This is a genomic window from Zavarzinella sp., assembly GCA_041399155.1.
Classification (GTDB): Bacteria; Planctomycetota; Planctomycetia; order Gemmatales; family Gemmataceae; genus JAWKTI01.
The window spans coordinates 519,045-576,715 of record JAWKTI010000001.1 but is presented as its reverse complement, the minus strand read 5'-3'; the positions used below and the strand labels follow the sequence as shown (position 1 = coordinate 576,715).

43 protein-coding genes (1 of these 43 only partly in view) are annotated in these 57,671 nt (G+C 49.7%); 23 read left to right on the top strand and 20 right to left on the bottom strand.

The genetic code is table 11. The features are described from left to right. A protein-coding gene (locus R3B84_02460; GenBank protein ID MEZ6139411.1) for a hypothetical protein crosses the window boundary here: on the bottom strand, nucleotides 1–1,136 show its start. It extends 1,306 nt beyond the left edge of the window; 1,136 of the gene's 2,442 nt are visible here — the first part of the coding sequence; the start codon lies at nucleotides 1,134–1,136; its stop codon lies off the left edge, out of view. 193 nt (nucleotides 1,137–1,329) lie between these two features. On the opposite strand from R3B84_02460, the gene R3B84_02455 reads away from it, so the two are divergent. Continuing rightward, entirely contained in the window at nucleotides 1,330–3,030 is a 1,701-nt protein-coding gene (locus R3B84_02455; protein MEZ6139410.1) for a hypothetical protein, read from the top strand. A 92-nt stretch (nucleotides 3,031–3,122) separates the two neighbouring features. Further along, nucleotides 3,123–3,986: a hypothetical protein gene (locus R3B84_02450; GenBank protein MEZ6139409.1), complete on the top strand. Its 864-nt coding sequence runs from the start codon at nucleotides 3,123–3,125 to the stop codon at nucleotides 3,984–3,986. Nucleotides 3,987–4,136: 150 nt separating this feature from the next. Here the strand turns inward: R3B84_02450 and R3B84_02445 are convergent, their stop codons facing one another. The 6 genes from R3B84_02445 to R3B84_02420 all read right to left on the bottom strand — a co-directional run bounded on the left by R3B84_02445 (nucleotide 4,137) and on the right by R3B84_02420 (nucleotide 11,187). Continuing rightward, nucleotides 4,137–5,375, bottom strand: coding sequence for a pitrilysin family protein (locus R3B84_02445; GenBank protein ID MEZ6139408.1), 1,239 nt, complete (start codon nucleotides 5,373–5,375; stop codon nucleotides 4,137–4,139). An 83-nt stretch (nucleotides 5,376–5,458) separates the two neighbouring features. Beyond that, nucleotides 5,459–8,164, bottom strand: a complete 2,706-nt coding sequence (locus R3B84_02440) for a cation-translocating P-type ATPase (GenBank protein ID MEZ6139407.1) — start codon at nucleotides 8,162–8,164, stop codon at nucleotides 5,459–5,461. Nucleotides 8,165–8,193: 29 nt separating this feature from the next. Next, entirely contained in the window at nucleotides 8,194–8,871 is a 678-nt protein-coding gene (locus R3B84_02435; protein MEZ6139406.1) for a cytochrome c, read from the bottom strand. Continuing rightward, entirely contained in the window at nucleotides 8,868–9,497 is a 630-nt protein-coding gene (locus R3B84_02430; protein MEZ6139405.1) for a cbb3-type cytochrome c oxidase subunit II, read from the bottom strand. Before R3B84_02430 ends, R3B84_02435 begins: the two co-directional genes overlap by 4 nt. Continuing rightward, complete coding sequence (locus tag R3B84_02425) at nucleotides 9,494–10,954, bottom strand: cbb3-type cytochrome c oxidase subunit I (GenBank protein ID MEZ6139404.1); 1,461 nt, start codon at nucleotides 10,952–10,954, stop codon at nucleotides 9,494–9,496. Before R3B84_02425 ends, R3B84_02430 begins: the two co-directional genes overlap by 4 nt. 2 nt (nucleotides 10,955–10,956) lie before the next feature. Continuing rightward, nucleotides 10,957–11,187: a hypothetical protein gene (locus tag R3B84_02420; protein MEZ6139403.1), complete on the bottom strand. Its 231-nt coding sequence runs from the start codon at nucleotides 11,185–11,187 to the stop codon at nucleotides 10,957–10,959. Between the two features lie 237 nt (nucleotides 11,188–11,424). Between R3B84_02420 and R3B84_02415 the strand changes: the two genes are divergently transcribed. Both R3B84_02415 and R3B84_02410 read left to right on the top strand, forming a co-directional pair. After that, nucleotides 11,425–12,813 carry a serine/threonine-protein kinase gene (locus R3B84_02415; protein ID MEZ6139402.1) on the top strand — a complete coding sequence of 463 codons (1,389 nt, stop codon included), beginning with the start codon at nucleotides 11,425–11,427 and terminating at the stop codon, nucleotides 12,811–12,813. An 83-nt stretch (nucleotides 12,814–12,896) separates the two neighbouring features. Continuing rightward, nucleotides 12,897–13,634: a formylglycine-generating enzyme family protein gene (locus R3B84_02410; GenBank protein ID MEZ6139401.1), complete on the top strand. Its 738-nt coding sequence runs from the start codon at nucleotides 12,897–12,899 to the stop codon at nucleotides 13,632–13,634. 202 nt (nucleotides 13,635–13,836) lie between these two features. Here the strand turns inward: R3B84_02410 and R3B84_02405 are convergent, their stop codons facing one another. Continuing rightward, the gene (locus R3B84_02405; protein ID MEZ6139400.1) at nucleotides 13,837–14,847 is read right to left on the bottom strand and encodes a hypothetical protein; all 1,011 of its coding nucleotides are present in this window, start codon (nucleotides 14,845–14,847) and stop codon (nucleotides 13,837–13,839) included. Between the two features lie 462 nt (nucleotides 14,848–15,309). On the opposite strand from R3B84_02405, the gene R3B84_02400 reads away from it, so the two are divergent. Continuing rightward, nucleotides 15,310–19,770, top strand: coding sequence for a VWA domain-containing protein (locus R3B84_02400; protein MEZ6139399.1), 4,461 nt, complete (start codon nucleotides 15,310–15,312; stop codon nucleotides 19,768–19,770). Between the two features lie 80 nt (nucleotides 19,771–19,850). Here the strand turns inward: R3B84_02400 and R3B84_02395 are convergent, their stop codons facing one another. Next, nucleotides 19,851–20,297: an Rrf2 family transcriptional regulator gene (locus R3B84_02395; protein ID MEZ6139398.1), complete on the bottom strand. Its 447-nt coding sequence runs from the start codon at nucleotides 20,295–20,297 to the stop codon at nucleotides 19,851–19,853. A 128-nt stretch (nucleotides 20,298–20,425) separates the two neighbouring features. Here R3B84_02395 and R3B84_02390 point away from each other — a divergent pair, with 128 nt between their 5' ends. Continuing rightward, a complete protein-coding gene (locus tag R3B84_02390; GenBank protein MEZ6139397.1) occupies nucleotides 20,426–20,998 on the top strand; it encodes a protoglobin family protein in 573 nt (190 codons plus the stop codon). 20 nt (nucleotides 20,999–21,018) lie between these two features. On the opposite strand, the gene R3B84_02385 is transcribed toward R3B84_02390, so the two are convergent. Then, nucleotides 21,019–21,156: a hypothetical protein gene (locus R3B84_02385; protein ID MEZ6139396.1), complete on the bottom strand. Its 138-nt coding sequence runs from the start codon at nucleotides 21,154–21,156 to the stop codon at nucleotides 21,019–21,021. A 120-nt stretch (nucleotides 21,157–21,276) separates the two neighbouring features. Between R3B84_02385 and R3B84_02380 the strand changes: the two genes are divergently transcribed. From R3B84_02380 to R3B84_02370, 3 genes are all read left to right on the top strand, one after another. Then, nucleotides 21,277–22,449 carry an aminotransferase class V-fold PLP-dependent enzyme gene (locus R3B84_02380; protein ID MEZ6139395.1) on the top strand — a complete coding sequence of 391 codons (1,173 nt, stop codon included), beginning with the start codon at nucleotides 21,277–21,279 and terminating at the stop codon, nucleotides 22,447–22,449. A 99-nt stretch (nucleotides 22,450–22,548) separates the two neighbouring features. After that, complete coding sequence (locus R3B84_02375) at nucleotides 22,549–23,031, top strand: hypothetical protein (GenBank protein MEZ6139394.1); 483 nt, start codon at nucleotides 22,549–22,551, stop codon at nucleotides 23,029–23,031. Then, nucleotides 23,010–23,285, top strand: coding sequence for a hypothetical protein (locus R3B84_02370; GenBank protein MEZ6139393.1), 276 nt, complete (start codon nucleotides 23,010–23,012; stop codon nucleotides 23,283–23,285). Before R3B84_02375 ends, R3B84_02370 begins: the two co-directional genes overlap by 22 nt. Before the next feature lie 83 nt (nucleotides 23,286–23,368). Here R3B84_02370 and R3B84_02365 read toward each other — a convergent pair whose 3' ends face one another. Both R3B84_02365 and R3B84_02360 read right to left on the bottom strand, forming a co-directional pair. Beyond that, nucleotides 23,369–24,679, bottom strand: a complete 1,311-nt coding sequence (locus R3B84_02365; GenBank protein ID MEZ6139392.1) for a DUF1501 domain-containing protein — start codon at nucleotides 24,677–24,679, stop codon at nucleotides 23,369–23,371. Nucleotides 24,680–24,723: 44 nt separating this feature from the next. Then, on the bottom strand, nucleotides 24,724–27,156 hold the full coding sequence (locus R3B84_02360) for a DUF1549 and DUF1553 domain-containing protein (protein MEZ6139391.1): 2,433 nt from the start codon (nucleotides 27,154–27,156) through the stop codon (nucleotides 24,724–24,726). A gap of 289 nt (nucleotides 27,157–27,445) precedes the next feature. Between R3B84_02360 and R3B84_02355 the strand changes: the two genes are divergently transcribed. The 3 genes from R3B84_02355 to proB all read left to right on the top strand — a co-directional run bounded on the left by R3B84_02355 (nucleotide 27,446) and on the right by proB (nucleotide 29,959). Next, the gene (locus tag R3B84_02355; GenBank protein ID MEZ6139390.1) at nucleotides 27,446–28,402 is read left to right on the top strand and encodes an ATP-binding protein; all 957 of its coding nucleotides are present in this window, start codon (nucleotides 27,446–27,448) and stop codon (nucleotides 28,400–28,402) included. Continuing rightward, nucleotides 28,399–28,665: a TfoX/Sxy family protein gene (locus R3B84_02350; GenBank protein MEZ6139389.1), complete on the top strand. Its 267-nt coding sequence runs from the start codon at nucleotides 28,399–28,401 to the stop codon at nucleotides 28,663–28,665. Before R3B84_02355 ends, R3B84_02350 begins: the two co-directional genes overlap by 4 nt. A gap of 160 nt (nucleotides 28,666–28,825) precedes the next feature. After that, nucleotides 28,826–29,959, top strand: a complete 1,134-nt coding sequence (proB, locus tag R3B84_02345; protein MEZ6139388.1) for a glutamate 5-kinase — start codon at nucleotides 28,826–28,828, stop codon at nucleotides 29,957–29,959. On the opposite strand, the gene R3B84_02340 is transcribed toward proB, so the two are convergent. Then, the gene (locus tag R3B84_02340) at nucleotides 29,952–31,298 is read right to left on the bottom strand and encodes an aminotransferase class III-fold pyridoxal phosphate-dependent enzyme (GenBank protein MEZ6139387.1); all 1,347 of its coding nucleotides are present in this window, start codon (nucleotides 31,296–31,298) and stop codon (nucleotides 29,952–29,954) included. The two genes, proB and R3B84_02340, sit on opposite strands and share 8 nt — an antisense overlap. 199 nt (nucleotides 31,299–31,497) lie before the next feature. On the opposite strand from R3B84_02340, the gene R3B84_02335 reads away from it, so the two are divergent. Continuing rightward, entirely contained in the window at nucleotides 31,498–33,711 is a 2,214-nt protein-coding gene (locus R3B84_02335; protein ID MEZ6139386.1) for an FdhF/YdeP family oxidoreductase, read from the top strand. 2 nt (nucleotides 33,712–33,713) lie between these two features. Here R3B84_02335 and R3B84_02330 read toward each other — a convergent pair whose 3' ends face one another. Beyond that, entirely contained in the window at nucleotides 33,714–34,664 is a 951-nt protein-coding gene (locus R3B84_02330; protein MEZ6139385.1) for a hypothetical protein, read from the bottom strand. A gap of 150 nt (nucleotides 34,665–34,814) precedes the next feature. On the opposite strand from R3B84_02330, the gene R3B84_02325 reads away from it, so the two are divergent. Then, entirely contained in the window at nucleotides 34,815–35,135 is a 321-nt protein-coding gene (locus R3B84_02325; protein ID MEZ6139384.1) for a hypothetical protein, read from the top strand. A 120-nt stretch (nucleotides 35,136–35,255) separates the two neighbouring features. On the opposite strand, the gene R3B84_02320 is transcribed toward R3B84_02325, so the two are convergent. From R3B84_02320 to R3B84_02310, 3 genes are all read right to left on the bottom strand, one after another. Beyond that, nucleotides 35,256–36,995, bottom strand: coding sequence for an SMP-30/gluconolactonase/LRE family protein (locus R3B84_02320; GenBank protein MEZ6139383.1), 1,740 nt, complete (start codon nucleotides 36,993–36,995; stop codon nucleotides 35,256–35,258). A gap of 176 nt (nucleotides 36,996–37,171) precedes the next feature. Then, nucleotides 37,172–37,846 carry a HEAT repeat domain-containing protein gene (locus R3B84_02315; protein MEZ6139382.1) on the bottom strand — a complete coding sequence of 225 codons (675 nt, stop codon included), beginning with the start codon at nucleotides 37,844–37,846 and terminating at the stop codon, nucleotides 37,172–37,174. 118 nt (nucleotides 37,847–37,964) lie between these two features. Beyond that, entirely contained in the window at nucleotides 37,965–39,254 is a 1,290-nt protein-coding gene (locus R3B84_02310) for a Glu/Leu/Phe/Val dehydrogenase (protein MEZ6139381.1), read from the bottom strand. Nucleotides 39,255–39,646: 392 nt separating this feature from the next. On the opposite strand from R3B84_02310, the gene R3B84_02305 reads away from it, so the two are divergent. Then, nucleotides 39,647–42,496 (top strand): serine/threonine-protein kinase, encoded by a 2,850-nt coding sequence (locus R3B84_02305; protein MEZ6139380.1) that lies wholly within the window; start codon nucleotides 39,647–39,649, stop codon nucleotides 42,494–42,496. 2 nt (nucleotides 42,497–42,498) lie between these two features. Here R3B84_02305 and R3B84_02300 read toward each other — a convergent pair whose 3' ends face one another. Beyond that, nucleotides 42,499–44,760 (bottom strand): UvrD-helicase domain-containing protein, encoded by a 2,262-nt coding sequence (locus R3B84_02300; protein MEZ6139379.1) that lies wholly within the window; start codon nucleotides 44,758–44,760, stop codon nucleotides 42,499–42,501. Between the two features lie 74 nt (nucleotides 44,761–44,834). Next, nucleotides 44,835–45,758, bottom strand: a complete 924-nt coding sequence (locus R3B84_02295) for a dihydrodipicolinate synthase family protein (GenBank protein ID MEZ6139378.1) — start codon at nucleotides 45,756–45,758, stop codon at nucleotides 44,835–44,837. A gap of 194 nt (nucleotides 45,759–45,952) precedes the next feature. Between R3B84_02295 and R3B84_02290 the strand changes: the two genes are divergently transcribed. The 7 genes from R3B84_02290 (at nucleotide 45,953) to R3B84_02260 (ending at nucleotide 53,557) form a co-directional block, all read left to right on the top strand. Next, nucleotides 45,953–47,032 carry a prenyltransferase/squalene oxidase repeat-containing protein gene (locus tag R3B84_02290; GenBank protein MEZ6139377.1) on the top strand — a complete coding sequence of 360 codons (1,080 nt, stop codon included), beginning with the start codon at nucleotides 45,953–45,955 and terminating at the stop codon, nucleotides 47,030–47,032. Between the two features lie 117 nt (nucleotides 47,033–47,149). Then, complete coding sequence (locus tag R3B84_02285; GenBank protein MEZ6139376.1) at nucleotides 47,150–48,754, top strand: NADH-quinone oxidoreductase subunit N; 1,605 nt, start codon at nucleotides 47,150–47,152, stop codon at nucleotides 48,752–48,754. Next, nucleotides 48,751–49,185, top strand: a complete 435-nt coding sequence (locus tag R3B84_02280) for a hypothetical protein (protein MEZ6139375.1) — start codon at nucleotides 48,751–48,753, stop codon at nucleotides 49,183–49,185. The genes R3B84_02285 and R3B84_02280 overlap by 4 nt, the downstream gene beginning before the upstream one ends. Nucleotides 49,186–49,630: 445 nt before the next feature. Next, on the top strand, nucleotides 49,631–50,365 hold the full coding sequence (locus tag R3B84_02275; protein ID MEZ6139374.1) for a cysteine peptidase family C39 domain-containing protein: 735 nt from the start codon (nucleotides 49,631–49,633) through the stop codon (nucleotides 50,363–50,365). Beyond that, complete coding sequence (locus R3B84_02270; protein MEZ6139373.1) at nucleotides 50,358–51,845, top strand: RimK family protein; 1,488 nt, start codon at nucleotides 50,358–50,360, stop codon at nucleotides 51,843–51,845. The genes R3B84_02275 and R3B84_02270 overlap by 8 nt, the downstream gene beginning before the upstream one ends. 49 nt (nucleotides 51,846–51,894) lie before the next feature. After that, nucleotides 51,895–52,290 (top strand): hypothetical protein, encoded by a 396-nt coding sequence (locus tag R3B84_02265; GenBank protein MEZ6139372.1) that lies wholly within the window; start codon nucleotides 51,895–51,897, stop codon nucleotides 52,288–52,290. A 28-nt stretch (nucleotides 52,291–52,318) separates the two neighbouring features. Continuing rightward, entirely contained in the window at nucleotides 52,319–53,557 is a 1,239-nt protein-coding gene (locus tag R3B84_02260; GenBank protein ID MEZ6139371.1) for a glutamate-cysteine ligase family protein, read from the top strand. Here the strand turns inward: R3B84_02260 and R3B84_02255 are convergent, their stop codons facing one another. Next, entirely contained in the window at nucleotides 53,558–54,421 is an 864-nt protein-coding gene (locus tag R3B84_02255) for a hypothetical protein (GenBank protein ID MEZ6139370.1), read from the bottom strand. Nucleotides 54,422–54,738: 317 nt separating this feature from the next. On the opposite strand from R3B84_02255, the gene R3B84_02250 reads away from it, so the two are divergent. Continuing rightward, nucleotides 54,739–57,516 carry a tetratricopeptide repeat protein gene (locus R3B84_02250; protein ID MEZ6139369.1) on the top strand — a complete coding sequence of 926 codons (2,778 nt, stop codon included), beginning with the start codon at nucleotides 54,739–54,741 and terminating at the stop codon, nucleotides 57,514–57,516. The last annotated feature ends 155 nt before the right edge of the window (nucleotides 57,517–57,671 follow it).

Sequence of the window (57,671 nt, the reverse complement as noted above, 5' to 3'; positions counted from 1 at the left end):
TTGTCGGTTTCTGCCCACTGTTCAGGATCGAGCAGGCGATTTAAACGCTCCACGGCAGAATCCAGGTTTTTCGAATGGGTTTCTGCTACTGCCAGGTAATAGTCGGTCTGGGCACGAAGTTCTGGCCATTCGCCCGCAACGAATGTCAGTAAACGTGTTGCGGATTCCAGTTGTTGCTCTGTGGGCTTCTGGTCGCTGATCAGCAAGCGATGGGCTTCACTGATACAAAAGTTTGGATTCAGTAACTTTCTGGTGGGTGCGTCCAGGCGATCAACATCCACGGTCTGGTGCAGGCGAATCAAGCCAGCACGTGCCAGTTCGTTTTTCGGATTCAGTTGCATCGCACGGTTGAATGACATCAGGGCATCATGCACTCGCCCCACCTGAGACCTTCCGTAACCACGCAAGGTATATTTAAAGACTCTTAACGGGTTTAAGGTTCGCACGGAGTAAACCATGTACAACACAATGGGCAAGGCAAGCCCCAGGGCGGGCAGGTTGGAAGGAAACCGAGCCAGCCACATTCCGAGGCCCATCATCGCACAGAGTGCGGCAATTTCCACTTCAGATTCTTCTGCAGTTGCCACAAACATCAACAGATAGAAGAAGGGTAAACCCAGCAGAATCTGGATACCCAGCATGCGGGTGCGATTGACATCCTGAAGCATGTCTGCTTCCTGCAGGCCGAAGAAAATACCCACAACGGCTGCGGCACAAATGGCAATAGAAAGGCCAAAACGGTACCAGCCAATGACGGCTGTTTGTAATTCGCCCAACCCGTAGCCCAACAGAGCCCCACCGAGCATGCAATAGCCTAGTAACTTGTAAGCGGTATCTTCTGCCAAAGGGGGTTTGACAAATAATGCCCCACCTGCCAGGCCAAAGATAATCCCTGCGTAGATAAACAGTGGATTTTCCAGCAACAGGTAGAGCACAAAGCCCACGGGATTGCGGGCAAGATGCCGTAATTCTTTTAATTGACGAAGAAATGAAAGCAGCAGCCCCACTGCAAGGCCACCAGCGAGCCAGATCGCAACCTGACCTGTGCCATGCCAATCGAGCCCTTTCAATGCGATATTGAGCAGCAAGCCCAGGAATATCCCTTTCAGGATATACTCGGATTTAATCCAGTTCATGGTAATTTCTCTCCCATGGTGCCACTTGTTTTGAACTAACGCATCAGCAACCATTCTATTGATTTGGGGAAGCAATTTCGCCAGCAAATGGTGATTCTAATATTGGTCAGACTATAAAATCCCCAGCAGTAATTTCCCAACCGAACAAAAGATCGACTACCATAAAGTTAGGATTACGCAATTCAGGCAGGACATGGCAGAAAAACAAACACCCGGTGGGATTGTCCATACTTACCTGGGCTACGATCCCGTTCAATTCCCATCCCCACGCAGCGGCCCACCGGATGTGGCTTCGGCTGCGATGGATCACCTGCTTTATTATGGTGGAACCAGAAAGTTCACTGAAGAAGAACTGGCTAATGCCGTTGATATCGATCCAAGCATGATTCAGGGGCTGGGACCTTCGATTGAGGCACTGCGGCAATTGCTGCTCGAAAGAAAACGAAAAATTCTGGAAACTTATGAGACTGGTCAGGCACTGGTCCTGGCTGGAAAGCAATTTCGTCTGGCTTCCCAGACGTTTACCCCACCACTACCAATCCAGGATGATTATTTTCGTGCGGTGGATGAAGAACAATTGCGGGATCTGGAAGATTTGTATTACGATCTCCCACGCGGGAAGGCGGATTTGCGAGGCAGCTTGATGGGAGTGGTTGCCCGCCTGGCAGAAAAATATCAGGTAGAACGTCTAGCAGCAAACTACAAGTTTACCGGTCGCGAAGGGATGGATGTCCCCAAAGCCCTGGAGATCAAGGAAGAACTGGAAACGATTGACGAATTGTTAAAACAGTTAGAAGAAGCGGCAAAAAATGCCAAGTTGGCCCGCATCGATATGGAGGCACTCCAGCGATTCATCAATGAAGCCGATTTAGCAGAATTGCGGGCGTTGCAACAGCAGGTGCAGAATTATCTGGAAGAAATGGCACGCCAGCAGGGCCTGGATGCTGGTAAAGATCAATTTCAGATCACGCCCAAAGCATACCGGCTGTTCCAGAACCGTTTGTTGCAGGAAATCTTTCAGGATTTGCAGGCATCCCGATCCGGGCGCCATCCTAATGCCGTACCTGGCGAAGGTGCTGTGGAAACCAGCCACACAAAAGAGTATGAATTTGGCGATTCGATTGCCCAGATGGACATACCCAGCACCATGATCAACGCGCTACTGCGGCATGGTCAGCAACGTCCCGTCCGTATATCGACCGACGATATTGTGATTCACCGCACACAAGTGACGCCGAAAGCAGCTACCGCAGTCCTGTTGGATATGTCTGGATCGATGCGTTATGGTGACATGTATTACAACGTCAAACGGATGGGGATGGCACTGGAAGGTTTGATTCGCAAAGAATACCCTGGGGATTATCTCCAGTTCATCGAGATGTTTACATTTGCGAAACCGTGCAAGATTGCCGACCTGCCATACTTGTTGCCAAAACCTGTTTCAATCTACGACCCAATTGTGCGAATGAAGGCAGACATGAGCGACCCAGGGATTCTGGAAACACAAATCCCCCAGCACTTTACCAACATCCAGCATGCACTGCGGCTGGGGCGGCAATTTCTTTGTAATCAGCCGACGAACAATCGACAGATGTTTCTGATCACCGATGGCTTGCCCACCGCCCACTTTGAAGAAAACATTCTCTATCTGATGTACCCACCCAGCGAACGCACCGAAAGTGCCACGATGCGGGAAGCGTTAAAGTGTGCGAAAGAGGGAATTACCATTAATCTTTTTCTGATTCAAAGCTGGAGTCAATCGGAAGAAGATGTGCGTTTTGCCCACCGGATGGCATCAGCCACCAAAGGCCGGGTGATTTTCTGTTCCGGCAACGACCTCGACCGCTTTGTCCTGTGGGATTACATCCAACACAAGAAAAGTATTATCAATTGAGATAGCTTTTATTTTCCGAAATAAGCACTTGCGAACTCAAATGACTTGATACTTTAACAAGATTTTGGCAATGTTAGATTTGGAAATAAACATTGATTACTTCCGTGAACCCAGACAACTACTGCATTCTGAACACTGGTGGTGGTGCATGGGCTTTTGCCTCATTAGCATCACAGCTAAGTAGAGCACTATGGGTAGACGTTGCGGATGATGCCCGTGAATATAATTACTTATTACTTGCTGACCAACAGAATATACCAGACAACAACCGGTTGTTCATACCGTTTTCAAGTATGGAATTGGCTGCAGACAAACGTGCTCTGGCGCGTGTGTTTCTAGAAAATTCAGTTCCCATACCAGATACACACCTCTTTGAATCGATTGAGGATGCGAAACAGTTTGCTAATATTAACAACCATTTGTCATGGTGTCTGAAATTTCCAACAGGGTGCGGTGCTTCGGGCCACAGAATGTTATTGGCTGAAACGATGATACCAGATAGTTGGCCACATCCTTTAATCGTACAGGAATTTGTTCATATGCAACAACCTGAAGTTTACCGCCTGTATGCCGCAGGCGGAGAAATCTTTGGGTGGGTAGCACGACGATTTCCGAATGGAGCAACAACTTCACCCTGGGTTGCCCATGCTCGAGGTGCAAGGTATGAGTTGGCAGGTATCGCACCACAGGAAGCAGTTGCAGTTGGACGATCTGCACTGATTGCAACTGGACTGCTGGGATTTTTTGGTTGTGTGGATTTGATTTTCCATCCATCTGGGAAGTGGGTAGTACTCGAAGTGGGAACAGATGGCATGTTTAATCATGTTGACCGGAACCTGGAATTGCCAGCCCTTGAACTGGAAATACAGAGTCGCATCGCGGAATCTTTCTGGGGACGACTCGGAGATTTTCGACCATGGGGTACTAAATGGCACATTAGGCCAACGAGTACTTGATTACAATTATTATTCGAATGCAAATGGAAACAATACCCAAGAAGAATGCCTGGCAATGTGTAACAGTAGAACTTTCGATTCTTGCCAAAGAGAATTCCTTAAAGTCACTGAAATTAAGGACCTACTTCTGAAATTATCCTTCAGTTTTGATTACTCTAACGACGCACATGGGCCGTATGCTGTCACAGTGGGCTGATTAATCGGGTATCGGTCCAGGTATTCCCGAATCGCCTTACTATCCACGCGATCCCACGAAGCCAGTTCATCATCGACGGTGCGGTAACAACCTCGGTAAAGCCAATCTTTTGCAATCACCGACATTCGCCGACGGGACTTTTCTCCCGCCCGCACTTCCCGCGACAAAATCTTGGTGCGTGCCTGTTCAATTTCCTGCGAAGTCAAGCCATCTTTTTGCACTGCATCTAAAATCTGCCGACAGGTAGCATACACTTCAGCAACATTTTCCGGTTCACAACTGAATGTAGACATCACCGCACTGGTACCATCGCTTTCATCCACCGACATTCCCACATCATCTGCCAGGCCAGTATCGGAAAGTGCCCAGTAGTACCTGCTGCCGGTGTAATCGCCAATTGCCGTAGCCACCAGTGCGGCAGCATATGACAATTCACTGTTGGCTGTGGGGGATTGACTCGTTAAGGCGACATATTCCTGTGCTGCTTTCTCCACCGGAACCTGTACCACTTTAATGGTGCCAGGACCAGCAACTTCCACCACCTGAGTGCGTGGGGCGGTGCCTGCTGGCCAGTGACCACACTTTGCTTCCACCATTTCCCGAAGAACATCCCAATCGAACTGGCCAGTCACAGCAACCAGAATATTGGACCCCACGTAGCGGGAATTGAAGTAATTTCTCATCTGTTCACAGGTAAGCTGCTTAATTGATTCGGTAGTACCAAGCACCGATTGTGAAAGTGGGTGAGCCCCATAATGGTGCGGGCGAACATTATCAAACAACACCCACCCTGGCTGCACTTCATAGCGGGCAATTTCATCGAGGATGACTTCTTTTTCCGTCAGAAAATCCTCTTCACGCAGGGTGGGCCGCATCATATCGCACAGCACATCCGCTAATTGTGGCAGGTATTCTGGCAGCACTACACCATAAAAAACGGTATTTTCTTCCGAAGTCCAGGCGTTGTTATCCGCACCAATGCGGGAAAAGTCGCGGTTGACGGCAAATGAATCCCGAGTCTCCGTACCTTTAAATACCATATGTTCCAGAAAGTGGCTGACGCCCGAAACATCCGGACTTTCGTCGCGGGCACCTGTTTTTACCCAAAAAGACATGCTGACCGATAAGGCACTCGGATGATTTTCACCAAGAAGGGTGATTCCGTTCGCTAATCGATGTTGCTGAAAAGGCATGAGAACACTCTAAATAATTACAATTCAATATATTTTACGCAAAAGTACCAAAAAACCCATTTTGGAACTGGTGCAGCGTAACTTCAGGAAAATTGGCGGCGGTAATCGCGCTTGCGACGATACCGCCAGACTTGCAACATCATAAAACGCTGGGCTTCTGTTGCCAGCGCCATGCCCAGGTGCATGCCGATGGCCATCCCCAGAAAATCGGCAAGCACTGCCCATGTGGGGGTGGGGTGAAACAGTTGCACCACCTGACTGCCAGCAATCATGCCCAGCACCATGCCTAGGTTGCCACCAGTAAACATCGACCAGGCACAGAAAGGCACCGACCAGTGGGAACGCCTTGGCAGTAAAATCATTGCCAGATTGCACGCCAGAATCATCCCCAGCCACATGCCCGGCTGGTTCCAAAGCTGGGCTAAATTCCAGCTACAGTGGCAAATTTCGGCTGGCACCTGAAATTTCTGGTCATACCACCAGCCGAAAGTCATTCCGAGATTCCCCCACGTGAGCATCCCAAAGGCCATATCCAGACTGGGCGAGATATTTTCGTGATGAAACCACCAATAGGTCAACATCAGGCCGATGATTCCCCCACCAAAAAGCAGAACGAATTGGGCTGATATTGGGAAACCGCTCATTTTGCCCACGATCACCAATACGCTTATCCAGGCCAGAAAATGACATCCGGACTGCAAGAGTAACATGATTCTCGCAGGTGGGCGATCGCGAACGGGTCGCTGGCAATGCAACATTCGATCTGGATCCACTGAAACGCGGGTCGAGTTCCAGGTAATCATCAGACTGGAAACTACCATGATCATTGCTGCCACTACAGGATGCAGATAGCCAGCCATCGCCAGCCCCACTCCCACTGCGTTATAGGTGGCAGCGATGAACAGGTTTTGCCGAATCAGCCGGGTCGCACTCTGGGAAAGCTGCAACAACCAGCTAATCAGTCGTAAGTCCTTGCGATACAAAGAGATATCCGCAATATTGTTTGCCAGATCGGTGCCGGAAGCTAACGCCACGCCAACATCGGCCGTGGCCAACGCGGGGCCATCGTTGGTGCCATCACCCACGAACAGCGGGTGCCAGCCATCCTCTTGCAGATTCTTCAGAAAAATTGCCTTCTGCTCAGGCAATTGATCGCCATATGCTTCTGAAAACTGATACCGATCCAGATGAGCAGTGGTATCACCTGAAAGCACCACCGTGCGATAACCTGCCAGATGCAATTCTGCCAGTGCCTCCCGCGAGTGACTTCTCAATTGTTCCGTGATCAATACGGCACCCACCCAACAACCTGCCAGCCAGAAATGTACTTCTTTCCCACTTTCCTGCTGTTTCTGATGCCAGGAAATTGGAATTGTGGGTGGGTCAAACCATTCGGCACGGCCAATTTGCAATAATCCTGGGGAATTGTCCCATCGGATTTCTGCTTGAATGCCCCACCCCGGAACGGTTTGACAATGTTTTACCGCAATTTCTTTTTCCGTGGGTAACCAGGATGCAAACGCAGGTGCCATCGGGTGCGTACTGTGTCGTTGAACTGCTGCCACCAATTCCTGAAAATGGACGATTTTTTCTGCTGGTAAATCGAAACAGGAAGCAACAATCCGGAATTCATCATCGGTCAGGGTACCTGTTTTGTCAAAAACCACGCAATCGATTGCTGCCAGTTTTTCAATCACATCCCCGCGATGCACCACAATTCCTTGTGTCACCAGTTGGCCAATGGCGTGCCAGATCACCAATGGTGTCGCTAATCCCAGAGCACAGGGGCAGGCTATTAACAGCACTGCCAGTGCGTGGTACAGGCCGGTTGCTAAAGAATTGGTTTGCCACCAATAAATGAATGTGCCACCCGCTGCCAGCAGCAAGATGGGAAACAGAATGCTGCCTAATCGATCAGCGAGTTGTTGCGACGCACCCGGAATGGACCGAGCCTGCTCAACAAGCTGCATAATCCGATCGACCTGGCGGGCGTTTCCTGCCACAGTTGACCTAACTTGAAACGTGGCATCAACACTGATCGAACCTGCCATTACCTCGGAACCTGGAATTTTTGCCTTCCAATAAGGTTCCCCTGTCAGTGCGGCTTCCACCACATCACCCGTGCCGTGGGTAATGATGCCATCAGCGGGGAAATGTTCCCCAGCGCGAACTTCCACAATACTTCCCACCGGCAGATCGGAGGCTGATTTGATGAGAATATTTTCATCGATGATTGTTCTGGCACTATTGAGTTGGTGGTACCAACGTTGGCTGCTGGCGATTGCCTTGGCTCGCGAGTGGGCAGTAATTGCTTTTCCCAGGGTATAAACCACCAACAACGTGGGAATTACTTCAAAATACACCGCACCACCTGGGGTGGTCATGCCGTGGATGGAAACCCCTGCCGCACCTAACATGGTGACCAGAAACAGCAGTTCTAGCGAAAAATTTCGTTGCAGAATGCTCCCACAGGCCGCACGGAGCAATGGAAAACCGAGAAGAACAAAGACGACGGCAGCACCAACGGCGCTAATTATTTGGATATATAAGCGAATGTTTAATGGCGTGCTGGGCTCTAGATTAATCGCCACCGAAAAAATCATTGATTGTGCAATCACCAGAATACTGATGGCAATTCGAAAAGCCAAAGTGCGAACGATGTGGGGTGATTGTTTGAAATCAGTGGAATTTGAGGCAAGTTGTTCGCCGATACTGAGGCAGCCGTAGCAACAATACTGGGCAGCTGCCCCATTTTTGCCAGGTCTTCCACGTAACGGATTTGTGGGCAATAAACCTCGGCAATAATCGCAGGTGGGGGTCACTTGGAAGAAGAACGATCAGACGGTTGTGCAATTGTCATCAGTTCCGCAGCCGTGTAGGGTGAGGTACCATCATATGCACGTCCGATTTGGGCACGACGCGTTGCGAGTACGTCTGCAGGCCAGATGGGATTGCCCCGATTGCCCCACGCGGTGCGAATGTAGGTCAGAATGGCTGCAATCTCATCATCTTTTAATGTGGCACCATACGCGGGCATGACACCCTTGTAGGCTACATCTTTCACCTTCATTTCCTGGTGGGCACCGTGTAGAAGAATCCGAATCAATCGAGCATCGGTGCCGTTCTCACCCACAACCCACTCTGCCTGATCTAACGGTGGGTGAAACCCAGCCAGACCCAAGCCATTGTCTTTGTGGCACACCTGACAGTGGGTGCGGTACAGTTTCCCACCTAGTTGTGCCAGTTCTTCCTGATTTCGAGGATAATGTTCCGTGGCAATCTGACGATCGCCTCGATCCAGAATATCGCCTCGATAGCTCCCGCTGTTTGTAGCCACGTACCAGCCACCCCAGAACAGGAGCAAACCGAATAGCACCAGCGCCCAGGTGGGAACGGGCTCAAATCCATCGGTGGGCTCCGCTTCTTCCCGATAAAGCGGTGCCATCAATTGTTGCAGGTCTTGATCTCGTTGGTCGGGCTGCTTGGAATTGCTCATTCGCGGGCCTCCGGTAAGTCAGCCGTCTGGTCAAGCGACATCAAATAAGCCACCAATGCTTCCGCTTCCTCGGTTGGGATCACTTCCTGGTTATCCTTCAAGCCATCGCGCCAGGGTGGGTAAAGCGCCAGTGCTTTCGGATCTGGCGATGCACCTCGTTCCTGAATCTTGTACAGAAACTGGAACGGTGGCATTATGGACCCAGGAACCATCATGCGTGGGTTATATAAGTGCTTGTGGTGCCAATCGGGACTCCAGCGAGGGCCAACATTCGCCAGATCCGGTCCGGTTCGCATTGTTCCCAGTAAAATCGGGCGATCGTGCAGGTAATCACGAGCTACGCTGCGTCGAACACCCCAGCCACGGGCGATGTCCGCGTTATTGCCAAAATGGATTGACCGCACCTGCTGACTGTGGCAGTAAATGCAGCCATTTTTCTGGTAAACCTGTTTTCCGAGTTCTTCCAGTTCGGTGCGCTTTTTCGGATATTCCCCCTCATCGCCGGGCAAAATTGGCCCCGCTTCCATTTTCCCCAATTGGATGTGGGGTGCCAGCACCAGACCACTGACTGCGGAGGTAAAAGTGACCGTTGCACCAAAAAGGATCCACAAAAATCGGTTCATCATGGGGTGCCAAACTCCTTTGAATCAGGAGAAGTTGTGCTGTTTTGCGGTGGGGGCAACGGACGACCAAACCCCACCACATTCATACAGACTAACAGGGCAAAAATCAGGTGGCCCAAAGTCATGGCGATACCCGCGTAACTCCGAAGTTCCAGGTAAGGTAACGTATCGATGACCACTCGAATAAACTTGATGCTGGGATTCAGCAGTGCATTTCCCTGGTAGAGTCCACCAATCGTCAGAGCAACAAAATACAGTGTAATCCCACCCGCAGTCAGCCAGAAGTGGGCCTTGATCAACCAGGTCATTTGCCACTGTCTGCCCGTTAACCGTGGGATAATGTAATAACCCGCACCAAACATGGTCATCGTAAAAAAACCGTACAGCCCAAGGTGGGCGTGTGCCACCGTATAGTGCGTGAAGTGCACCAGCACATTAAAACTTCTTAATGCTTCGATCGAGCCCTGAAAACTGACCGCAGTATAAGCCATTGCCCCAAATACCACGAACCGCAGGGTGGGACTATAACGCAGTTCCTTGAAATGCCCACGCATTGTCAGGTGGTGGTTGATCGCGACGGCGATTACCGGAATGAACATCATGATCGATGCCACTGTGGAGGCAGTAATCAGCCAGGCAGGGATTGGCCCGCCGATCAAATGGTGCATCCCGGCCCATGAATAGAACAGGGCCAGGGTCCAAAAACCGATCAGACTGAGGCGGTAACTGTGAACTGGCCTGCCAATTACTTTGGGAATCAGATAGTAGGCGGCGCCAATGCCAATGGGTGTCATCCATAAACCAAGTACGTTGTGGGCATACCACCAGTTGACCGTCGATTGAATGACGCCCTTTGCCGGCAGATAGACACACAGAATGGTGGCGATTACGTAGAGTGCGGGCATCCAGACGACCGCACCAATAATGTACCACTGGGTCACATAGACGTGACGTTCGCGCCGACCAAAGAAGGTCAGTAACATCACCAGCGACATCATTAAAAGACCGCACGCCAGAATCGGTGGGGCAGATTTCGGAAATTCCAGCCACTCAATACTGGTACTATTCCCGATCAGGATGCCCACCGTGCCTACCGCAACGCCCACATTCCAGATCAGTGTGCCCAGATTCGCCAGAAAGGGTGCTACCAGTGGGCGGTGGGATAATCGGCACATCATCCAGAAAGCCACTCCCACACCAGACATTGTAGCCCAGCCATACGCAACCGTATTCAGGTGGGCGGGGCGAACCCGGCCAAATGTGAGAAAACTCCAATCGGTCAGAAACTCCGGCATGTGCATTTTCAGCGATGCCAGTAAGGCTAATGTGGAACCCACAATCAGCCAGAACAAGGAGCTCAAAAACAGAAACAACACGGGAGTGCGGCACGATTTATCCCACTGCTGACGATCATCGATCGTCGCCTGGTGCACCGCTGGTTGCAGGGAATCTACGGACACGCCTACTGGTCTCCTTCGGTAGTGTTTCCACTGTTCTTTTCGGCAGGAAACCACAATCGGTCAGTGGGTGTGCCAATTGGTTCTTCCGAATCAAATAATGATTCTGCAGTTCGCTGGCTGTTGCGGAATTCACCATTCTGGACAGCCCAGGCCACCACAACAGCTGCCAGGCCCACACTGGTGAATGTGAACAGGAGCATTCCATCGACGATGCCAATACTGGTCCAGTCCATATACCGCCCGCAACTAGATATTAAAAAGCAGGATAGTCGTTATACACTATGGATCGGCGAAGGTCGATAATCGTCGCAAAAATGCCCTGAGTGGTCAATTTTAAGAAAATGTGGTAGCAATTTTCAGAAATAAAATGAAGAAAACTTCATTTTTGTGTCTTTTTTCATTTTTCGCAAAATATTTTAAAGCATAGCACGAATATCGTAAAAGAATCTTCATTTTAATGGATCGTACGCATGATTGCAGAGCTGATTGCTGCAGCAGGTGCTGCCCTGGCCGTCGTGGGCCCCATTGCCCGTAACGTCAACGATGTGGTGAAACTTGCCAAACATTCACAGGATATCCTGAAGGCATTCTGGGGCCGTTTCAAACAAAAAGCCCCCGATGTGCCACCCTTGCAGGCTGCGGAACAGGGGATGGTAGAGATTGCCGCAATGCCGGAACAGCAATTTCAGCAAAAAGTGGAAGAAGTACTGCAACTGGAATTGCGGGATGAGCCCGAAGAAGTCCGTACACAGGTCATTTCAATGGTCCAGGAGATGCAAAAAACTGTCCGCACGCAGTTTGCCCGTGCGGAAGACCCTACTGGTGCCACTCGTCCATTGAACTGGTGTCTGAATGCGGAAGACGAGATTCTGACCACGCTGCCGGTGTATGCAACGATGTTCAAGCCCGGCGACAGCCCGGAAGGAGCCCCTAACTGGATCCTGGAAAAGCAGTTAGGTAAAGGTGGGATGGGAGAAGTGTGGCTGGCACGTGGCAAACGGATGACCAACACGTGCCGCGCCTTCAAGTTCTGCCTGAATCCATCCTTGCTGCCTTTTCTCGAGCTGGAAATGAGCAATATCGAGCTGGTTCAGAACGAACTGGCCGATCATCCCCATATTGTCAAACTCTATGAAGTGAACTTTGAAACAGAATCGCCGTGGTTGCAGTACGAATATGTTGATGGTGGCGAACTGGGAAGTCTGGTCACTACCTGGCCTGAAACGCTGGAAGAACGTTGCTGGAAGGCAATTGAAGCACTGACAACCTTAGGTGATACGCTCGATTATTGCCATAACAAACTGTCGTTTGCTGGACAGCCACGGGCGTTAATTCATCGCGATATGAAACCGCAGAATGTACTGTACAACCGCTTCAATACCTTGAAGATTACCGATATGGGGATCAGCCATACCCAATCGCGTTTCAAGCTGCAATCAATGAATACCATGAGCCAGCATTCGATGACCACCACCAGCACCGGGTATGTGCGTGCGGGCACGGCGATGTATGCATCTGAGCAGCAATTACGTGGAGATAAGCCCCACCCGGCAGATGATGTCCATGCATTGGGTGTGATGGCTTACCAGTTGATCCTGGGCGATACTTACCGCCCGCTGAACAAAGACTGGTATCATGTGCTGGAACGCAAACATATTTGTTCGGAGCTGATTTCGCTTTTGGCCCACAGTATTGCCAGCGATGTGCAGGACCGCTATCAGCATGCGGGGGAAATGGTCGAAGCCCTCCGTGCCTTGCCACGGCAATTAATCACGCCGCCGAAAGTATTTTCCAAAACTGAACTGGATGACCAATTCCGTGCCGAGGTGAATCAACGGCAGGCAGAAGCAAAAAACTAGCCGATGAAGCCAAAAAACTGGCTGATAATCGACAGTGGAAAGAAGCTAAGGCCAAACTGGATGCGATTGTCCACCCGATACTGTTGCCATCCAAAGCCTTTTGCGATTACGTGCAATTGTATGCGGAAGGGAAAAAGTTTCGCAATCAGATCGGCATGGAGTTCGTCTGGGTGCCACCGGGTGAATCATGGCTGGGAGGAGGCGGTGGAACAGTAGGAGAGAAGCATTACGTACAAGCTGAAGGCTTCTGGTGCGGCACGTATCTGGTAACTCAAGGTGAATGGGAAGCAGTGATGGGTAACAATCCCAGCCACTTTAAGGACAGCAAACGGCTTCCTGTGGAGGAGGTCAGTTGGGATACAATTACAAAAGAGTTTCTGCCAAAGCTGAATGCGAAGTGCAAGGCCGATGGCTACACCTATCGGCTACCCACCAGTGAAGAATGGGAATACATTGCCCGCGGCGGCCCGATTACCCAAGACCAAAGCAAGTTTCATTACTACTTTGCAAAGTCGAAAACGGACCTGAAGCCCAATCCCACGAATGACTTAACTTCCGCTCTTGCCAATTTTGGTGGCAGTGGATTGAAAAAAACCACTGAAGTGGGGAGTTATTTGCCCAATCCAATGGGAATATATGATATCGTAGGTAATACTTGGGAATGGACGGAAACGGTATCGGGTACGGAGCGTGTGAACCGGGGTGGCGGTTACTATTGCGACGCAGGCTACTGCACGGCAACCGTCGTCAACGCGCTCTCGCCGGTCAAGTCTGGCAACTTCCTCGGGCTTCGCCTTCTTGCAGTTCCAACTGAAGAATAGTGAGCCGACGGCGTTAGCCACGTTTGAAAAGTTGTTGTCACCATTCTGAATGTTTTTATCTCGAACAGCTCCTGATCTGAAATTTGTTTCCAATTTGCATTGATTGGTTTCGGGTTATAACGGCGGCTGACGCCGTCGGCTCTTAAAAGATGAAAACCAATTGATTTGGAATGATTGCCAAAAATTAATTTTCACTCATCAATTACTGATTGCCACGGAAAATCTTGCGTAGAAGACCGGTAGAATCGGGTCGTTTGGTTTTGGGTTGTTCTTCAGGCACATCTTCTGCCATCGGTGGGGCCACCTGCGAATGACCAGAACCGCCCACGTGGGGTGGTTGTGAGTGCGTGCCAGGCTGGCCAGACATCACATCGGAATGACGACGCTGAAAAACGGCCAGACGGTCTCGCAGATTGCCATCCCCGTGCTGAATCGCCTCCAGTTCCCGCTGAATTTCGGTGCTTAGCCGCTTCAGTTCCGTTTCCTGGCGGGCAATCATCGCTCGTTCACGGGCCATCTGTACTTCCATGTCCCGCATCTGTTTTTCCAGTGCCTCTTCATCCTGCCGCAATTGCTCCCGTTCTTCCGCAAGCATGCGACGTTCCCGTTCTACTGCGGCAGAGTCTTTTTCGATTTCATCTGCCATCTGTTCCAGTTCCAGACGGGATTTGGGCTTGTTATCCAACTGATATTGCAACTGAGCAGCAATTTCTTTTAATTCGGCAATCTCGGCTTCTTTGATCTGCAACTGTTGCTGGTAAGTATGCTCCTGAGTTTCGGCTTCATGCAGCACATTCCGCATTTCTTCCAGAATGCCTTCCAGTTCTGCATTTGCTTCCCGCAATTGCATAATTTCCGCATCCATGTCGTTACCAAATAATGCACAATCCGGATCTGCTGCCGCTGATGCCAGTGGGTCTGATTTTGGGGTCAGGACGTTATTGGGCCGAGTTTTGGTGCTGGGCAATTGTACCCGAGAAGGTCCTTCCGCACGGACAGGTGGAGATTCTACCTCCCCCATCAGATCAAGGTCTACTTGTGAAGTCGGTCGCATAAACAGGCCACTCGACATGGTCCCACCGCGTGCAACTGGTTCACTGTCCGCAGTTTCCTCTGGAAAAACGACTGGAGCAGCCTTCGGGGATACCAACAAGCGTTTTCTCAGCTCTGCGTTGGTCATTCGGGTGCTCGAGTTAGTTTGTTCGTTGGTCATTAATTTTCTCTCATAGGGAACACGCGCACAGTAACATTACTTCACTGGACGGTAGGTAAGTGCAGGTTATCCCTTTGAAAGGTAATGTGCGGTTTGTGCAAGTCAAATCTTTTTGTGCCAGCAGACCAACTAATCCGAATTTAACGGTTGAATAATCAAACCTTTTTTTTTCGAAGCAACTTGCGCCAACATTATTAAGGTTCAGTTGTTAAGATTGTTGGAGTGTGGTGGGAGAAAATCCCCCACCTGAAGCGTGCATTTGGTCGCACTGCCGTAAAATTGAGAAGCATCAATGAATGAATTCTCATTTTTATGGAGAAATGATTTGTGGACCACATTCACGTGTTATTGGTGCCTGAACAGTTAGAAAATTGTTAGAATATTATTTGACCTCGGCGATTGGTCAAATCATTCAGAAAGTTGGGGCAACGATCGTCTACCAACGATTGGGAGTGAATGGGAATGAAATTGGTGCAACGATTGAAGTGGTTAACTGCGATGCTCTTGCTCGCAGGCATTACCACGAGCGCAATTCTGTGGGGCGGCAACGACCGCTCCCAACCTGGGGAGCCACCGGCAGAAGCCCGTGATGCACTGACTGACTTGCGAAGTCGGTTTGCCTCCGAGCCAGTGCTGACCTACCAAAGTCGCAATGGGGAAACTTATTTCGCACTACAGTTGCGACCCCAGTTACCACCGGTGGAAGCAATTCCCCGCGACATGGTGATTCTGATCGACGCCTCTGCCAGCCAGGCAGGTGGGCCGTTCGAAGCTTCCAAAAAAATCGCGAAACATCTGCTGACCCAGGCCAAACCGGGCGATCGTGCTTCGGTATGGTTTGTCAGCACACCTAAAGCCACCCGCAATCTGAGCCGAGAAGAAGGCCTGATTGCACCGGAAAAGGCACTCACCGCACTGGGCAGTATTGATAAGGAATACGCCAGTGGTGCCGTGGACCTGCCGGAAGTGCTGACTCGTGCTGCCAAAGATTTTGAGCTGAAATCGACCCGCCAACAGGTACTCGTTTACCTGGGTGATGGCGAAAGTGCTCTTAATCCCATGAATGAGACAGTTCGTTTACCAATTATTAAGAAATTCCAATCGGAAAAAGTTGCATTCTACGCGGTGCCACTTGGCCCCACCGTGAATGGCCACAACCTGCACTCTCTGGTCACCGCCACCGGTGGTCTGTTGGTGCGTCCACAGGACGAAACCACCCGCGATCCTTTCGCCATGGTCAAGGGTGTGGCAGAACGTCTGGATAAAGCAACAAAAGTACCTGTCATCGAATCGGTGAAATCCACACTCAGTGGCAATGCAGCAGAAATGTACCCCACTCAATTGCCACCTCTGCGTGCCGATGTGCCCACGCTGGTTGTGGGGCGTTTTGCGAAAGATCAGGTTCCTGCCAAAATCGATCTGGGTATTCAAGGCACCATCCACGGCCAACCTGTGAAGACTGCTGTGGAACTGGCTCTGCCGAAGACCGGCATGGAAAACTACTTCCTCGTTTCCATGGTGAAACAGTGGGGAGAGTCTGGTCGTGGGGAAGCACCCGCCGTCCTGCGTGCAGACCGCACCCTGGCCCTTGCTTACGAAAATACCCGGATTGCTCGTGAAGAGTTCCTGGAACAAGCAGAATGGGCTTTAGGTTCCAAACGTGCCGATAAAGCAAAAATGCTCTTTGAAGCCGCACTGAAAATTGATCCGGAAAATGTGCGTGCAGAAGCAGGCATGAATATCATTGGCAAGCTGGACCGTGGGGAACTGACCTACGAAAAACTGCTTCAGGACGCTGCCACCAACAGTGGTATCAAACTGAACTTCAATCAGTTGACCCAGCAACCAGAACCGAAAGATCCGCCTGCTGGCAACGACCCTTCCAATACCGATGCAGAAGCATTGCTGAAACAGGAACTTGCCAAACAGAAAATCCGCGAACAGCAAACCGCAGCCGCAGTGGAAGAATCGGTGAACCGTGCACGCGATCTGTTGAAAGCGGGTGATCCCAAAGGTGCTAAAGACCTGTTGATGGCTCAACGCGACACTCTGCGGGTGACTTCTGACCTGGGGGATAATACACGCCAGAAATTATTGTCACGCGTACAGAATCTGCTCAGCGAAGTCGGTATCAAGGGCGATGAAATGATTCGCCAGCGTGCAGAAGAAAACGAGCGGATCGCACGTGCACGTCAGGCAATTATTGCAGCAGATCAGGAAGAAGCTCGCGAAGAAAAGATTCGCGAACGGATTGCCAGCTTTGGCACACTGATGAGCCAGGCTCGGTTTGAAGATGCTTATCGTGAAGCTCTGCAGATGGAAAATGAGTTTGTGGTGGAAAACCGCCCGATTCCTGTAGAAACATTTGCCACTTACCGAATTGGTCAATCAGCCACCAACTATCGCGATCAACGCGAACTGGTGCGGTTGCGTGAAGACCGATTCCTGCTGCAGATGCTGGAAGTAGAAAAGGCCCACATGCCATTCCCTGATGAGCCCCCAGTGCACTTCCCACCTGCAAAAGTGTGGCGTGACCTGACCGCCATCCGGAAATCGAAACCAGTAGCAGACTTTGATGCCGATCTGACTCCACGTCAACGGGATCAGTACAAACGGAATCAGAAATCGCTGTTACAATCGGTTACCTTCCCACTGCAGGCTGAAGCACCGTTAAAACAAACTTTGTCCACCCTGCAGCGAGTGATGAATGCCAAACTTGGCCTGAATGAAGGTGATGAACGTGAAGTTCGGATCGTGATTCGCCAGGACCTCTTCGTCAAAGAAGCAATGCTTCAGGAAGATGTGGGTGAAAAACCTGTCCGTATCAGCGCTTTACGCGATGTGAACGACCGCGTCTTAGGCCCACTGACAGCTTCTTCAGTGTTGAAATTAATTTGTGAATCGGTTCAAGCCAGCTACTGGGTAACACCTGACTCGATTCAGATTGTTCCTGTACAAGCTGCAGCCGCCCAGAAGTACATGGTTTACCGTGTCTATCCGATTGAAGACCTGATTGTTCCTGTACCCAACGCCTTTAACTCGCAACAGGTCGCACAACAGATCCAGTTGCTGGGTGGGGTAACCAACGCCGGTAACGGTGGTCAGGTGCAGTTCAACGGTGCCTTTAACGGTGGTAACAACGGTGGTGGTGGCGGTGGTGCTGTCGCAGGACAGATCGCTCAGAACCTCGGGAACTTCCAGGGCTTCCTGCAGTTCCAGGGTGGTTTCGGTTTCGGTGGGGGTGTTTCGGCACAGAACCCACTGGTCGAATTGTTGAACCTGATGACTTCGATTATTGACCCTGGCTACTGGGATGCACCAAACTTGAACCTGGGTGCCCAGACATTCGACCCCAATAATCCCAACGCTGGTGCAGGTATGCTGGGTGGCGACCCGATGTTGACACCAATGGATGCCACCAAGGCGAACCGGATTAACTTCCTGGTGAACGCCCGCGCGATGGTGATCCTGGGCCGTTCCCGTAACCGGAAGTTCGAAAAGAGCGACCTGGGAACTGGGGAAGCGGTGATTAACCTTGGGAAACCAAACGATGGTCGCCAGTTTGCAAAGAACAACCCCGCTGCGAACGGCAAACCAGTGGATCCGGAATTGGCATGGCAGCAACTGTTCGATAAGAACCAGATGAAGCCGAAAGAAGTGATTGCCTGTGCAGAAATCCTGATGGATAACAAACAGTTCGGTCACGTGGTGGAAGTGCTGAAGAACAGCATGCGTCAAGGGGTGAGTGCGGAAGCACCATTCCAGGAAGCACTGGCTCTGGCACTGGAATTGAACCAGGGTGCACCTGAAGAAATTGAACGTGCTCGCCTTTCGGCAGTGGATTTGAACCCCACCCGGGCAGATTCTTACCTGAGTGTGGCCAAAGTGATGCACGACCTGGGCAACCCTGACCGTGCTATCCAGTTATGCAAAATTGCTGCAACACTGGAACCAAACGTGCCAGACCCCTATGTGAATTCGCTGGTCTATGCGGGTGATCCTAAGGCAGAACTCAACTCCGATGTGGTTGATTTTGCCGCCGGAAACCTGCTGGGGCGAGAATGGCTTGCTGATACCAATGAACTGCATCAGCGTGCGAAACTGTTTGTAGAAAAAGCAGCTGCACGTCTGAAAGAACAGAACCGTGGTGCGGAAGCAGAGAAAGTGCAAAAATTGATCAAGAAACAGGATAAAGTACGCGACCTGGTCATTGAAATTGCCTGGTCTGGCAAGGCTGATCTGGACCTGCAGGTAACCGAACCAATCGGCAGCACCTGCTCTTCCACACAGATGATGACGCCAGGTGGTGGTGTGTTGAGTTGTGACCACTTTGAACAGGCCGATGAAGAACGCACGGAAACCTATTCCGCTTCCAGTGCTTTTGGTGGTACTTACACTGTGAAAGTCGATCGTGTCTGGGGTGCTACTTTAGGTAACAAGGTGCGTGTGAAAGTGGTTCGCAATCAGGGAACACCTGAAGAACGAGTTGAGTTCCATACGCTGACACTACAAAAAGATCGCAGCACGGAATTGCATGTGCAACTACCCAAAGGCAGTCGTCATGAAACAGCCAAGATTCCAACCCCTTCGGAAATGGCTCGTTACGATTGGAAGCCAGAGCGTCAGGAACAAGCAGTGAAGAAACTGAACGCACTGCTGCGAGGGAACAGTTCCGTTACTCTTGATGGTGGTGTTGGTACATCGATGGGCTCGATGGGTTCTACACAAAAGACCGGTTCACCTGTAACCGACTTTACCTTCTATTCACCCGTGGGTCACCAGAAGTACTACGGGATGGAGTTCTGGGGTAAGAACACGATCCGGGCTGATGGAAACGTTCAACTGACTGTACAGCCAGTATTCGATTCGGTGACCAAGAACATGAAGATGAATCTGGAAGTAATCCCAGGGTCTGGCAAGTAATCGTCAGTCACCCACGCGAATGATTCAGAATTGACAGTGAAAGGTCTGCAAGGATTCATCCTGCAGGCGTTTTTTCATTTTTACTTTCCGTGGTCAGGAAGAATCGGAAAATCACACAGCGGCACACTGTCGGTGGGCTCGGCCAGGATTTCCGCTAACGTGGTCTGCTGAAATGCTTTTTCAACCATTTCCAAAGAGGCATCCAGTCGTTTGTGCAGCGGGCATAAGCGAATACCATGGGCTGACAATTCTAACGGACATGATTTGATCCGCTGGATTGGATCAACCGCATTCACTATTTCCAGAATAGTAATTTCCTGGGGAGTTCTTGTCAGAGAAATCCCCCCACTGATGCCACGTTGGGAGGTAAGCATTCCCGCACGATTCAATGCTTGCAGCACCTTCGACAAATAAGCGGGGGGAACTTTCGTTGCGGCAGCAATTTGTTTCGTCGTTCTGGCGTGCGGTGCCTGACTGGCAAGAAATACCGCTGCACGCAAAGAATATTCCACCGTTTGGGATAACATATTTCACCAAAAATTTTAAATTGGATCTTGATATCCATTTTATACGAAGATAAGATGATGCAAAATTGGACAAGTTTATCCAATTAAGATTTGTAGTGGTATTCTCTCCTATTAATGAGGACAATCTCATGAAAACCATCGATGAAAACCGTCTTGAAAGCGATTTGGAGTATCGAGTTCAGTATCTTGCAGAGTTCATGGGTTTCGGTGATGCAGATATTGCGATCATCCACGGTGCAGCCCCCCTGTTGGGACCACTGGTACCTGGTTTGGTGGATGCTGTTTATGAGAAATTATTCACGTATAATGCCACTAAACGGCACTTTGTTCCAAAACAATCTGGTTATGAAGGTGCAGTGCCCACCGATCTTGCATCACTGACTGTCGATCATGAGATGGTAAAGTTCCGCAAGCAGCACCTCAGCAAATATCTGGAAGCGTTGGTTACACGCCCGTACGATGCAAAAATGTTTCTTTATCTCGATAAAGTGGGGCAAATTCATACCCCGCAGGCAGGTAATCCGGAAATTAATGTCCCACTGGTACAGATGAACGCACTAATGGGTTTTGTTGCCGATGCAGTCACCAACACGATTTTCAATTTAAAGCTGGATCGAGATGCAGAAATCAGTGCGATCCGAGCCTTTCAAAAGTTGCTCTGGGTACAAAATGACCTGATTGTTCGGCATTACGCGAAATAACTCTCTCGCAAGCTAGTTCATCAATCAATTACTGACACATCAAATAATTTTTCCATGAGTTGGATGGGTAACGACATTTCAGCTAAGGCAATTGGCTGATACCCCGCTTCGATTTGTGTATCAGGTAAAATTTCATGTTTTCCTATTTTTGGAATCAACTTAGTAAGGATTCTCCGTGCATAGGCCTTTTTCCCAGTGCTTTTTCTACTGCACATATACAATAAACAGCTAGTTTTTCGGTGCGTGAAAGGACCTGTTTTTGAACGAGGCCTGTTTTCGTGCATCACTTCAATCTGTTTGGCAATTGGATGATCTACCTCGATAACGCAGCAACAAGTTTCCCCAAGCCAGAATCAGTTTACGTGGCAATGGATCAGTTCGCCCGCAAACAACTGGCCAACCCTGGCCGTGCCGGGCACCAGATGGCATTGGCCTCCGAACATGCTCTGGAAGACTGCAGGCACCGACTGAACCAGTTGTTTCATGGCAAAAATCCGGATCGATTCATTTTCACGTTGAACTGCACCGATGCACTGAATCTGGCATTTTCAGGTGTGCTTCAACCCGGCGATCATGTAATTACCACAAATCTGGAGCATAATTCCGTCAGCCGACCCCTGCGTGCCATGGAACTTGCTGGGAAAATCACACTGACGCGTGTGCTGGCTGATGCAGCGGGAACCATTGACCCTGCAGACATTGAAAAATCAATTACCCCCAAAACCCGCCTAGTGGCTCTAACCCACGCTTCCAATGTGCTGGGTACGGTCCAGCCTATCCGCGAAGTAGGTAAGTTCTTACGTGAAAAGGACTTACTGTTTCTGGTCGATGCCGCACAGACTGCCGGAGTGCTGCCTGTTGATCTCATGGCAGACTATATTGATCTGTTAGCTGTCCCGGGCCATAAAGGATTAATGGGTCCTACCGGGACCGGTTTTCTCTACGTGGGTGATCGGGTATCGATTGTACCTGTTCGTCAGGGGGGCACCGGGGGTGATTCCAGTAGCGAAACCCAGCCCATGGAATTGCCGTATTACCTTGAAGCGGGCACGCCTAATGTTTTAGGTGTCGTTGGACTTGCTGCGGGCATTCAATGGGTCACAACAGAAACATTAGAAAAAATTCATCGACATGAAGTGGAATTGGTCGAACGATTATGGCAACGACTGGATGAAATACCTGGACTTGCAGTATTTGGTCATCGCACCATGAGCAGGCGAGTAGGCACCATCAGCTTTCGATCGGAAATGATTCCCGCTACAGATGTTGGGGCGATTCTGGACCATAATTTTGCGATTGCCATTCGGCCTGGTTTACATTGTGCCCCTTACATCCATCGGGGGCTGGATACGTTCCCGGATGGCACCATCCGTGTCAGTCCAGGCCCATTTAACACCGAAACCGAAATTGACACGCTGGCAGACGCATTGCAGCAGATATTCAGTATGTAATCATGAGAATTGGTGAAGATTCCCACATGATTCGCTACCCATTTTGCCTATGCTCACTATATCGTTGTTGAATCGCACCTCTTTTGGGCAGGTAATCCGTTGAGCGACTCTTTTCTGATGCTAGCGAGCACGTTGGCCCTGATTGCCGTCGTCCCACTGACGATATATCTGTTTTTTCTCTGGTTATGGAGCAGAAATGCCCCCAAACTGATGAGTGGGGTACAGGAAACCCTGATCCTTCTGCTGGGACTCAGTGGTTTTCTGTTGCTTTCAGGCCCGTTGTTTATCAGTACCATCGATTCCACCACGCGGTGGTATTTATCCAGCGATATGAGCCAGTTACGGGATCTCCCCCGCCTACAGGCGAGAAATTGGTCCATTATGGCTGCGGGATACCTGATTCTATTAGCCACATTTATTATTGGCTGCTTTATGGCTCGATTACATCACAGCGTTATTTTGAACACACGACTCAATGATGTGTTTGCCGCAATTGATCGTGCGTTCGAGCAGCACGGCTATACAACGATGCGGCAGGGGATCTGCTGGCGATTCAACGGATGCCAGCAGAGAATCCACTGAAAATCCCTTCCCAGGTAGTGGCGGAAATCAAAGATTTTCGCTTTTTTCATCAGGTAACAATTCGTTGGGCTGCGGGTCTGGCACCTCAACGTGCGAACTTAGAGCAATTCATTCAAGCGTATCTGAAAGAGAGAGACTATCCCAGTGGTACGCGGGCATCGTATTGGTTTGGCACCGCCCTGTCGTGTAGCGCGATGGTAGTACTGATGCTTCTGACAATGATCGTCATGGTCACATTTTTCCCACGTTCTTAGTGGGTTGATGCAATTTTAATGTGATTATTGCTTTTGGACTGAAAACAATTGCTGACACCAATGACTGAAAAACTGAATTGCTGTTAGCTGATCAATTTGTTTACAATTGTCCCTTCACGGAATAATTGCATTGGTCGACCTGTTGAAGTATTCAATTCGGAATGTGGGTCGATACCCAATTGATGGAAAATGGTTGCTCCCAGGTCATCGGGTGTCACCGGTTCAGTTGCTGGTGCCATACCGGAGGCATCCGTGGTACCGTGAGCGTAACCACGATTAAAGCCACCGCCAGCGATAACACAGGCCATTGAACGTGCCCAGTGGTCTCGCCCTGACTTGGCATTTACCTTAGGAGTACGACCGAATTCGCCCGCACACATTACGATGGTGCTATCCAGCAGCCCACGTTGATCGAGGTCTGCAATCAAAGCCGATAGAGTCTGATCCAAGGGTGGCAGCAGTTTCGTTTTCAGATTGGTGAAGTTATTGCTGTGTGTATCCCAGCCACCCGTTGTGAGGGTGACAAAACGCACACCAGCTTCCACCAGACGGCGTGCGGCTAATGCGCTGGTGGCCAGTGGGGTGTTGCCGTAAGATTCAATCACGCTCTTCGATTCTTTCGTCAGATCAAACGCCTTTTTCGTTTCATCCGAACGCAGAATATCGAGTGCCTGTTGATGGAAAGAGTCCAGGCCGTTGGCGACATCGGCATTTTTGTCCAATTCCTGGAACTTTTTGTCCAGTCCGGAGAGCAGTTGATCCCGTTTATCAAGATCTTCAATGGTGAAGCCGTTTGGCAAAGAGATACCACGGACACTCATTGACTTGGCACCACCACGCCCATTACCACCTTCAACGGTAAATGGGTTGTATGAGGTACCAAGGTAGCCGCCTAAGCCAGCAGCCCCATTTCGAAGCTGGGAAAACACCACGTAAGGTGGGACACCTTTCGGCGTGGATAACAACTTGGAGCATAGCGAACCATAAGAAGGATACTGAATCGATGCTGTCGGCTTATTACCCGTGGTCATGAAGACCGTCGCAGGTGCGTGCGATGGAATCGTGTGGTGTAATGACCGTACAACAGAATATTTGTCACCAATCGCAGCCATTTTTGGCAGGTGCTCTGCAAGCTGGAAGTCGCCCTTGGTGGAAATCGACTTGAACTCACCCCGGATTCCTTCAGGAGCTTCCGGCTTGTTATCCCACATGTCGATGGTGGCAGGCCCACCCGGTAACCAGACAAGAATTACACTTTTGGCTTTGGTAGATTTCCCCGGACGTGCAGGTGCTGCACGCAGGGCGGCAGGAAGACTCAGGCCGAGCATGCCAATCGAGCCTACCTGCAGAAAATCCCGCCGATGAAAACCTTCACAATCTGTTTTGCGAAACATCGAACGCTCCTAGTAAGGGTAATGAGTTGTAAGCCCTTGTCTTATCAGTGGTTAAGAATGAATTCCCGAGTGTTTAACAGCGCCCAGAAAATATCGTTGAAAGCCGCAGCACGGTCTGGTTCCCGCTCGCGGAATTTAGCCAGTAATTGCATCTCATCGGCGGTGGGATAACGCGACAGGATACCCAATACCAGTTCGGTAAAGACCTGTTCATCGTTCATCGATTTATCGTTCAGTAATGTCCACAAACGATTCGATTTCACGGTCATTTTGCGTAACAGAGTGGTATCGGTCATCCGGAACAACGTTTGTGGGAGTGCTGGATCCATCGCTCGTTCACAGTCACACGCAGTAGTACGAGGTGGGCGGCCAAAAATCTGTAGCACGTAGGCAATATTCTGATTCCCAAGCTGGGTGGTGCCGATTTCCGTAATCCGTTTGTCTTTTGGAAGATTGCTTGGCAGCGTTTCCGTCACTCCAATTGCATCATTGATAATATCGACTACCACTTCTGCCATCATTGGGCGAATGTAGCCGTGGGAGTAATTTCTTGTGTCGAACTTGTTCGATTCATTCGGCTTGGATGTCCGTTGATACGTATGGCTGTTGAGAATCAGTGTTTCAAGTTTCCGGATATCGTAACCGCTTTTCACAAATTCAGTAGCCAACAGATCCAGCAACGCAGCGTTCGTAGGGGGATTTGCCTGTGAAAAATCATCGACAGGATCGACGATCCCCACACCGAAATAATGAGCCCAGACTCGGTTGACAAAGCTACGGGCAAAAAATGGGTTTTCTGGAGAAGCCATCCAGTCAAACAGTGAGACCCGCAGATCAACCCCTTTGGCAGCAGGAAACTCCGGGCCAGCAATCGCTTTGGGCGTTAGTGGCTTATCAGTATCAGGATCGGTCATCAAGCGGTTGCCACGTACTGGCTCAGCAGCAACAAACATTTCCCGCAGGGTGATCAGATTGTTACGATTTTTCGGGTCTTTGTTGGCCTCGGTACGTTTTTTATTTTCTGCAACTACCATTTGTCGCAACTCAGATGAGGAGTACTGGTTGGTTGAGAAAGTAACATTCGAAAAAATGTTGGCAAACGACCGATAATCGGCCTGGGTCCACTGGTCTGTGGGGTGTTTATGGCACTGGGCACATTCCAACCGCACGCCCAGGAAAGCCGCAGCTACTTTTTCACCCCAGATATTGGAAGGCACCGCCTGACGGGTACGCCAGAACAGGTCGAGCGTTTTCCGTTTGGCATATTCGGAGGTATCCATGCTTTTCAGGGCATCTTCATCAATTTTATTCGTTTGAGCAATCCACTCTTTTTCACTTTGACCTTCAAGACTGGTTGCTGTCAGAACTCCCTTCACAATCTGGTCGTAAGGCATGTTCTGTTCAATACGCACCCGGAACCAGTCGTGCCACTGCTGGCTGCGTGGCACCTGCAGCGGTGCGGGCTGTTCGAGTGTCAGCGTGTTGTTCCCTGTGATATCGGAGAACTTCGTCGCCCAGATTGCTCCATGCAGTGGGTGCTTCAGTAATTCTTCAATCTTCCTGGCCCGCTTATCCGGTGACCGATCGGCCAGAAACTTACGTATCTCATCCGGGCTGGGCAGTGCGCCTATCGTATCGATCGTCACACGACGTAGAAAATCAGCATCATCCGTCAAACCACTGGGGGCGACATTTAATAACCGTAATTTGTTGTTTACTTCTTTATCAATGGCATTATGGGCAAACTGGGCAAAATCGGCATTCTGTTTGCCCGAAGAAGCTACCAGCACCCGAATCGACGCCACTTTGCCACGATAAAGTACATTGAAACCTGAATCGCCGGGCTGTTTTGCCTCGATCCCACCCGCAACATTCACGTTTGCTACCGCGTCGTCCTGCATGCGAAAATCGCAGAAAGGTGTTACATCTTCTTTCGATCCATCGGCAAACCGTGCAGTCACCCGCACCTGAGAAGACTGGCCGGGCTGCAGAATCATATACAAAGGCGGATCAATGGTCAGTTCGCGGATTTCGCTACCCTCTTTCGAGCGGGGCATTCCCTGAGCAATCCACTCCCGGATCACACCATACTGCCAGGAATCGCGGGTAAAACGAATCCCCCCATCGTGAGAGGTTAAGCCGGCTGCTTTTTGCAGCAGCAAACTCTCATCCGGTTGTCGCACATTGGCACGGCGGCCGTGTAGTTCCCGCGTCAGTGCGTTGTAGTCCCGATCCGCATCCAGACCAAAAAGGGAAAGCCGGAAGCCATTTTTCCCTTGAAAAGATCCGTGGCACGAGCCATTGTTGCAACCGGTTTTACTGAGCAACCCCATCACATGGCGCTCAAAATCAACCTTCTCTAATTGTGTACCGTTCGGAAGTTCCGTAGCAATAAGCGTTTGCGTCGATTGGCCAGCGAAAAACAGTGTAGCACACCAGCAGGCCATCCAGCGGATAGGTAACGTGCGAACGAGCATCCTGGGGGTCCTTTTACAAACTACAAAAAGCAGTCAGTAGGTAGGTTTCGGGCGACAAAGCGAGCGCAGGGCTAACAATCTAACCAGAGTTTGACACAAAAGTTCTGCAATTGAAAAGAAAAAAGTCAAAAAATAATGAAAAATGCTTCACTTTAACGAGTAGTACCGCACAAATTTTCATCGTTTTTTCTCAAATTCACCTACATTTTTGGTAAAAACGTCCACCTGTGGTGAAGAAGTAACCTATGTTCCATCTAAATCCGCACTCTCTACTCGCCGGATAACATTTATGAATTTTTTCTCAGAGCCGGAAGCTCCCTCCAAAAACGTGGTTGTCAAAATCGAGCAACCATGCCTGGTGATCGTGGGTGACCCATCCACCACAGAAATCGATCAGGAAGTATTGATCGAGTTAGAACTTAATTGGGAAGTTCACTTTACAAAATCCCTGTTTGAAACACTCGAGTACACCACCCAGCGACCTGCAGACCTGGTGCTGATCGATCTTGGTCAGGATCAGGAGGATTTGTTGGAAATGGTAGATGCTTTGACTCGTCAGGCATCCGGAACTCCAATTATTCTGATGTCAGCACCATATGAGGTGCATGTGGCACTGGAAGGAATTCGTCGTGGTGCCAGACACCACTTTCCAAGAGAGTTGCTGCAAAAAGAACCAACCGCCGTGGTGCGCCTTTTGGAAGAAACTGCCCGCACAGCCAAGATGCAGAGCATTTCTTCTAAGTTATTGAATCGTAATGACTTACAGTTTACGCTCAACGCGAATCGCCGTGAAATCAGCCCCGTTATCGAACGAATTCATCATGAAATGGTGGCATCAGGCCATTTCTGCCCTACTTCGGCGGGACAGTTTCGAGTTGCCATCGAAGAAGCGGTACTGAATGCGATGCTGCACGGGAATCTGGAGGTTTCATCTCAGTTGAGACAGGATGGAGACGGTCCGTTCGATCAATTGGTTGCAGAACGATCGCGCATCGCACCGTATTGCCAAAGAAAAGTCCACATTATGGTGGGGATCAGCGTTTCCGAAACAGTCATCGATATTGTTGATGAAGGGCCTGGATTCGATATTTCGAGGGTTCCAGACCCCACCGAAGATGGGCGGGTATATCAGATTGGCGGACGCGGAATCCTGCTGATGCGTGCGTTCAGTACGCAACTGCAGTATTTTGGCAAAGGTAACCATGTACGGTTGATTAAAAAGTCAACTCGGGCACATACGAAGTGAGCAATTCAGAAGATATTGCCAATTTGAGAAATATTGGCCCCACTTCTGCAGCATGGTTACGCCACATCGGAATTCAATCGAGAAATGACCTTGAAAGTATTGGAGTTGTAGCGGCTTTTCTGGCGGTACGCGATGCTGGCTTCCGGCCAACATTCAATTTTTTGTGGGCAATGGCAGCTGGTTTGCAGGATAGCCCATGGCAATCACTTACTGAAGAAATCAAAGTAAGACTGTTGCAGGAGCTTCGGAACATGGAAGGTTAGAAAATCACACACATGTTTTTCCGATGTGTTTTTTTCATTTACCAAGTTATTCTGGTTCTGCGCCCCATCAATCTCTTTTGTTGACAGACGAACGCAACTTTAGTTTGTCATAAACTGTCCCAAGGTGGGGATTTTAGCATTCTTCAGGCAGGAGACTGGCGTGGATTCGGTGCGTGCAAGTGTTCTGGAAAGAGCACAGACAGTGGTTGTCAAAGTGGGTACCAACGTATTGGCGAACGCTCGTGGCGAAATCGACACAGAACGGATTCAATCCCTTTCCGATCAGATCATGAGAATTCGCTCATCAAATCGCCGGGTCGTTTTGGTTAGTTCTGGTGCCATCGGTGCTGGTCTGGGCCGTTTGAAACTGAAAAAACGCCCAGGGGATTTACCCCACCTGCAGGCGTGTGCGGCAGTGGGCCAATCAGTTCTAATGCAGATCTATCAGGAATCGTTTGCCCACCATGGGGTACCAGTGGCACAAATTCTGCTTACTGCTGGTGATTTTGACCACCGTGTGAGATATCTGAACGTAAAAAACACAATTCAAATGTTGTTTGAATATCAGAGTCTTCCAATTATTAATGAGAATGACACCGTTTCGGTGGCAGAAATCAAGTTTGGTGATAACGATCATCTCGCCGCACTGTTGGCGAATTTGTTACAGGCAGAATTACTGGTGCTGCTGACCAGTGTCGACGGCTTATATACGAGCGATCCCACTCAGGACCCCACTGCCCACATAGTGCATACGGTCACCAATGTGGACGACCAGATTTCGGCCATGGCAGGCAAAAGCACGAGCCTTCTTGGAACAGGTGGGATGAAAAGCAAATTGCGCTCTGCCAAAACTGCTGCCACTGGCGGCAGTGCGGTCATCATGGCCAATGGCAACACCCACGGCATCCTGGACAGTATTTTTGCAGGTGACGAGGTAGGCACGCTGTTTTTGCCCCAGGGTGGAGTGCTGCCAGCTAGGCAACGTTGGCTGGCGTTCACCGCACGTGCCAAAGGAGCATTGTGGCTGGATGATGGTGCTGCCACTGCCGTTGTGAAACAGGGACGCAGCCTGCTGCCAATTGGTGTAATCAAAGTGACTGGGGACTTCAAAAAAGGCGATGTCGTTTCCATTTGCAGTACACAAGGACAGGAAATTGCTCGCGGTTTGTCGAATTACTCGATGACAGAAGCGGAAAAAATTCGTGGGCTGACCAGTGAGCAGATTGCACGGGTTATCGGCAAACTGCCTTACATGGAAATGGTACATCGCGACAACATGGCGATGGTCAATTAGCATTCAGCATCATGATTGCCCGCTCCACGGCCTCCACCGTCTGGGCAATGATTTCTGATGTATGTAACAACGATAGCCACCCACCCAAGACAGGCATGTCGACACCGTTTAACAACAAAGCCTGTCGAAAACGATGCTTCAAATCAGGATTTCCTGGCCCATCAAGCAGGTTCAGGTCGCCATTGTAAGGAACGATTCCGTCGTTGGTTGTAGTGGCGGCTGGGATGGACGGCCCCTGATAATTTGGAAGTAAGCGAAACATACTGAAATCGCCGTAGGCCAGCCATGGCCAATGATGACGTTGAAATAGTTCATTCAGTTGGTTCCGCAGCAAACGGCCGTTTTCATTGGCAGTTTCACAGATTGGTTCGTGGGCAATACTCTTCAATACGGCCAGTCCGGCAGCAGCGGACAATGGATTGGCATTGTAGGTGCCAGGGTGCCGCATTTTCGGCTTCCCCGGACGGAAAGTAATCTGCTCGAGCAGGTCTGCTCGACCAATCAACGCCCCACCTGGAAGGCCGCCTGCCAGAATTTTGGCGAGTGAGGTCAGATCCGGTTTTACTTCGTAGTACTGCTGTGCCCCAGCGGGTGCGACTCGGAAACCGGTGATTACTTCATCAAAAATTAGTAACACGCCATATTTTGTGGCCAGTTGACGCACTCCGTGCAGAAAATCGCCACGAATGGGCACGGCACCCCAGTGCCCACCCGTAGGCTCCAGAATGATCGCAGCAATATCAGTATCCTGCTGAAGAGTTTGTTCCAGCACCTCGAGGTTATTGGGCATGATTGCTACTGTCTGGCTACCAACCGCTGCAGCAACACCCGGAATCATTGGTTGGTCGTAAGGCGGATCGGAACCGATTGAAACCGCATCGTGCCAGCCATGAAAATGCCCACAGAATTTCAGGAGTTTATTTTTGCCAGTAAACATCCGTGCGAGCCGCAGTGCCATCAAAGTAGCTTCGGTACCCGATCCAGTAAAACGGATTCGTTCCGCATGGGGGTACATCGCCAGAACTTGCTTTGCCCAGGTAATTTCCAGTTCATGGCACCCACCCACGTGAGTAGAACGTTCTACCTGTTGTTGCACCGCAGCCACCATTGGTGGGTAACTGTGCCCCAGCAGTAAGGCCCCGTGCCCCATCCAGTAATCGATGAACTGGTTGCCATCGACATCCCATTTATGTGCGCCAAGTTGCCGCGTGAAATACAGGGGACATGGTTTTAAATACCGCAGATCGTGTGTGACGCCGGAGGGAAATAACTCTACCGCTTGCTGGTAGAATTGCTTCGAACCTGCAAACTGATGTTCAAATTTTTGTTCAATCGACATAATGAGAACCCGTTAATGAGTCGCTTACTGCAGGTATTCCGAACCACAAATGGTGGAATCATTTTTTATCCGATCTCCAGAGCATCGGCAGGATAAAAAATTTGCACAGTCATATTTCACGTTAGTTGCCACCGGATCCGAACCACCCACGGAGGTTTTTGTAAAATAGCATCAAAGACTTCTCCCATAGGATCGACGCATGAAAGCAAAAAAAACCGGCGGTGGCTGGGCAGCAATCTGGTACAGCCTGCGGATGGCCAACAAAGTCGGTTGGTGGAAACTTTGGCGTTCGATGCGGGCGAAAAACGCCTGCAAGACCTGCGCCCTAGGAATGGGTGGTCAGAAAGGTGGGATGAGAAACGAATCTGGCCACTGGCCAGAGGTCTGTAAAAAGTCGTTTCAGGCGATGATTGCCGATATGCAAAAAGGGATTACTGCTGATTTTTTTCAACAGTATTCCATCGCACAATTGCAAACCTTGTCCCCACGTGAACTCGAGTGGTGCGGCAGATTAACCCAACCTGTCTACGCTGGTGAGGGAGACAGCCACTTTCGAGTTGTGGATTGGCAATTTGCACTGGAGCGAATTGCCAGACAGTTGCGTGAAAATGCCCCAAATCAGACATTTTTTTACGCATCAGGCCGTTCTTCCAACGAAGCTGCCTTTCTGCTGCAACTTTTTGCCAGAGTGTACGGAACAAATTATGTTAATAACTGCTCCTATTATTGCCATCAGGCCAGCGGTGTGGGCCTGAATGCCTCGGTGGGCTCAGGCACAGCAACAATCGAATTGGACGATCTCGACCATGCTGACCTGGTTTTTCTGATTGGTGGCAATCCTGCTTCCAACCACCCGCGATTGATGCGTTCACTAATGAAAGTCCGGCGGTCAGGTGGGGATGTGATTGTCATCAATCCGATTAAAGAAGTAGGATTGGTCAATTTCAGCGTGCCTTCCGATGTCCGTAGTTTGCTGTTTGGCACGAAAATCGCTTCCGAATACCTGCAACCCCACATTGGTGGTGATCTGGCTCTGCTCAGTGGCATTGGCAAAGCCATACTGGAACTGAACGCGGTAGATCATGAATTTCTGCAGAGATCCACTGATGAGAGCATTGCTTATCTCGATCATCTGCGACAGTTAGAATGGGCCGATATCGTACAGCTTTCCGGAATCAGCAAGGATCTGATCGAAAAAATTGCCCGCCGCTATGCCCAGGCAAAACGAGTGGTGTTTGGCTGGACAATGGGGATTACCCACCACCAGCATGGCGTGGCTAACGTGCAAACGATTGTCAACCTGGCCCTGATTCGCGGGATGGTGGGCAAAAAACATGCAGGATTAATGCCAATCCGTGGTCATTCCAACATTCAAGGCATTGGTTCGGTGGGTGTGGTGCCTGTTCTTAAACAGCAGATTATTGAAAATCTGGAAAAGTTGTTGGGCGTGACATTGCCCACCACACCAGGCAAAGACACCATGGCCTGTATGGTGGCAGCAGATGAAGGTGAAGTAAACAGTGCTTTTTGCCTGGGTGGTAACCTGTACGGCAGCAATCCCGATGCCCAATATGCCCATCAAGCACTGAGCAAGTTACAACTGGTTACTTATCTGAATACCACGTTAAATACAGGCCACCCCTGGGGATGTGGTAAAGAAACCTTGATTTTACCGGTGCTGGCACGTGATGAAGAGCCCCAGCCAACCACACAGGAATCGATGTTCAATTACATCCGAATGAGTGAAGGAAACATTAACCGACTGACGGGTCCACGCAGTGAAGTGGATATCATCACCAGCCTGGCAGATGCAGTATTGGGCAAAACGCCAATCGACTGGATCCGATTACAACAACACCAGGAAATCCGTGCGATGATTGCCCAGGCAATTCCTGGATTCGAAGCAATTGCCTTACTGGACAAAACACGGGAAGAATTCCATATCAAAGGCCGCTTGATGCACGATGGTAAATTTCCAACCGCGAGTGGCAAAGCAAAATTTGCGATTTACCCATTACCGCCGTTACAGGGAGAATCGGACGAATTACGGCTGATGACGATCCGGTCTGAAGGGCAATTCAATACGGTAGTGTATGAAGAGACTGACATTTACCGTGGGCAGGAACGTCGAGATGTTATTTTAATGAATGCACAGGATATCACCCGCCTGGGACTCAAACTCAATCAGGCAGTCACTATTTCCTCGACTGCTGGTGAAATGCATCAGATTCTGGTACGTGCGATTGATATTACCCCCGGCAATGCAGCGATGTATTATCCAGAGGCGAATATACTGGTGCCGAAAGATCTCGACTCTCAGTCAAAGACTCCTGCGTTCAAATGCATTCCGATCCGGATACGGCCGCAGGAAGTACCGGAAACGAGCAAAACAGCGCTGCCAGTGGTCAGTTGAAATTACTTCGCATCAGCCTGCACGATTGCTAACACCAGCGTTGGGTCATTCCCATCGACTCCACGAACAACATGACCTGGTCGGGAACTGCGGTAGAATGCGTAATTTTTGCCATAGCACGATTCATCGACGTAGTGAATGTAGACTCCCATCCAGCCCCACTTGCCAATCACCTGGGTACGTGTGGTACTACCTGCACCATACACCATTCCCGTGTGGGTGATATATCCTGTATCGTCGCGATAGATCACGACATCACCCGGGATGGGGGTTTTCACCGTCTGATAGCCATTATCAGTCAGAATCTGTTCCACATTTTCAGCAGTTAACCAATAACGCCCACCACTGAAAACCCAGCCATGGCAATTACACCGATCGCTTGCTGGTTCGTGGCGGATCACACGATTCCCTGCGGGGATCCCGGAAAGAGTTTTTTTCTCATTATCGCTGATGACCTGATCCGACCGCATCCGAAGTGGCGCGTGGAAAGTCAGCGATTTTCCTGTATCGGTTACCGCTGCTGCCTCAATGGGCTTTGTGGGGGGCTTGGATGCAACCGACTCGAGATATTCCGTATCTGCCAAATCCTTAATCTTGCTGACAGTTTCGAACCGAATCATGCCAGTTAACATCGTGCAAATACCACCCACCACAACAATTGCGCTTATTGCACGTGGGCGGGCAATCCTGCCAAACAGGGCAACGAGGTTCATCTGAACTCTGGGAATGCTACCTAGGGAAAGTGCCCCGACCAGACCAGCTGCAATTACAGCACTGCCAGCGATATCCCAATCGTTGTTTGAAAGTATTACGGTAATTGCAGCCAGGATCCCGAAAGTGGGGATGGCAGCAATGTTCCCCCACCTAGGGCGAAAATAACTGATGCCTGCACGCACCAATCCATAAAGAAACAGTACAAAACCGATGGTGATCATGCCCAGCAGCTGATTCACGGAGGCAATTTCCATCTGTATATCTCTGTATATTTTTGTTGAGTTAATACGAATACTGTAACCCAATCCCCCTGAGAGACAGATGAAAATAGACTGAAAAATGTCTCATGATCGATTGTGAATAAATTGTCATAAACAAGGAAAAAACAGATGCAGGAATATCTTCTTCTCACAATTCAGGGTGCACCAGATGAGGCAGAAGCGGCCTTTCGAAGACGCCTGATTGAACTGTGGACACTAATGCTGCGTAACTACCCGGAAATATACGAAAGTGTTTTTGCGGAAGCGTCTGAATTTGAAATTGATACTGGAGTCTTATCGCGTTCCTACATGGTTGAAGTGGGTGCTGCAACCGAAATTATCGGCATTATCCAACAGACGGGACTTCATGTACAGCCAATCGATATGGATGATTTATATTCACCCCAGGAAATTACTGGTTCTGAATGGTTCCAGATCCCACATGATTAGCGGTTATATGCCCACATGAAAGGTAATACTGTGGGACGAGCTTCAATCCGGACTGAAGAAAAGTTGCAATGTGATTCTGAAAAAACCTAATTCATGAACAAAAACTCATGAATTAATTTCTCATAATCGTGGCTTCTCAGGCTTGGTGGGTGGCAGGAAATGATTCGCGCCCTTCATTTTGATTTTTCGGGAATACACTTTATCCCCACAGGTGGCGTAAAGAATATCAAAATCTTTCCCACCGAGGATCAGGTTGGAAACTTTTCCATTCGGCGTCGGGATAATGCACAGCACTCGGCCCGCCTGGTCGCACACCTGAACGCCAAGGCGAGTTGCTACATACAAATGCCCCTGCAGGTCGACGCACATCCCATCCGCACCGGTATCATCATCGGCATCGTTCTGGTGCAAGTGATAATAACGTTGTTTGTAAGCTAACGAGCCATCCTTCTGAATCTGATAGCTGTAGACCCAATGTGAACGACTGTCTGCCACGTATAACAACGTTTGATCAGGGGACATGGTAATGCCATTGGTAAACTTGATCTGGCCTTTGTCAACAACGCGTTTTTCACCCTTAGGGCTGATATACCAGATCTGGCTGGGTGATTTGCCATCCCAACCTGGGTTGGTAACGTAGATGCCCCCATCATGGCGGACCACCAGATCATTCCCGCGGAATCCATCGGCGATCACTGTCTTCTTACCTGTCATATCCCAGGCCAGAATCTGCTCGGTGCCACCAGCCACAGCGTACAATCGACCATCCGGTCCAAATGCCTGGCCATCACCACGCAGTGAATCTTCCAGAAAAGTCGTTACTTTGCCATCGTGCCCCACGCGATAGGTTTTACTGTTGCCAACATCATTGTAGAACACAATCCCTTCTGCATTCACAGCGGGGCCTTCTGTAAAGCGATATCCTTCTCCCACTAGTTTCCAGTTTTCGCCAGGAATCAGCAGGCTCTGCATCTGTGGGGAACCCAGACCCACTTTTACCGGATTGGGATGATCCTGCCATAACCACTTCATCGCATCAGGAAACAACTTGGTTGCAGCGGTGGCATTGTGCCCACCGGTGCCCCAACTGTGCTTCACTTCATAGCCAGCAAAAGTCAACGAGCGTTCCATACTTTGATTGGCCATCCACCAGTCACCACCATAGATGTTCAAATCACTGCTTCCATCTTCCAGAAAAATGCGAATTGGCTTCGGTTCGTACTTACGAATCAATGTGGAATAACGGTCGCCCCCACGTAAACCGACATACGTCCCGATGGAACTAAAAACTCGCGAAAATTCATCGGGTTTTTCCCACGCAGCAGTAAATGCACAAATGGCACCACTGCTGGAACCAGCAATGCAGCGGTCGTTGCCAGATTTTGACAACTTAATCGCCCGATCGTTACTGGCTTTCTTGCTTTCCACATCTGGAAAGAGTTCTGTCAGCAGAAAACGAACGTAGGCATCTCCCAGACCGTCATATTCAAAACTGCGGTTGTAGCGATCCAAGGCCTGGTCGTTCCCAGCCGGTACGCGACCGTGCATCACAAAAATGCCAATGGTAACCGGCATCTCTTTTTTGGCGATCAGCTCATCAAACACCTTTGGTGCGTTAAATTTGACCCCATCCTGACAGACAAAGACGCACGCAGGCGTTTTGCCATCGTACTGCTGTGGGACATAAACCCAGTAATCCCGAGTTGTGCCTGGGAAAATTTTGCTTTTATTGAATGTGTACTTGGTAACTTCCCCCGCGGGGTATTTGGGTGCTGGGCCTTTATTCTGGCCAACAGCAAACTGGCCCAGAAACAAACTGGCAGCGAGTGCAAAGTATTGCACGCGAATCGATTCGAACATGTCATTCTCCTTCAGTAATGTTGTTCGAGTGAGAGGATAACCAATGTCTTATGAAAACAGATTCGAAGGCGGAAAGATTCCGACAAATGCAGAAATGGAGTTTGATTCTTCAGGAAGAATTGTCAGTTGCTGCTGAAAAGTTTCATATTGAGAAGCCAATTGTAAATCAAATTATATTAATTCATGCATTCCAGAAGCGACCGTTCTGGCTGGGTTTCTTCTACCTGGAAGTATTGTTCGTATTCCGATTCTTCCAGTTTGCCCAGACGCCAGAGAACTGCTGCTGCCCGTTCACTTCGCAGTGCGTCTTTATCTGCTAATGCCTTATTCAGTGCAGGTATTGCCGCATCACCAATCTGCTTCAGCACGTTTCCTGCTACAATTCGGACACGCGTGTTTTCGTGGCCCAGCAATCTCACCAGGGATGGAATTGCGGTTTCTGCCCGTTTGCCGATTCTGCCAATGGTATTCATTGCTTCCAGCACCACAGACATCGAAGAGTCTGTCAGTGCGGAAATTAAATGACTCATTGACAGGCTGGCCCTTGAGCCCATATCGCCCAAGGTGCGGATTGCCCGTTTACGCACCCCTTCGTTACTGTCGTGGATCGCACCGGTCAGTGCGGGCAGAATGATTTCTGGTTCCACATCAAGTTCGCTGAGACCCAGGATGACCAGACTGCGGATATCATCTTCTGCATAGTGCAACGCATCTGTCAGTAATGTGGCTGCATCTGCGCGATATTCGTCTGGTAAATTGCCCGTGAGAATAGCAACAATTATTCTGCGGATCAGTTGGTCGGGTGTCGAACCTGCCATGCGAATCATTTTCCATACGGTGGGGCTGAACATTCTTGTGTATTCCATTACATAGAACAAAAAACAAGTGGGATCGTGCTAATTTACCCCAAACGACAAGATTTTGTTCTATCCAGAAAAATTTCAGTTCCAATCAAAAATTTACACAGCGTTATGGAAATAAACCACGTTTTGCTTTTTCCAGGGCTACTTTGGATACTCCCAGGCACAGTGCTGCAGAACGCATCGGGATCCCACGTTCTCTGGCCATTTTACGCACGCGATTGAAGGCGGTTTCCATCAATTCCTTCAGTTTGTCGTTGACCTGTTGTTCATTCCAGAAATACTGCTGCAAATCCTGCACCCACTCGAAGTACGAAACAGTTACGCCGCCTGCATTGCAGAGAATATCCGGAATTATGAATACATCAGATGAAGCCAACAATCGATCTGCCTCTGGTGTGGTGGGACCGTTCGCACCTTCTGCAAGAATCCGACAGTTGATTTTCTCTGCATTTGACCCGGTAATCACCCGTTCCATGGCACAGGGAGCCAGGATGGTACACGGAGTTATTAACAACTCCTCATCGGGAATAAATTCTGCACCCGGGAAGGTGGTAATCGTTTTCCCCATCTGGATGTGCTGCAACAACCCGGGAACATCGATGCCATTTAGATTGCGAATGCTGCCATTACGATCGCCGATCGCAATCACCTTCACACCTTTCTTGTAAAGGTCGCTGCAGACAACCGAACCGACATTGCCGAAACCCTGCACCACAGCGGTGGAGTTTTCTGGTAGGAGGTTGATTTCTTCCAGAGCACGCATGATACAGTAAACAACCCCACGACCGGTGGCTTCCCGTCTGCCCAGACAGCCACCCAATTCCACCGGTTTTCCCGTGACAATTTCCGGACAGGCATGGCCAACTTTCATGGAATACGTGTCCATAATCCAGGCCATGTTATTCTCATCAGTACCCATATCGGGTGCCATCACATCCATCCGTGGGCCAATAATTGGCAACACTTCTTCGGTGTATCGTCGTGTAAGACGTTCCAGTTCGCCCTTACTCATCTTGGTAGGGTCGCATGCCACGCCCCCTTTTGCACCAGAAAATGGCAAGTTCATGATTCCGCACTTCCAGGACATCCACATCGACAGTGCGGCTACTTCGCCGATATCCACGTGGGGTGCAAAACGCAGGCCACCTTTCGCCGCACCACTGGTAAGTGAGTGCTGCACGCGATATCCCACAAATGTTCTCGTGGTGCCATCGTCCAGTCGCACAGGACAGGCCACCACCAAAGATCGCTTGGGGATCGATAGCCTTTCAATGATGCCACGATCGACGTCCAGCACTTCGGAAACGGCGTGCAATTGGTCACACGCCATCTTGTAAACAGGGGAAACTGCAAACATCGGGTTCGTCGACGGTGCAGGAGCAGGTAATGATGTCATCGGAAGTTCGGCTCCGGTGAAGAAGGAGAGAAAGAGCCAGCATAACCTATTATACGCAAGCAAATTCGGCTTCTTACGACGGGAAGACGCACCGAAGGTAGCATCGTGTGAAAGTTATGTAAAGCCACTTTGTGGATGCGGCACGAGCAGTTCTGTAATGCCAAATGAAGTTATTCTCATTTCGTTAATCCCCCCACAAGAAACCACAGGACAACAAGTATCCATAAATACACAAAATAAGACGAATTTAAATGGAATTTAGTTCATTAATATTTGAAAATAATGTAGAAATTTTTTCCAGTTGGATAATTTTGTGAAATGTTGAACTAGGCTTTCATCGTGGAAAGCGTCTCTCCACGTATTTTCGGCACTAGTTATATAATCGGATGGTTATGGAATTACCATTCTCACGATCGCGAACGGATGACTCATCGCAATACACGCAGCTTGCGGATCGCCTTCCAAATTCAGGTGCGGGCACTGGTTCACAAACCCGAATCTTTAATGCAGATTCAACCAGCATCAGTGGGGAACCTTCCAATCCTTCTCTTGGCAACGCTGATGGGCAATCGGCCTTTCAAACTCGCCTGAACGATACTCTCAGCCAACTTCCTCAGGCGGGGGAAACTTTTCTGGGTTTCAACCTCTTAAGAGAATTAGGTAGAGGGGCCTGTGGAAGAGTGTTTCTTGCAGAACAGCAGGGATTGGCGAATCGTCGAATTGTGTTGAAAGTTTCTGCCCAGCGCCCTCGGGAAATTGATTCGCTGGCAAGGTTACAACACACCAACATTGTACCAGTTCACTCGGTGCACCATGCCAAACCTTTGCATGCGATCTGCATGCCATATCTGGGTGAATTCACCTTGAACAAGGTGGTAAAAGAGCTTCGAGACCAATCGCAGCTACCCACTAGCGGAAGATTTATTCTGCACCAGCTACCTCAGGAAGCACATAAAGAGACCGCCCAGTCTTTGGATGGGATGCCACGTATTTCCAGTCATTTTGTGGCATCCGACGATACTCTACAGGCTTTTCGACGACGGACATATGTGGAAGCGGTGCTTTGGATTATCGCACGGTTAGCCGATGGTTTGAATCATGCCCACGAAAATAAAATTATCCACTGCGATTTAAAACCAGCAAACGTGCTCTTCACTGATCGTGGCGAGCCACTGTTACTCGATTTTGATGTGGCTCTTGATATGCGGCGGCCGGGTGCGGCAGCAATGGCGGAGATCGGCGGCACTTTGCCTTATATGTCACCGGATCAATTTGAGCTTTTTCTTGGGAAAAGGGATGTAATTGATGCCCGCAGCGATATTTATTCGCTGGGGCTAATCATGTTCGAATTGCTGGCAGGTCGCTTGCCTTTTGACCCACCACAAGACTTGCAGCGGGATTCAATTGCTGATGCGATTGCCATCCGGCAGAAAAGCCCCACCATCCGCAAAATCAACCCCATGGTTTCGCCCACAGTGGAGTCAATTCTCCGAAAATGCCTGGAAGCAGATCCAGAAAAACGCTACCAGACCGCATGGCAGTTGCGGGATGACATTGAACGTCAATTAAACCATCTGAGGCTGATGTACGCATCGGATCGGTCTGTAGTGGAAGGAATGCGTAAGTGGGCTCGAAGAAATCCACGACTCAGTTCTCCACTGACGATCGTCACTCTACTGATGTTTTGTGTGTTATTTTCCGGGTTCATGTACAGCAGGCATCTGGATCAGGCACGGAATGCGCAACTAGATGCCGATCGACAGGCGGCAATGGCAGGCTTCCGCCTGACCATGCCAGTAATCGAACAACGTCAACTGGAGTTGGCTGCAGGTACGAAAACTGATACAGACTGGGATCGCCTGCAATCTATGGTTCAAAGCCTGATCCACCGATCCGGCATTGATACCGCCAATACACAGGTAAACTGGGACAGCAACCCAGATATTATCTATTTACCAGATAATGAAAAAAGACAGTTGAAATTACAACTTGGTGTTTTGATTTATCTGATGAATTGGCGCGAGTTGGAACATGTTCGAACGCATCGAACAGACACCATTGATCAGTTATCGCAGCGGTTTGCGCTGGCAGAAATATGTCTTCAGGAAGATGCACCCACTGCGCTGAGTTTGCAACAACAACTGATCAGTGCTGCGAGGTCACAATCGAAGCCAGACTTGAAAAGTTTGAAACCAGCTGGTTTTACTGATCTTGTTCTCACGGCTGCTCAGTTATCCAGCGTTCGGAAAAATTCGGAAGCAATCAACTATTTGAGAGATGCGCTCACAATCCGCCAAAACGACCCACTCGCCTGGTTGTTATTGGGCTATTGCCAGGATCGTAGTACTGCTTATCCAGATGCGATTGGCAGCTATTCGGCCGCAATTGCTCTGAAGCCACATGTGTCTGCGATTTATTATCTGCGCTGTTTGTCGCAGATTCAGTTACGAAATTCATCGTTGGCACTCAAAGATATCGATCAGGCGATACGATTTGATCCCGCATCGGCGGAATACCGGATTCGAAGGTCCTTGATTTATCTGGGATTGAGGCAATATCAGGATGGCATCAAAGATCTGGATCAGGTTTTGGGAATGCATCAACCACCTGTGAAAGCGTATTTAATTCGCTCACGACTGCATCGAATGAACGACCAGGCTGAGTTGGCGGAACAGGATGTTGTTGCTGGGATGCAGTTGATTCCCGTTGACTCTGATAGCTGGCTGGAACGTGGGATCATTTTCGCACAGCGAAAAGAATACCGTGATGCAATTGAGGCTTTTCAGAATGCATCCGAGCTCGACCCGAATAACTGGTATCCATTGTTGAATCAGGCTTCGGTGGAGTTTGAGAACCTGCACTTGCTCGATGAGGCGTTGAACACCGCCAATAAGGGGATCGAACTGTTTCCGGATGCCACCCCATTCTACCTCTTGCGGGCGAAATTGAATGCGGAGCTGAAAAATGTTGATAAATGCCTTGCAGACATCAGACATATCCTGAAAGTAGATCATCGACCCGTTGTCAGTATGCAGGTCGCCGAGTGCTATACGATGCTGGCAGCAATGGATGAAAAGTATGCTGAATATGCTGTGGAGATGCTTGCGTTTGGTTTAAGAAATGGCCTGCATATTAATGATGTGCTTAACAACACGTCATTTGCTTCAATCCAACACCATAATAGTTTCATTGAATTGATTCGTGCCGCCCGCACCTTGAACGATCCACTGCACCGGAATTAATTCTATTTGGGTGGGATGACCGTCAATTTTGCTTTCGCAGCCACGAATGTCTTCATTCCGCCTCGTGCGAACTGGATTTTGATTTTTCGCATCGCACCTATGCCACTGACTTCCCTGACTGTTCCCAGACCATATTCATCATGCATTACCAGAGTGCCGGGTGGGTACAAATCGCCCCCACCGGAACTAGTATCGCCTGAGCCAGCAGTCTTCTTTGCTGGCCGAAAAATACTTATCTCCTCATCACGCTCGCGTGGGGATGATTCGCCCAGTTCACGCGTCATTTTTGTCCGCCAGCTTTCAAAAGCAGGCTGCCTGCCACGATTGCTGCTAAAGTCTTGCTGGATAACATCTTCCGGCAATTCCTCAATAAACTGACTGACAATGGCATAATTTGTTTGCCCACGAAAATCGCGTAATTGTGCGGAACACAAATACAACTCGTCCATTGCCCGGGTCATCCCCACAAATGCCACCCGGCGTTCCTCTTCCAGTTCTTCCGGCTTGTTCGGATCAAGGCTGCGGGAACCAGGCAAAATGCCCTGCTCCATCGCAACAATGTAAACCACCGGAAACTCCAGTCCTTTTGAAGCATGCATGGTCATTACGGACACGCAATCCGATTTCTCATTCCAGTTATCTACATCGCTTGCCAGCGTGATCTGCTCCAGAAAATCCTGCAACGTACCGGTGGGGAGCTGATTCGAAAATTCCCGTGCCGAGGTAATTAATTCCTCAATGTTCGCCAGTCGTTCCTGATCGTCTGGATCGCGAGAGGTGGCATACATATCTCGATAGCCAGACGTCTCAATCACATGGGCAATCAAATCGGCTGGGGCGAGCGATAAATTGGCCTGCATACCGTAAATCATTTGTGCGAAAGACTTTAAGGCATGAACTGCCTTCCCGCGTATCGCCGGTATCCGTGGGGCATTTGCTGCCGCTTCCAGCAGGCTGACCTGGTTGTCTTCCGCATACGTCTGCAGATGATCCAGCGACACCTTCCCAATCCCACGGGCGGGTTCGTTGACCACCCGCAGAAACGAAATCGTATCGGTGGGATTCACCAGCAGGCGAAGATAAGCAATCACATCCTTATTTTCTTTTCGATCAAAGAACGCCAGCCCTTTCACAATTTGAAATGGCACCCCCTGGTGAATCAGCGAAGTTTCTAAAGATCTCGTCAGTGCATTCATTCTCACGAATATTGCAATATCACGATATCGCCGCAGGCCAAGCTGCACCGATTTTTTAATCAGTTGGGCAATGCTGGCCGCCTCATGTTGGCCAGTTTCAAACACCAGATGCCGCACGGGAGCACCTTCGGGCTTGCTGGCAATCAGTGTTTTTTTCTTCCGTTCGCGATTGTTGGCAATCAAATGGCTGGCAGCATGCAGAATCGCTGGTGTGCTGCGGTAGTTTTTCGCCAGAGTGACAACCTTGGCTTCCGGGAAGTCTTTCTCAAAGTCAAGAATGTTACGAATGTCCGACCCACGCCAGCGATAGATTGACTGATCCGGATCACCCACCACGCAGAGGTTGCGGTAGTCCTTAGAGAGTGCTTTCGCCAACTCATACTGTGCGGTGTTGGTATCCTGGTATTCATCAATCAGGATGTAGCGAAAGCGGGCATCCAGTTCTGCCCGAATTTCCTCATCATGTTTTAATAACAGTGCGGGAATATACAGCAGATCGTCAAAATCCATTGCATTTGCTTCCCGCATCCGCTTTTGATAGTGGGAATAAATCATTGCCACGTTCGAAGTAAAGTAATCGCTATTACTCCGAGCATATTTTTCAGGTGTCAGCAATAAATTCTTCGCTTTACTGATGGCATGCCCCACCTGCTCTGGGGTAATTTTCACATTGTCGATATTTGCACGCTCCATTGACAATTTGACCAATTTGGTGCGGTCATCCACATCGAAAATGGAAAAGTCTCGCGAAATGCCAATTCGATCGGCATATTGTCGAAGTAAACGCACCCCCAGGCTGTGAAAGGTGCTTACCCAAACCTGGTTCCCTGGCACCACTGCTTCCACCCGCTGTTTCATCTCACCAGCGGCTTTATTGGTAAAGGTGATTGCCAGAATATTTGAAGGACGAACCCCCTGCTCCAGCAACCACGCCACACGTCGTGTTATCACTCGCGTTTTACCTGACCCAGCACCCGCCAGTACCAGCAATGGTCCATGCAGGTGGGTCACTGCTTCCAACTGTTCTTCCGTTAAATCAGCCAGTATGGGGCTCTTCTCGTTCGACATGGTGCCATCCATGGAATTGTGTACACTATTATAGTAGCAGACACCCGCTTCTTGTCAACTACTGTGGGATGAATTTATGAAGTTGGCGTGACCAATTCCCAAAATCCAATCTGATCCAGGTCTGCCTTCAATTCTGCTTCTTGGGTCGCATCTAGTGGCAGCAATGGTAACCGCGTCGTTCCCACAGCAATACCCAGATGCTCCAGCACGCACTTGGAAGCGGCAAGATAACCGTATTTCGCCAGCACCTGAATGATCTGCAAACCCTGATATTGCAACGCACGTGCAAGGGGCCAATCGCCCGCTTCCACGGCACGCAACAGTGCCAGGTAGATAGGGGCTGAAAAGTTGTAACTGCTTCCCACAGCAGCCTTTGCGCCTAAAGACACCGCCGCCAGGAGGTATTCATCAATGCCAAAAGGCAGGTCCAGTTGCCCTTCAGCAAAGTGCAGGCAATTCTGGTAAAGTGCGAGGTCCGGATTGGAAAACTTGATTCCTGCAAAGTTGGGCACGGCTTCGCAAACCTGTTCGACAAACGACATTAAAGGAACCTGAATACCTGTAAAACTGGGAATGTCGTAATAGTAAAACGGCAATAAAGGTGCCGCGCTCGCAATTTCCCGACAAATCTCTACTAAAGCGATCGCTTTAGTAGGTTTAAAGTAACAAGGGGCCACCGCCGAAATGGCAGTAACATGCAGCGTACTGGCATGGTGGGCCAGCGTGCGGGCATCTGCCAGAGAATTTGATCCTACGTGGACGATCAGTTTCAGTGGGCTCCATTTGCAGATTTCACTCCATCGTTCTGCCAGGTTCATCCGTTCTTCAATCGATAGTGACAAACTTTCGCCGGTTGTCCCCCCAATAAAGACGCCTGCCACACCAATTCGATCCAGATGTTCCGCCAGCGACTCTAACGGTGCCAGATTCAGGGTGCCATCCGCATGGAATGGTGTGTGCGTGGCAGCAATCAGCCCACGGAGATGGTTCGCGCTCATATTTCAAATTGTTTGAGTTACCTAACCACGGTATCTTATGAGACTCTGATTTGTCTTGTAGAAACCATTTCCGATGTTAAAATAACCTAACCCGCAGACAATTTTCTCTCCGATGGTTCGCAGGTGCGTGAAACTTTTACCAGTGAGTCGTCTTACTTGGACAGGACTTTTCTCATCCATTAGGGAATATTTGCATGTATCGCAATTTGTGTGTTTTTGCCTGCCTCCTAGGTATCGTTGTGCCACTTCCCGCAGAAGAAGTAACGGATGAAAAAGTACGCAAGGCAATCGATAGTGGGCTCCAATGGCTTGCAAAAACACAGACAAAGTCTGGTAATTGGGAAGCGCAAGGTGGGCAATATCCTACATCAATGACAGCGCTGGCTGGCATGTGCTTCCTGATGGAAGGCAGCACCATGAAGGAAGGGAAATACAAAGACAACATCCGCAAATCAGTGGAATGGTTTTTGAAGCGTTCGCAGCCGAATGGATTATTAGGAAACCCTAATAATCCCACAGAAGCATCCAGATATATGTACGGGCACGGGTTCGGCCTCCTTTACCTCGCATGCGTCTATGGTGAAGAAGATGATGCCAAAAATCGCAAAGATCTGGAAAAACTACTGACAAAAGCCGTCAAATTCTGTGGTGATTCCCAGACAGATAAAGGTGGCTGGGGTTATGTTTCTGCCTCTGAAGGTGGCAATTTCGATGAAGGCTCTGTCACCATTACCCAGTTACAGGGGTTGCGGGCCGCACGCAATGCCGGCATTCCAGTACCAAAATCAATCATCGATAAGTCAATCGACTATCTGAAGAAATCCACCACGCCGAACGGTGGGATCATTTATTCACTGCATAATGGTGGCGTTGCCCAGGTAGGACAGGAACGCCCCCCACTGACTGCCGCAGCAGTGGCCTGTGCGTTCAGCCAGGGTGAATATTCATCCGAATACGCCAAAAAGTGGCTGAAGTACTGCCAGAAAAGTATTCCTTTTGGTAAAGGTGGCTTAGGACATGATGAATACCAGAATTATTACTTTGCCCAGGCAATGTATGTGCTGGGTGATGATGGCTGGGAAAAAATGTTCAATGGCGATAAAACCGGCATGAAATGGTCTGACTTCAAAGGCGTGATGCACAAGCACCTGTTAGGCCAGCAGAACGGCCAGGGATACTGGAACGGCGGCTATGTGGGACCCGTGTTTGGCACCGCAACCAGCTTGACCATCCTGCAATTAGAAAACGCCACCCTGCCAATTTATCAGCGGTAATCAATTTCAATTGCTTCATTTTCAAATCATTGCATATCTGTTTCCTGCCACTTCCCTTGGTCACTTCTGGTAAAGATTCTAAAAAAATAACATCTTCCTGCACGAGATTGCTCGCGAATGTACCCCAGTCCGGACTTTATCGATCGACAACTGGCGTTTCTCAGCAGCGACTTGCTCGCTTTCCTTCCGGAAATCGTTCTCGCTGCCACAATTGTGGGGCTGTTGTTACTCCGGATTGTTACGAACATTGCTGTTCATGCGGGCTATCTTGCCATCCTTGGCGTGGGCAGTGCGTTAGCAATAGGCATCGCCCAATGGTGCGGCGTTTCTGCCTTGTTGCCCCATAACGCTCATGCGGGTGATTCGATCGCCATCTTCTCTAACTTTCTGGTTCATGACCAGTTTGGCCTGTTGATCCGCATTGGCCTGCTTGGCTTTCTCGTGGTGGTGCAAATCCTTTGTCTGATTACCCACCTGCCAGACCGCCAGGAATCGATTGAGTTCTCTGTGCTCCTCTGCGGTTCTACTCTGGGCCTGATGCTGATGAGTTCCAGCAATCATCTGATGATGATGTTTCTGTCCATAGAAATGGCCAGTTTACCAGGCTACATCCTTGCTGGTTTTGCCAAAGGCAGGCGGGCTGGTAGCGAAGCCGCGATGAAGTATGTCATTTATGGTGCCAGTGCAGCCGGGATTATGTTGTATGGCATGAGCCTGCTGGTGGTAGCCACTGGCACGGCGTCGTTCCCTGAAATCGCCACCCACGTGGGGAATCTGGAAGGTGATTCCAGCCCACTGTTTTACATTGGGGCGTTTCTGGTAATAGGTGGCTTGATGTTCAAACTTGCCGCATTCCCGTTCCATTTCTGGCTGCCAGATGTCTTTCATGGTGCCTTTGCGGAAATTGGTTTGTTTCTTTCTGTTGCTTCCAAAGCAGCTGCACTGGTGCTGTCACTGCGGTTTCTATTTGCACTCACTGGTTCATCCGATGGCTCATTCCATCAGACGCACACAAACATTGCATTAATGTGGACCAGTATTGCCCTGTTGACTACCACTTTCGGCAATCTTGCCGCACTGGGCCAGTCCAACATCAAGCGACTGCTGGGTTATTCTACCATTGCCCACGCGGGGGTGATGATGTTCGCAGTGTTACCATTCAACCGCGTCGCGTTGGTCCCACTGATTTACTACCTGGCAGCATACCTACTAACCAACCTGGGGGCATTTGCTGTGGTAGCGATTGCCCGCAAATCTTTACCAGGCAGCAACATTCAGGACTTCACCGGGCTGATCAAAAAATCGCCCATCCTGGCAATTTCCATGACCGTTTTTCTGATGGGACTCATTGGACTGCCACCACTGATGGGCTTTGCCGCCAAGTTCCATGTGTTTGCCAATCTCTACCATCTATCGAACCTGCCAGGTTTCCGTGGTGCCATCCTCAGTGATTTCTTTTATGCCACTCTGGTGTTGTTAGCACTGAATACTGCAATCAGTGTGGCCTACTACCTGCGTGTCATCAAAGTGATGATGCTCGACGAACCAGCCAGTAAAGAACCAATTGTCATTAACCTCCCCGCACGTGCCTTGTTGTCAGTGGTCGTCAGCCTTACTTTGGTATTCGGTATCTTCTGGAATCCGATCACCCAGGTTGCCCAACGCACAGAAACAACTTTCAAACAGCCTGCCCTGAAAACCCTTCGGAATTCGCAACCATGAGCAGTGCCCTGGATGACCTTGAAACAATATTTTTGCGGGAACGGTTCAGTCTGCTGCAATATGCCCGCAACGCTCTGCCTTATGCAAAAGCCAGTGAACGGCCATTGGTTGAGCAACTGAATCAACTGGCAGATTCCACATTGTCCGAAGTGCAGCAACTCGAGCAATTTTTGCAGGCGGAAAGCGATCAGTTTCGTGCAGGTGGCAACTTCCCTGCATCGTTTACGAATTATAATTATCAAACCATCAAATCTCTCCTTCAACGGGTGCTTGAGGACTATCAAACACGTTGCCAAAGTTTCACTGAAAACGGTCGCCACGTGGATACCGCCCCACAGGTAGCAAAGTGGCACCAGCGGCTGCAGGAAATTCAACAACGCACACTGACCGAATTGCAGAACCTGGTGGCAAGTTGCAATAAGCGATCCTAAGCATGGAAATTTTTCCACGCACATAAATATATATCCACCTTGCTTCTGTTTGTTGTCATTTTCCAACTGAAAATCCGAGAAATTTCGTCACTGGCATCGTTGCAAATTTCTAACCTGCAATGATTTACAACAATTTTCCGATTTTTTTGACAATCCAGAAAAATAACAATCAAACGACAATCAGACAACCAATATACTACGTGTGCTCCAATTGTGTTAGTCGTTAAATCAGTGGCAGTAGGTCATTGCCGTAGGTGAATTTGGAAGCACAGTACATCATTCATTCAAAAAAACGTAGCACCATATCCGTCCAGAACAGCCCAGTAAGTGTGCTGCCGGCAACAAATGATAGCGATCTCATTTTTGTGCTTGTAACAAATTTCAGCTTCACCCCTTGCCATGGTGCTAAGATGATTCGCAGCAGGAAGCAGGCGGAATATTTCCCTTGACCAAACCGATTCACCTTAAGTTCAAAGTTACGCCACAACCCACAGAGACTACCTGTGGGCCTGCGGTCCTGCATTCCATTTACCGTTACTGGGATCTGGAAATCAGCCTGCCCCGCGTGCTGCGCGAAGTCGAACAGATGGATGGTGGGGGAACTTATAGCGTCTACCTGGCCCATGATGCCATTAAACGGGGCTTGCGTGCCCGGATCTACACCTGCGACCTGCAACTTTTTGACCCCAGTTGGTTTGCTTCCCGCACCATCGACCTGCGGACAAAATTGTGGCAGCAAATCAAAGCAGGACACTTAACAAAGCGTTTGAATGTTCACGCACGTGCATATCTGGATTTCCTCGATGCAGGTGGGGAAATTCTGATGCGAGAACCTGCCACGTTACTGATCAGCCGATTTTTACGGCAGCGGATCCCCGTCATCGCTGGATTGTGTAGTACATGGCTCTACCGCTCGACCCGCGAACGGTGGCACAACGAACAATCAATTCCTGATGACATTACCGGCACGCCCACTGGGCATTTTGTAGTGGTGCATGGTATTGATCCCACCCGCAGGCGATTTGACATTGCAGATCCACTGCTGCAAAAACCGTTTCCGGGTCGGCACAATTACGATGTGCCAATTCGACGTTTCTTTAATGCTTTAATGTTGGGAATTATGACGAACGATGCAAAATTGTTGGTGATCGAGCCTCGATCCGAGGATGGCGATGCCTGAGAACCTGATTATTGTCAATCGGCTGGCCGATTGGCCGCACCGAATAGAAGGTGCCAGGGTGGTCCCTGCCCACCAGTACCTGACCAGCACCGAATACGATTCTGATCTGAACGCCCGCGTGTTCAATTTGTGTAAATCGTACACCTATCAGAGCGTGGGATATTACGTTTCGTTACAAGCAGAAGCACGTGGGCATCGCCCCCAGCCGGACATTCTGACAATTCAGGATATGAAAGGCCCTAACGTCTTACGACTGGAGCACTTACACGATTTAATCCAGCAGACACTTCGTCGGATCCCGCAGGATTCTTTCGAATTGTCGATTTATTTTGGCCGCACGCTGGCCGAACGGGATCGACAGTTGGGGCGTCGTATCTTTGGGCTGTTTCCCGCACCGTTGATCCGGGCATTTTTTCGTAAATCCAGCGATGGCTGGCGGTTAAAATCGGTGCGGCCAATCCCCACCGAGGAAGTACCGGAAACGCACCACCGTGATCTGATTGTTTCGGCAGAGCAATTCTTCAAACAGCGTCGCGTTCAAGGGCAGACGATGCCTAACTTACGCTGGTCATTGGGTTTATTGATCGATCCGGATGAAAAAAACCGCCCTTCGAACAATAAAGCGATTGAAAAATTCATTAAAGCGTTCCGCGATCAGGATATTTTTGCGGAATTGATTACCAGCGATGATTTTGGTCGGATCAAGGAATTCGATGCATTGTTCATCCGCACCACCACATCGGTGCATCATTACACGTTCCGTTTTGCCCGCCGTGCGGCCCGCGAAGGGTTAGTCGTCATCGATTCACCGGAAGCAATCGTGAGGTGTGCCAGCAAGGTATTTCTGGCGGAACTGCTGGAGCGACACGATATCCCCACCCCGAAGACGATGGTGGTACACCGCGACAATCTGGATCAGTTAATCCCCACCCTGGGGCTGCCGTGCGTGCTGAAAATGCCTGATAGTGCGTTTTCACTGGGTGTCAAGAAGGTTTCTACCCCCACGGAAATGCTGGCACAAGCGAAATTGATGCTGGAAGACAGCGCCTTAATTGTGGCACAGGAATTTTCGCCCAGCGAATTCGACTGGCGAGTAGGTGTGCTGGATGGGAAGGCGATCTATGTTTGCAAGTACCATATGGCGGATGGCCACTGGCAGGTGATCAACCACCAGAAAGATGGTGAAACCGATTACGGCATTGTGGATACCTTGCCCGTAGAAAAGGCCCCTAAAGCGGTGGTAAAACTGGCAGTGCGTGCCGCAAAACTGATTGGTGATGGCCTGTTTGGTGTGGATATCAAGGTGGTCGGCGGGAAACCGGTGATTATCGAAGTAAATGATAACCCCAATATTGATGCGGGTTTTGAAGATGCCCAACTTGGGGATTTCCTCTACGATCTGATTGCCACCGCCTTTGCACGTCGGCTGGAAAATCAGGAACATGGCAAACGCCCGCGTCGACGTCGAGGTTCCTCATGAAATATCATCTCTTCGACGTGGGACTCCTTTCATGAAAGGAAATGTCGGAATGAAACTGCAAAGAATGGTGAAACTAGCCAATCGCTGCTTAGAAATTTCAGTTGATTTCCTGACCTGGCAATTGACCAAATGGAATACACCGCTTGGTTTCGTAGCGAGACATGGTGCTGTATACTTTTTTATTATTGGTATTGGTATAGGATTTATTGCTATTAAGCTTATATGGCCTCAGTCGTACACAATTCTTGTAATAGTTGCCAATGTACTCTTCAGTATCGTTGATCCTGTCGGCGTGATATTGTTTTATCTTGGCTTTGAATTAATTGTTCCTTTTCACCACCTGTACACCTTCATAGCCAGCGATTTGCTCTATCTCACACTGATTTGGTCCGTGATCGTATTTAGAAGGCGTAGGCATCGTACGCAACTGACTCATAACAAATAAATTTTTTGGATATTGGACACCGTTCCTTATGAAATATCATCTCTTCGACGTGGTGGGTATCGAACTGGAATATATGGTGGTCAATGCCACGTCCGGTGCGGTGGTCCCTGCGGTGTTTGATCTGCTTGCCGATGTGAATGGACAGCCCAGCAGCGATTGGGAACACGAACCGATATCGTGGTCGAACGAACTGGCTGCCCACGTGGTTGAATTCAAAACAACACAGCCACAGCCCGCAATTTCCCCACTGGTGGGGGCATTTCATGCAGAAGTTCAGCGGGCCAACCAGTTCTTACAAGATCGTGGGTGCTGCCTGCTGCCGACGGCAATGCACCCCTGGATGGATCCCACCGTCGATTCTGGGTTATGGCCGGGTGAAGGCAGTGAGATCTATCAGACATTTGACAGACTGTTTAATTGTCGCTCCCACGGCTGGCTGAATCTGCAATCAATGCACATCAACCTGCCGTTTACTGGCGATGAAGAGTTCGATCGTCTTCATTCGGCAATTCGACTGGTGCTGCCGTTGTTGCCAGCGTTGGCTGCCAGTTCCCCTTACAAAGAAGGCAAGGCAACGGGATTTTACGATAGTCGCCTGCTGCACTACCGCACGCACTGTGCCCAGATTTCTGTGCTGACGGGCAGCATTGTTCCGGAGCCAATTTCCAGCCAGCAGGAATATGAAGACGTGGTCTACCAGCCAATCCGTGCGGCACTGCCCACGTTTGATCCCAGTGGCACACTGCGGGCAGAATGGTCCAACGCACGTGGGGCAATTGCTCGCTTCGATCGTGGTTCGATAGAAATCCGGCTGATTGATCTGCAGGAAAACCCACGCATGGATCTGGCAATTGCCACGCTGGTGGTAGAAACTGTCAAGCACCTGATTGCGAAACACTCTGCACTGGAAATGAGGCAAATACCTACAGATCAACTGGTTACGCTGTTTCAACACACAATCCAGCATGCAGGTGCCACCACATTCAAAAATGAAAACTTGATGAGAATTTTTGGAGTGACCGCCTCCTGCACCGTCTTGGAATTGTGGGAACAGCTTTCCCAACAACTTGTGGCACAAAACAATAGTCCTGTGCTGGCATTTCAGGAAGAGTTGGAAATCGTTTTCCGCCACGGCACGCTGGCAGAGCGACTGGTGCACGTATTAGGCACCCAGCCCAGCCGCACCCAATTGCGTGATACTTATCTGGAACTGGCCGATTGCCTGCACCGTGGGCTTGCTTTTCTGCCCAAGGTGGCTGGAAAGTGATTACCGACCCGACTGTGGGCCGGGGATTGCCAGCGGCGAACCACCCGGACTGAACTTCAGACCAGGCACCACGTTCATCTGATAGTCAGGCGGGATCGCACTGCCGGTGATCCCCGCCTGAGGATAGCTTACTCCTGCCTGATAGCCACTATTCATATGCAACTGATGCACAATTCCGGGTGGGGTTCCCTGGCAGTAAGGCATGCCATTGCATGCAGATCCGGAAGCGTGACCAGTGCATTGGTGCCCGTGGATGCCGCAAACGCCTGTACCACAATCACTTACAGCCCGAACAGGGCTGGGCAATCGTTTCCAGCGATATTGATATGGGTTCACATAAGCCTGAACCGATGGACGGTAAGCAGGAATGACGCATGGTGTCTTTCCCGTTGTTGAGCGATAATGCAGGAAATCTGCCCAATTATGGTGGTGGCACGACCAACTTCCGTGGGTACCACAACCGTGGCAGCCACCGTAGCCCGCATCGCAGGAATCGCCCATTTGCGGATAACTTCCCATCGCTGGGTGCGTTCCCACTGGTTGGCTGGGGGGCAGTTCCGGTGTGACGATTGGTTGCGACAATTTTTTAGGATCAAGATAGGCACCCGGCTGAATACGCGATGCCACCACACTGACGCGGTGGGGAATCCCCACCTGATTGGGCATCATGTACCGATCCAGCGACGTGGTGGACTGATAGGAAATCGGTTGAAACTTAGTGTGGGAAACCTGCACCACTGTGGGGTGCTGGTTCATCGTGGTCGTCATCGCGGGGTAGCGATCCCCACTGCCAGGCGGTGTGGCAAATGCAGGCACAATGGTGCCCACGGATAGGACTATCGTCAGTGATCGGAGGAAGATCATGAAAAACCCTCTAACTGCAAGAATGTAGGATTTTATCGACAATAGCGATCGTTCCAGTTATGAGAATGGTGCAATTACCCCACCTTTTTCGGGTGGGAAAAGAGTAAAACAGTTACTTTTTGCCCACAGCGCCTATTTTGTTACAAGAATAAACACGACATGAAAGTTAATTATATGAAATATGATTATATGTAATGTTATTTTGTGGCAGGTTGCCCACAGAGCACGCTTTCCCGAGGTTTGGTATAATCTAGGCATGTGGTGAACTGCCTGATCGCAACAGGTACGACCAGACCACCCAATCCGGAGTGCTCAACATGCCCAGAATCTTTGTCAGTGCAACCACCAAAGGGTTGAAGTCCTATCGTTTAGCTGTTGCAGAAAAACTTCGCAGCCTTGGCCACGATGCCGTACTTCAAGACGAGTTCCCAATGGTGCATACTAAGATTGCACCCATGCTTGCCGACCAGATAGCCCCCTGTGACGCCGTTGTACTGCTCATCGGCCCGGTATTTGGAGCCAAACCAGCAGACTGGCCAGAGGATCTATTCTGGCGTTCTTACACACAACTGGAATACGACATTGCGCTGGAAATGCAGAAGCCTGTTTTCCGCTTTATCGCCACAGATGATTGTCCACTCGATCCCTACGACAAAGCCGAAGATCCACATCATTATTTGCAAGTAGAGTACGTTCGTGGTATGGCGGACTTTCTCTTCTGGACATTCGATTCACAAGAGAGCCTGCTGCAATCAATCGACAAATCGTACCTCTCCGGGTTTTCCTGGCACAACATGCCGTTCCTGCCGTTAGGTTCGCTGTTTAAAGGTCGCAATCAAACTCTCACAGATTTGCACAGCACTCTCGTGAAAAGGTCTGTAAACAAGGCAGTTATTACGGCAAATCAAGCCATTCACGGCTTGGGTGGTGTCGGCAAAACTCGCCTTGCGATCGAGTATGCCTATCGCTTTGCCAGCGAATACTCAGCGAGACTCTATGTAAAAGCGGACACCCCAGAAAGTCTTCGAAGCAATCTTGCCAACCTTATCACTGTTTTGAAACTAGATGTACTCCCAGAACAACAGTATGAAGCAGTAAGACATTGGCTCCGTTCGACTGCCCGCTGGCTGTTGATCTTTGACAATGTGGACACAACAAAGGCGAAAGATGCCGTTGATGCAGAAGTCATCAATCTTACAAATGGCCATGTATTAATCACTTCGCGAATGAGTAGTTGGCAAGGGGTGGCAGAAGAAGTAAAACTGGATGTTCTTGATGAGCAGTCGGCTGTCGAATTCCTGATGGAACGTACTGATGGAAAGCGAAGTAAGCTGCAAACAGATGATGCCGATGCGAAGCAACTGGCTGATGATCTTGGGTTTTTACCGTTGGCACTGGAACAGGCTGGGGCATTTATCGCCACCAACGCTATCAGTTTTGGGACGTACTGCGAACGCTGGAAGAAGCATGAAGACAAAGTTCTCAACTCAAAAATTGAGTTGCTAGGCAAGTATCCACACAATGTCTACACAACTTGGTCGTTGACGTTTGAGGAACTCAGTACTGATGGCCGTGGATTGCTGCACACCCTTTGTTGGCTCGCCCCAGCACCGATTCCGGTCGAAATGATACTGAAGATTCAGAACGAGCCAAACGAATTGGTCATTGATGCCGAGGACGGGATTGCAAATCTGGTAACATATTCCCTGCTTTCGCGCACTGAAGACAAACGCAGTGTTTCAATGCATCGACTCGTGCAGGAAATCACCGAGTATCGCCTGCCGGAAGAGGATAGACTCGGCTGGCTGGAACGTAGCTTGAAGATGGTGAATAGTTTCTGCGTCGGTGAACCGCACGATGTACGGAATTGGCAAGATGTTTACACACCAGCCCGACCGCACCTATTCGCAATCACCGCTATTGCGGACAAAGCGAACCTCGCTTATCCCACTACTCGATTGATGAATGACTTATCGCTGTATTTGCATGCACGATTCGAGTGGACTGAGGCCGAGCTATTGATAAGAAGGGCACTCGAAATTGATGAACAGAGCTTTGGGCCAGATCACCCCAATGTTGCCAGAATTCTAAACAACCTGGCGATGTTACTGAAGGATACGAATAGGTTGGCTGAGGCCGAATCGCTGATTCGGCGGGCACTCACCATCGATAAAAATTACTTCGGAACCAAACACTCAAACGTCGCTAGAGACCTCAACAACCTGGCTCTGATACTGGAAGCGGCAAACCGTCTAGCCGAGGCAGAGCCACTGATGAGAGACGTGATCAACATCCTTGAAAATCTAGATGGTAAACCATTTTCAGACTATACTGCCGCAATCAACAATCTAGCGAAGATACTGCAAGCGACGAATCGGTTGAATGAAGCTGAACTTCAGATAAAACTGGCCCTGAAAATTGACGAATTGAACTATGGCCCAGACCACCCTGTCGTTGCCATCGATCTGAACAACTTGATGACCTTATTATATGAAACGAATCGCCTGAACGAAGCTGAACCTCTGATAAAACGGGCCCTGAAAATTGACGAACTGAACTATGGCCCAGACCACCCTAATGTCGCCAGAGACCTCAACAACTTGGCTGAGTTATACAAGGCAAAGAACCGGTTGTGTGAGGCGGAGCCGCTCTGTAGACGAGCGTTGGAAATCTGGGAGAAAAAGCTAGGTGAGCATCACCCACAAGTCGCGACAGCTTCGAACAACCTAGCTCAGTTACTGCAATATACCAAACAGCTAACCGAAGCCGAGCAACTCTATTGTCGGGCTCTGGAAATCTGGGAGGAAGCGTTAGGTGAGCATCACCCACAAGTCGCGACAGCTTTGAACAATCTGGCTCAGTTACTGCAGGATACTAATCGGTTGGCCGAGGCCGAGCCGCTGATGCGGCGGCACCTTGTGATCTTCTTCGTCTTCAAATTCCGAACCGGGCACCCGCACCCACATCTGCAATCCGCGACACAGAATTACACCCTCTTGCTCCAAGACATGGGCCGCACTGAATCAGAAATCGAGCAAGCCCTGGCTGAGGTGGTGGCTGAAGCCAGCCATAAAGTTGATTCATTCGAACAGTAACACTTTCTGTTGCACCTTCCTAAACATGTGGACGGTGGCACCTGTGGCGCCTGTTTTCCCAAAGCCGAATTCCCCCTTTTGTGGGAATTCGGGCTGTTCTGTTTATCATGTCTCCTATTTCAAACTTACTTGGGAGTCCCCCGCCAGCGCCTCTA

Coding starts and splice junctions, on each gene's coding strand:
- R3B84_02255 (MEZ6139370.1), bottom strand. CDS start 54,421: ATGATCTTCCTCCGATCACTGACGATAGTCCTATCCGTGGGCACCATT.
- R3B84_02400 (MEZ6139399.1), top strand. CDS start 15,310: ATGAAATTGGTGCAACGATTGAAGTGGTTAACTGCGATGCTCTTGCTC.
- R3B84_02365 (MEZ6139392.1), bottom strand. CDS start 24,679: ATGTTTCGCAAAACAGATTGTGAAGGTTTTCATCGGCGGGATTTTCTG.
- R3B84_02285 (MEZ6139376.1), top strand. CDS start 47,150: ATGTACCCCAGTCCGGACTTTATCGATCGACAACTGGCGTTTCTCAGC.
- R3B84_02325 (MEZ6139384.1), top strand. CDS start 34,815: ATGCAGGAATATCTTCTTCTCACAATTCAGGGTGCACCAGATGAGGCA.
- R3B84_02315 (MEZ6139382.1), bottom strand. CDS start 37,846: ATGTTCAGCCCCACCGTATGGAAAATGATTCGCATGGCAGGTTCGACA.
- R3B84_02270 (MEZ6139373.1), top strand. CDS start 50,358: ATGCCTGAGAACCTGATTATTGTCAATCGGCTGGCCGATTGGCCGCAC.
- R3B84_02435 (MEZ6139406.1), bottom strand. CDS start 8,871: ATGAGCAATTCCAAGCAGCCCGACCAACGAGATCAAGACCTGCAACAA.
- R3B84_02430 (MEZ6139405.1), bottom strand. CDS start 9,497: ATGATGAACCGATTTTTGTGGATCCTTTTTGGTGCAACGGTCACTTTT.
- R3B84_02395 (MEZ6139398.1), bottom strand. CDS start 20,297: ATGTTATCCCAAACGGTGGAATATTCTTTGCGTGCAGCGGTATTTCTT.
- R3B84_02390 (MEZ6139397.1), top strand. CDS start 20,426: ATGAAAACCATCGATGAAAACCGTCTTGAAAGCGATTTGGAGTATCGA.
- R3B84_02455 (MEZ6139410.1), top strand. CDS start 1,330: ATGGCAGAAAAACAAACACCCGGTGGGATTGTCCATACTTACCTGGGC.
- R3B84_02260 (MEZ6139371.1), top strand. CDS start 52,319: ATGAAATATCATCTCTTCGACGTGGTGGGTATCGAACTGGAATATATG.
- R3B84_02320 (MEZ6139383.1), bottom strand. CDS start 36,995: ATGTTCGAATCGATTCGCGTGCAATACTTTGCACTCGCTGCCAGTTTG.
- R3B84_02405 (MEZ6139400.1), bottom strand. CDS start 14,847: ATGACCAACGAACAAACTAACTCGAGCACCCGAATGACCAACGCAGAG.
- R3B84_02445 (MEZ6139408.1), bottom strand. CDS start 5,375: ATGCCTTTTCAGCAACATCGATTAGCGAACGGAATCACCCTTCTTGGT.
- R3B84_02280 (MEZ6139375.1), top strand. CDS start 48,751: ATGAGCAGTGCCCTGGATGACCTTGAAACAATATTTTTGCGGGAACGG.
- R3B84_02370 (MEZ6139393.1), top strand. CDS start 23,010: ATGCCAGCAGAGAATCCACTGAAAATCCCTTCCCAGGTAGTGGCGGAA.
- R3B84_02420 (MEZ6139403.1), bottom strand. CDS start 11,187: ATGGACTGGACCAGTATTGGCATCGTCGATGGAATGCTCCTGTTCACA.
- R3B84_02360 (MEZ6139391.1), bottom strand. CDS start 27,156: ATGCTCGTTCGCACGTTACCTATCCGCTGGATGGCCTGCTGGTGTGCT.
- R3B84_02295 (MEZ6139378.1), bottom strand. CDS start 45,758: ATGAGCGCGAACCATCTCCGTGGGCTGATTGCTGCCACGCACACACCA.
- R3B84_02415 (MEZ6139402.1), top strand. CDS start 11,425: ATGATTGCAGAGCTGATTGCTGCAGCAGGTGCTGCCCTGGCCGTCGTG.
- R3B84_02265 (MEZ6139372.1), top strand. CDS start 51,895: ATGAAACTGCAAAGAATGGTGAAACTAGCCAATCGCTGCTTAGAAATT.
- R3B84_02300 (MEZ6139379.1), bottom strand. CDS start 44,760: ATGTCGAACGAGAAGAGCCCCATACTGGCTGATTTAACGGAAGAACAG.
- R3B84_02355 (MEZ6139390.1), top strand. CDS start 27,446: ATGAATTTTTTCTCAGAGCCGGAAGCTCCCTCCAAAAACGTGGTTGTC.
- R3B84_02250 (MEZ6139369.1), top strand. CDS start 54,739: ATGCCCAGAATCTTTGTCAGTGCAACCACCAAAGGGTTGAAGTCCTAT.
- R3B84_02340 (MEZ6139387.1), bottom strand. CDS start 31,298: ATGTCGATTGAACAAAAATTTGAACATCAGTTTGCAGGTTCGAAGCAA.
- R3B84_02310 (MEZ6139381.1), bottom strand. CDS start 39,254: ATGACATCATTACCTGCTCCTGCACCGTCGACGAACCCGATGTTTGCA.
- R3B84_02335 (MEZ6139386.1), top strand. CDS start 31,498: ATGAAAGCAAAAAAAACCGGCGGTGGCTGGGCAGCAATCTGGTACAGC.
- R3B84_02305 (MEZ6139380.1), top strand. CDS start 39,647: ATGGAATTACCATTCTCACGATCGCGAACGGATGACTCATCGCAATAC.
- R3B84_02290 (MEZ6139377.1), top strand. CDS start 45,953: ATGTATCGCAATTTGTGTGTTTTTGCCTGCCTCCTAGGTATCGTTGTG.